This window comes from Pseudomonas sp. Irchel 3A5, from assembly GCF_900187575.1.
GTDB classification, from domain to species: Bacteria; Pseudomonadota; Gammaproteobacteria; order Pseudomonadales; family Pseudomonadaceae; genus Aquipseudomonas; species Aquipseudomonas folii.
Map to the genome: position 1 here is coordinate 57672 of NZ_FYDU01000015.1, position 57671 is coordinate 115342.

At 58.1% G+C, this 57671-nt stretch carries 51 protein-coding genes and 1 pseudogene (1 of these 52 only partly in view); 27 read left to right on the forward strand and 25 right to left on the reverse strand.

Going from position 1 to position 57671, the window contains the following annotated elements:
• The first annotated feature begins 25 nt into the window (after positions 1-25).
• From CKW31_RS22750 to CKW31_RS22760, 3 genes are all read left to right on the forward strand, one after another.
• Complete coding sequence (locus tag CKW31_RS22750; RefSeq protein WP_095100415.1) at positions 26-574, forward strand: tetratricopeptide repeat protein; 549 nt, start codon at positions 26-28, stop codon at positions 572-574.
• Positions 575-885: 311 nt separating this feature from the next.
• Entirely contained in the window at positions 886-5526 is a 4641-nt protein-coding gene (locus CKW31_RS30140) for a toxin VasX (RefSeq protein WP_256582698.1), read from the forward strand.
• 389 nt (positions 5527-5915) lie between these two features.
• Entirely contained in the window at positions 5916-6980 is a 1065-nt protein-coding gene (locus CKW31_RS22760; protein WP_256582699.1) for a hypothetical protein, read from the forward strand.
• Between the two features lie 19 nt (positions 6981-6999).
• Here CKW31_RS22760 and CKW31_RS22765 read toward each other — a convergent pair whose 3' ends face one another.
• The gene (locus CKW31_RS22765) at positions 7000-7326 is read right to left on the reverse strand and encodes a DUF1820 family protein (protein ID WP_027902336.1); all 327 of its coding nucleotides are present in this window, start codon (positions 7324-7326) and stop codon (positions 7000-7002) included.
• 133 nt (positions 7327-7459) lie between these two features.
• On the opposite strand from CKW31_RS22765, the gene miaB reads away from it, so the two are divergent.
• The 5 genes from miaB (at position 7460) to lnt (ending at position 12916) form a co-directional block, all read left to right on the forward strand.
• Complete coding sequence (gene miaB, locus CKW31_RS22770; protein ID WP_095100419.1) at positions 7460-8788, forward strand: tRNA (N6-isopentenyl adenosine(37)-C2)-methylthiotransferase MiaB; 1329 nt, start codon at positions 7460-7462, stop codon at positions 8786-8788.
• 217 nt (positions 8789-9005) lie between these two features.
• Positions 9006-10028, forward strand: a complete 1023-nt coding sequence (locus tag CKW31_RS22775) for a PhoH family protein (RefSeq protein WP_095100421.1) — start codon at positions 9006-9008, stop codon at positions 10026-10028.
• On the forward strand, positions 10021-10521 hold the full coding sequence (ybeY, locus tag CKW31_RS22780; RefSeq protein WP_095100423.1) for an rRNA maturation RNase YbeY: 501 nt from the start codon (positions 10021-10023) through the stop codon (positions 10519-10521). Before CKW31_RS22775 ends, ybeY begins: the two co-directional genes overlap by 8 nt.
• A 5-nt stretch (positions 10522-10526) precedes the next feature.
• Positions 10527-11369 (forward strand): HlyC/CorC family transporter, encoded by an 843-nt coding sequence (locus tag CKW31_RS22785; RefSeq protein WP_095100425.1) that lies wholly within the window; start codon positions 10527-10529, stop codon positions 11367-11369.
• A gap of 26 nt (positions 11370-11395) precedes the next feature.
• Positions 11396-12916 carry an apolipoprotein N-acyltransferase gene (gene lnt / locus CKW31_RS22790; RefSeq protein ID WP_095100427.1) on the forward strand — a complete coding sequence of 507 codons (1521 nt, stop codon included), beginning with the start codon at positions 11396-11398 and terminating at the stop codon, positions 12914-12916.
• 133 nt (positions 12917-13049) lie between these two features.
• On the opposite strand, the gene CKW31_RS22795 is transcribed toward lnt, so the two are convergent.
• Both CKW31_RS22795 and CKW31_RS22800 read right to left on the reverse strand, forming a co-directional pair.
• Entirely contained in the window at positions 13050-13811 is a 762-nt protein-coding gene (locus tag CKW31_RS22795; protein WP_095100429.1) for a YdcF family protein, read from the reverse strand.
• An 85-nt stretch (positions 13812-13896) separates the two neighbouring features.
• Positions 13897-14268, reverse strand: a complete 372-nt coding sequence (locus CKW31_RS22800; RefSeq protein WP_095100431.1) for a hypothetical protein — start codon at positions 14266-14268, stop codon at positions 13897-13899.
• 314 nt (positions 14269-14582) lie between these two features.
• Here CKW31_RS22800 and leuS point away from each other — a divergent pair, with 314 nt between their 5' ends.
• The 5 genes from leuS (at position 14583) to CKW31_RS22830 (ending at position 20919) form a co-directional block, all read left to right on the forward strand.
• On the forward strand, positions 14583-17189 hold the full coding sequence (leuS, locus tag CKW31_RS22805) for a leucine--tRNA ligase (RefSeq protein ID WP_095100433.1): 2607 nt from the start codon (positions 14583-14585) through the stop codon (positions 17187-17189).
• Between the two features lie 89 nt (positions 17190-17278).
• Complete coding sequence (gene lptE / locus CKW31_RS22810; RefSeq protein WP_095100435.1) at positions 17279-17884, forward strand: LPS assembly lipoprotein LptE; 606 nt, start codon at positions 17279-17281, stop codon at positions 17882-17884.
• 191 nt (positions 17885-18075) lie between these two features.
• Positions 18076-19113: a DNA polymerase III subunit delta gene (gene holA, locus CKW31_RS22815; RefSeq protein ID WP_095100437.1), complete on the forward strand. Its 1038-nt coding sequence runs from the start codon at positions 18076-18078 to the stop codon at positions 19111-19113.
• A gap of 246 nt (positions 19114-19359) precedes the next feature.
• Positions 19360-19515: an alternative ribosome rescue factor ArfA gene (arfA, locus tag CKW31_RS22825; RefSeq protein WP_087267653.1), complete on the forward strand. Its 156-nt coding sequence runs from the start codon at positions 19360-19362 to the stop codon at positions 19513-19515.
• Between the two features lie 84 nt (positions 19516-19599).
• Positions 19600-20919, forward strand: coding sequence for a lytic murein transglycosylase (locus tag CKW31_RS22830; RefSeq protein ID WP_095100441.1), 1320 nt, complete (start codon positions 19600-19602; stop codon positions 20917-20919).
• 181 nt (positions 20920-21100) lie between these two features.
• Here CKW31_RS22830 and lipA read toward each other — a convergent pair whose 3' ends face one another.
• From lipA to CKW31_RS22890, 12 genes are all read right to left on the reverse strand, one after another.
• Positions 21101-22132: a lipoyl synthase gene (lipA, locus tag CKW31_RS22835; RefSeq protein WP_095100443.1), complete on the reverse strand. Its 1032-nt coding sequence runs from the start codon at positions 22130-22132 to the stop codon at positions 21101-21103.
• A gap of 2 nt (positions 22133-22134) precedes the next feature.
• On the reverse strand, positions 22135-22782 hold the full coding sequence (gene lipB / locus CKW31_RS22840) for a lipoyl(octanoyl) transferase LipB (protein ID WP_095100445.1): 648 nt from the start codon (positions 22780-22782) through the stop codon (positions 22135-22137).
• Positions 22782-23057: a DUF493 domain-containing protein gene (locus CKW31_RS22845; protein ID WP_095100447.1), complete on the reverse strand. Its 276-nt coding sequence runs from the start codon at positions 23055-23057 to the stop codon at positions 22782-22784. The genes lipB and CKW31_RS22845 overlap by 1 nt, the downstream gene beginning before the upstream one ends.
• Before the next feature lie 87 nt (positions 23058-23144).
• The gene (locus CKW31_RS22850; protein WP_027902320.1) at positions 23145-24305 is read right to left on the reverse strand and encodes a D-alanyl-D-alanine carboxypeptidase family protein; all 1161 of its coding nucleotides are present in this window, start codon (positions 24303-24305) and stop codon (positions 23145-23147) included.
• A gap of 241 nt (positions 24306-24546) precedes the next feature.
• Positions 24547-25554 carry a septal ring lytic transglycosylase RlpA family protein gene (locus CKW31_RS22855; protein WP_095100449.1) on the reverse strand — a complete coding sequence of 336 codons (1008 nt, stop codon included), beginning with the start codon at positions 25552-25554 and terminating at the stop codon, positions 24547-24549.
• Positions 25554-26561 carry a lytic murein transglycosylase B gene (gene mltB / locus CKW31_RS22860; RefSeq protein ID WP_095100451.1) on the reverse strand — a complete coding sequence of 336 codons (1008 nt, stop codon included), beginning with the start codon at positions 26559-26561 and terminating at the stop codon, positions 25554-25556. Before mltB ends, CKW31_RS22855 begins: the two co-directional genes overlap by 1 nt.
• A gap of 17 nt (positions 26562-26578) precedes the next feature.
• Positions 26579-27682 carry a rod shape-determining protein RodA gene (gene rodA / locus CKW31_RS22865; RefSeq protein ID WP_176469958.1) on the reverse strand — a complete coding sequence of 368 codons (1104 nt, stop codon included), beginning with the start codon at positions 27680-27682 and terminating at the stop codon, positions 26579-26581.
• 31 nt (positions 27683-27713) lie between these two features.
• Positions 27714-29615 carry a penicillin-binding protein 2 gene (mrdA, locus tag CKW31_RS22870; RefSeq protein WP_095100453.1) on the reverse strand — a complete coding sequence of 634 codons (1902 nt, stop codon included), beginning with the start codon at positions 29613-29615 and terminating at the stop codon, positions 27714-27716.
• A gap of 12 nt (positions 29616-29627) precedes the next feature.
• On the reverse strand, positions 29628-30095 hold the full coding sequence (gene rlmH, locus CKW31_RS22875) for a 23S rRNA (pseudouridine(1915)-N(3))-methyltransferase RlmH (protein WP_087267625.1): 468 nt from the start codon (positions 30093-30095) through the stop codon (positions 29628-29630).
• A gap of 9 nt (positions 30096-30104) precedes the next feature.
• Complete coding sequence (rsfS, locus tag CKW31_RS22880; RefSeq protein WP_095100455.1) at positions 30105-30506, reverse strand: ribosome silencing factor; 402 nt, start codon at positions 30504-30506, stop codon at positions 30105-30107.
• Positions 30507-30522: 16 nt separating this feature from the next.
• On the reverse strand, positions 30523-31167 hold the full coding sequence (gene nadD / locus CKW31_RS22885; protein WP_176469959.1) for a nicotinate-nucleotide adenylyltransferase: 645 nt from the start codon (positions 31165-31167) through the stop codon (positions 30523-30525).
• Between the two features lie 64 nt (positions 31168-31231).
• A complete protein-coding gene (locus CKW31_RS22890) occupies positions 31232-32503 on the reverse strand; it encodes a glutamate-5-semialdehyde dehydrogenase (protein WP_095100457.1) in 1272 nt (423 codons plus the stop codon).
• Between the two features lie 337 nt (positions 32504-32840).
• On the opposite strand from CKW31_RS22890, the gene CKW31_RS22895 reads away from it, so the two are divergent.
• Both CKW31_RS22895 and CKW31_RS22900 read left to right on the forward strand, forming a co-directional pair.
• Positions 32841-33512, forward strand: a complete 672-nt coding sequence (locus CKW31_RS22895) for a DNA-3-methyladenine glycosylase (protein ID WP_095100459.1) — start codon at positions 32841-32843, stop codon at positions 33510-33512.
• A 2-nt stretch (positions 33513-33514) separates the two neighbouring features.
• Positions 33515-34831 carry a bifunctional DedA family/phosphatase PAP2 family protein gene (locus tag CKW31_RS22900; RefSeq protein ID WP_095100461.1) on the forward strand — a complete coding sequence of 439 codons (1317 nt, stop codon included), beginning with the start codon at positions 33515-33517 and terminating at the stop codon, positions 34829-34831.
• 171 nt (positions 34832-35002) lie between these two features.
• Here CKW31_RS22900 and CKW31_RS30485 read toward each other — a convergent pair.
• The 4 genes and pseudogenes from CKW31_RS30485 to CKW31_RS22915 form a co-directional block, all read right to left on the reverse strand.
• Positions 35003-35077, reverse strand: a pseudogene (locus CKW31_RS30485) (ATP-dependent protease); the annotation flags it as partial.
• Positions 35078-35207: 130 nt separating this feature from the next.
• Positions 35208-35798, reverse strand: coding sequence for an LON peptidase substrate-binding domain-containing protein (locus tag CKW31_RS22905; RefSeq protein WP_095100463.1), 591 nt, complete (start codon positions 35796-35798; stop codon positions 35208-35210).
• Positions 35799-35808: 10 nt separating this feature from the next.
• Positions 35809-36525, reverse strand: a complete 717-nt coding sequence (locus CKW31_RS22910; protein WP_095100465.1) for an LrgB family protein — start codon at positions 36523-36525, stop codon at positions 35809-35811.
• The gene (locus CKW31_RS22915) at positions 36515-36883 is read right to left on the reverse strand and encodes a CidA/LrgA family protein (protein ID WP_095100467.1); all 369 of its coding nucleotides are present in this window, start codon (positions 36881-36883) and stop codon (positions 36515-36517) included. The genes CKW31_RS22910 and CKW31_RS22915 overlap by 11 nt, the downstream gene beginning before the upstream one ends.
• Positions 36884-37073: 190 nt before the next feature.
• Here CKW31_RS22915 and CKW31_RS22920 point away from each other — a divergent pair, with 190 nt between their 5' ends.
• The 3 genes from CKW31_RS22920 to CKW31_RS22930 all read left to right on the forward strand — a co-directional run bounded on the left by CKW31_RS22920 (position 37074) and on the right by CKW31_RS22930 (position 40056).
• Positions 37074-37529 (forward strand): MaoC family dehydratase, encoded by a 456-nt coding sequence (locus tag CKW31_RS22920; protein ID WP_095100469.1) that lies wholly within the window; start codon positions 37074-37076, stop codon positions 37527-37529.
• A 135-nt stretch (positions 37530-37664) separates the two neighbouring features.
• On the forward strand, positions 37665-39389 hold the full coding sequence (locus CKW31_RS22925; protein ID WP_095100471.1) for a C13 family peptidase: 1725 nt from the start codon (positions 37665-37667) through the stop codon (positions 39387-39389).
• A 25-nt stretch (positions 39390-39414) separates the two neighbouring features.
• Positions 39415-40056 (forward strand): oxidoreductase, encoded by a 642-nt coding sequence (locus tag CKW31_RS22930; protein ID WP_095100473.1) that lies wholly within the window; start codon positions 39415-39417, stop codon positions 40054-40056.
• A gap of 146 nt (positions 40057-40202) precedes the next feature.
• On the opposite strand, the gene CKW31_RS22935 is transcribed toward CKW31_RS22930, so the two are convergent.
• The 3 genes from CKW31_RS22935 to mpl are packed head-to-tail and all read right to left on the reverse strand — an operon-like array spanning position 40203 to position 42455.
• Entirely contained in the window at positions 40203-40487 is a 285-nt protein-coding gene (locus CKW31_RS22935) for a YceK/YidQ family lipoprotein (protein WP_027897915.1), read from the reverse strand.
• Positions 40480-41109: a flavin prenyltransferase UbiX gene (gene ubiX, locus CKW31_RS22940; protein ID WP_027897914.1), complete on the reverse strand. Its 630-nt coding sequence runs from the start codon at positions 41107-41109 to the stop codon at positions 40480-40482. Before ubiX ends, CKW31_RS22935 begins: the two co-directional genes overlap by 8 nt.
• Positions 41106-42455 (reverse strand): UDP-N-acetylmuramate:L-alanyl-gamma-D-glutamyl-meso-diaminopimelate ligase, encoded by a 1350-nt coding sequence (gene mpl / locus CKW31_RS22945; protein ID WP_095100475.1) that lies wholly within the window; start codon positions 42453-42455, stop codon positions 41106-41108. Before mpl ends, ubiX begins: the two co-directional genes overlap by 4 nt.
• A gap of 298 nt (positions 42456-42753) precedes the next feature.
• Here mpl and CKW31_RS22950 point away from each other — a divergent pair, with 298 nt between their 5' ends.
• From CKW31_RS22950 to CKW31_RS22990, 9 genes are all read left to right on the forward strand, one after another.
• Positions 42754-44274, forward strand: a complete 1521-nt coding sequence (locus tag CKW31_RS22950) for an aldehyde dehydrogenase family protein (protein WP_095100477.1) — start codon at positions 42754-42756, stop codon at positions 44272-44274.
• A gap of 356 nt (positions 44275-44630) precedes the next feature.
• The gene (locus CKW31_RS22955; protein ID WP_095100479.1) at positions 44631-46025 is read left to right on the forward strand and encodes an ethanolamine ammonia-lyase subunit EutB; all 1395 of its coding nucleotides are present in this window, start codon (positions 44631-44633) and stop codon (positions 46023-46025) included.
• An 11-nt stretch (positions 46026-46036) separates the two neighbouring features.
• Positions 46037-46873: an ethanolamine ammonia-lyase subunit EutC gene (eutC, locus tag CKW31_RS22960; RefSeq protein WP_176469960.1), complete on the forward strand. Its 837-nt coding sequence runs from the start codon at positions 46037-46039 to the stop codon at positions 46871-46873.
• 87 nt (positions 46874-46960) lie between these two features.
• Positions 46961-47419: a GNAT family N-acetyltransferase gene (locus CKW31_RS22965; RefSeq protein ID WP_095100483.1), complete on the forward strand. Its 459-nt coding sequence runs from the start codon at positions 46961-46963 to the stop codon at positions 47417-47419.
• A gap of 336 nt (positions 47420-47755) precedes the next feature.
• On the forward strand, positions 47756-48403 hold the full coding sequence (locus CKW31_RS22970) for a DedA family protein (protein WP_095100485.1): 648 nt from the start codon (positions 47756-47758) through the stop codon (positions 48401-48403).
• Between the two features lie 3 nt (positions 48404-48406).
• Positions 48407-49219 carry a zinc-dependent peptidase gene (locus CKW31_RS22975; RefSeq protein ID WP_095100488.1) on the forward strand — a complete coding sequence of 271 codons (813 nt, stop codon included), beginning with the start codon at positions 48407-48409 and terminating at the stop codon, positions 49217-49219.
• 111 nt (positions 49220-49330) lie between these two features.
• Positions 49331-49858: an inorganic diphosphatase gene (gene ppa / locus CKW31_RS22980; RefSeq protein WP_003317259.1), complete on the forward strand. Its 528-nt coding sequence runs from the start codon at positions 49331-49333 to the stop codon at positions 49856-49858.
• Positions 49859-50235: 377 nt separating this feature from the next.
• The gene (locus CKW31_RS22985) at positions 50236-50961 is read left to right on the forward strand and encodes an XRE family transcriptional regulator (protein WP_095100490.1); all 726 of its coding nucleotides are present in this window, start codon (positions 50236-50238) and stop codon (positions 50959-50961) included.
• A gap of 747 nt (positions 50962-51708) precedes the next feature.
• The gene (locus CKW31_RS22990; protein ID WP_095100492.1) at positions 51709-55158 is read left to right on the forward strand and encodes a glycosyltransferase; all 3450 of its coding nucleotides are present in this window, start codon (positions 51709-51711) and stop codon (positions 55156-55158) included.
• A 66-nt stretch (positions 55159-55224) separates the two neighbouring features.
• On the opposite strand, the gene CKW31_RS22995 is transcribed toward CKW31_RS22990, so the two are convergent.
• The 3 genes from CKW31_RS22995 to CKW31_RS23005 form a co-directional block, all read right to left on the reverse strand.
• The gene (locus CKW31_RS22995) at positions 55225-56814 is read right to left on the reverse strand and encodes a bifunctional diguanylate cyclase/phosphodiesterase (RefSeq protein WP_095100494.1); all 1590 of its coding nucleotides are present in this window, start codon (positions 56812-56814) and stop codon (positions 55225-55227) included.
• Positions 56815-57163: 349 nt separating this feature from the next.
• Positions 57164-57448: a hypothetical protein gene (locus CKW31_RS23000; RefSeq protein ID WP_256582702.1), complete on the reverse strand. Its 285-nt coding sequence runs from the start codon at positions 57446-57448 to the stop codon at positions 57164-57166.
• 125 nt (positions 57449-57573) lie between these two features.
• Positions 57574-57671 carry the 3' end of a helix-turn-helix domain-containing protein gene (locus tag CKW31_RS23005; protein WP_095100587.1) on the reverse strand. It continues 358 nt past the right edge of the window, so the window shows 98 of its 456 coding nt (coding positions 359-456); the start codon falls outside the window, past its right edge; the stop codon is at positions 57574-57576.

Here is a 57671-nt window from a genome sequence, read left to right on the forward strand (position 1 = left end):
CTTTTTCAGAGGTAAGTCGATTCCCATGAACCGCACCGGCCGCACCCTTGCATTGGGCTGCCTGTTGCTTATTCATCCCCTGCTGGCGAATGCAGGCGGCAACTCGTTGTTAATCCCAGCGGTGGGTCGTTGCACCCTCAATACCCAGCCAGACAACCTGCCTGCGGCGCTTTCGGCGTGTGAGCAAGCGGCACAGTCCGGGGATGCGCAAGCACAATACGAGTTGGGCGAATTTTACTACGACGGTAAACACGCGCCACAAGACTTGCCCAAAGCACTTGGTTATTTCGAGCAGGCTTCGCTGCAGGGTCATGCGCAGGCGCAGTATCAGCTCGGCTTGATGTTCTCCAAGGGCGAAGGCGTGCAGGCCAACAATGTTCAGGCGTACATCGTGCTGAAGATGGCCTCGGTCAACGGCTCCGAAGACGCTCTGGACGCCGCAGACGAAGTCGCCGAGCACATGCAGCGCGACGAGCTCGAAGTCGCCACTCAGGTACTGGGACAGATTTTCCGCAAATATTTGCTGGAGTTGCAGACAGCTGAAGGCCGTACGCCGTTTGCTCCGCTGCCTTAGAGATCACTGCAGATCTGAAAAACCTATGCCGCGAATGTTAGCGACACCTCCGCTGCTACAGACGTACCCCACTCCGTAGGACTGGTTTTAACGGGGGCACATTGTTCCTGACCAGAACCGGTAGATCGACCTCCCGCGCCGAAAAACTTACGACATTTTCTGTAGGGCATTTCCCAAACCGCCTTCCATGCATTGAGCGCCCGTCGCTCATCAGCCACTCTCCCGCCCCTCGCTCAGGGTCGGCTTAGGTATTAAGTGCTCCGCCATCTGGACCCTGGCCTCTATTCGCCAGCCCACGGCAAGGAGCCTGCATGACCCAATCCCAAATGACACCGCGTGGCCACATGGCAAACCTGGTCGGCAGGGCTCAACCCGCCGAGACGCCCGATGCTGGCGGATTCTGTCCGCTGATGAGTCAGACCCTGCAGTTGTTACCGGTGCGTTATGGCCTGGTAGAAGACCTAGATCCCTCTATTGAAATCGCCATGCCGTACACGTTGCAGGCTTTGCCCTTGGGGTTTCGCCTGCTGCGCGATGGTTTTCTGTACATCATCGACAGCGCCACCGGCTTTTTGCACGAGTACCAGATAGCAAATGGCTCCGTGACTGCGCTGTTGTTCAAAGGTGATCAGGTCACCAAGGACCGTCGACCGGATGTCATCGAGGCTGATCCCGCCTTGGCGTTCTCTCGCTGCAGCGTGCTGCATGTTTCTTTTTCGGAGGTCCAGTGGACGGCGTTCAAATGTGCTCAGGTCATAAAGGTCGCTACCGAGCGTGACTACTTCATGCAGCGTGTCAGCTTCGAAAATATTCAGCGCGGCGATGCGCGGGACCTGATCGACGACCGGAAGATGGCGGTGTGGCTGGCCGAAAGCAGCGGCAGCTGGGCGAACAAACCTGACGATAATTCGACGAAGATTCCCTACGCCTGGGAACACACCCCGCTGTATCGCCAGACAATTATTGAAGAGTTCACCAGCCAGGTCACCACGGCTCACAAGCGTGACTTTCTGTTCCTGGCAGTTCGAGATGACGTCGGGGTGATGCGTGACCTCGCGCAGTATCAAGACCAGGTGGTCGGTCAGATCGACAATTGGGCGCTGAGTCAGCAGGGCGAGGTCGAGCGCGACTATTTGCTGGGCTGCTACATAGAATCTCTTACCCAGATTAACGAGGAGGATCTGAACAAACGCGCTAAAAAGGACCGGACGCTCAAAGCCTTGCTTGATGATCTGGAAACCCTGCCCGATCCTGAGCGCACTCAGACCCGCAATACGTTGCGAGAGGTGATGAGCCAGGATAACCGTCAGGAAGCGGGGGCCTATTTCAATGATCCCAATAAACCTGCAGACCTGCAGGAACGCCTCGAAAAAGCCAAACCGGACCGGCTGAGCATGGATGACGGCATCGAGGCACGTGCCGGTACCATTCAGCAATATCAACTCGAACAACGTTTCGTCGGCACCAGCCCGGCCTTCATCGCCCGGCATCGCAAAACCCTCTGGAAGCTGTATCGCCAGATGGGCAAACCCACTGAAGACGCTCTCTACGGCGCCAAATTCGGCCAGCGCGGCATCAATGACTTGATCGACCGGCCGCGCATGGATGCCTTTCTCAAGCAGCAACGGGCAATCCTGCAGCCACTCAACGAACTACTGGAAAAGATCACCCAGGATCGCCTCGATCTGCTGCTCAAAAACCGCCTGCATCGCGCTATTTGGTATTACGACATCGAAGACAGCGAGCAGGTTGATCACGCCCTGCTCACCGAATACGCCTGTCTGAAAGACATCTGCCGAAGCGACAAAGCCGTTGATTCAGTTCTGGATTGGCTGAACAACAACCCGGCCATGTCCCGCCCGATGTTCTACGCCGCACCGTTGAGCGCACAAACCGAGCTGGGCGTTCAGTTCGCCGCCTTCACCAACGCCAGCTGGCTGTTTTTCAAGGATGCACCGCAATGGCTGGAACGCCTCAAACACTGGGGCGCGGGCCTGGTGCTCGACACCGGGCGGCTATCGCCCGCCTCTCAAGTCAATCTCACGGCTGCCTGGGGCACGCTGGCTCCAGCCTTGCAGATGGGCATTCAACAGGCGGTGCAGGCTTTCTTGCAGCAGATGGAAAAAGGCCAGTTGCCGGACATGGAGGCGCTGTTTCGCAGCCTGCCCAAGGCAGCGGGCGTTGCGATCCTTGATGCAGCGCGGCGCGAGAACGTGACGTTCCAGGTGGCCAGCGCCGAAGACCTGCAAAACCTTGGCAAGACGGTCAAGGCCGTGCAGCAGCATCGTGATCGTCTGCGCACCTTGACCAGCATGTCCCGCGAGCGCAAGGCCGCTGATCCTTCCTGGCATCGGAGCTCCGATGCCAACTGGTTCAAAGAGCAACGGCAAACCACCCAACGGTCCCTGGCCGAACTGGAGCAACAATTGGCCAAGGCCATGAGCCCCGTTACTGACCTGCCAACCGACTCGACTCACCTGCAATCCGCGTCACCCGGCAAACCGGGGTTGGCGTTGGTGTTCCCTGCGCAACAGCATCGGGAGGTTCAGTCGGTGCTGGAGAGTTATCGAAAGGGCGTGACGGTGGCACCGAAGGCCGGGCTGCTCGGGGATGGGGCTGGGTTATTGGTGTTTGTGGCGCAGGCGGTGAATTTGGTTGTGGTGAGTAGAGAAGTTTTTTCGCAGCCGAATACTTCTCGAGACAGATGGCCTTTCTTTAGCTCGCTTGCGGCGACCATGGCAGCAGGTTTTGGGGCCGCTCAGGGCATTGCGGACACAGCGCTCGGCGCACACGCCGCAGAGCTGGCGAAAAACTTCAAGAAAGCTGAACTGCTGGGCGTTCATGTGCAAATGGGGAAACTACATATTGGCCTTGGAATGATGGGTTACTTCGCAGGGATGATCGCTGCGACGATGAGTCTTGCGAGCTCCCATAAAAATTGGCAAGACTCAGTTCGTAGCGGCAACAGAGAGGCGCAGGTTGGGGCCACCATCAGCATGCTGGGCAATAGCGGCTTTCTGGCTAGCAACAGTTATGGCTTCGCTCAAACGATTCAAGCCTTCCGCCATGTTCTTGCTGCCGAAGCTGGAACCGCCGCGAGAACAGCCGCTTGGGCGGCTGCAGGTGTGCGCCTGTCTACAGTATTTTTACGTTTTAACCTGGCAGGGATTTTGTTTACTGCCCTGGAGCTGTCCGGCAGTTGGTACTTCAACCGCAACAACCTCAGCCGGCATGATCGCTGGCTGCTAAGCACACCATGGGCCCAGGGGCAGGACTCCGACCTTTGTCTTTCTTTACCTCTTGCTCATTATTTGAAGGAGCTGCGCGCGCATTACCAGGCCCCACGTATGCAAATCATCCCGAGCAGCGGTGACACACCTCGCCGGTTCTTGCTGCATTTCCCGACACTGTTTGCTGCTGAACTGACAAAACCTCTTGGCAGTCATGCCAGTGCTACCGCGCTCAACATTGGCGGCTATCAATTGTTAAGCCTCATTGGCAGGCCTGAGCGCTGGAGCCCCTTGGGCACCGCCCTGGAGGATCGTCTGCACATCAAAGCGCTCAACCCCCTGATTGTGGAGTTGACGGATGTGCGCGGCCTTATCAATTCAGACCAGCCCAGCCACACTGACATCGTGCTCTCAATTCAGCTGGGCCCCATCACTTCCAAGGGGCAGCACGAAGCCAACGTGTATGAGGTGCGCTTCCCGGTGTTTGGCGAAAGCGGCGACTTCCCGGCGGTGGACCTCGATCCACCGGGCGAAGAATGCAAGTACTTCGCTATTCATCCCGACCTCATGCCTGAGGTAAAAAATAAGATGGCGAAAGACATTACTAGCCCGCCGCCCATCAATCACGCTCCCCGCGCTGGCATGCTGGAGGCATTCCAGACTGGTCAGGTGACTTATCTTGCGCCATTACCGTTGCCTACCGATTTACCGGCGCAGGATTACGGCGGCGCAGTGGGAGAACTAAACGACAGATACCTCGACTTTGGAGTCGGCTTGCCCGCTGTTTTCGCTTGGCAGATGGGCCTTGGAACACCTTTCTGGGCAATCTGGTTTTTTGGCTTATTCTTCCCCGCGCTTGACTGGTTACTTTCTATTGTGGAAGGACGAGGATTGGAGAAGGCCACCGAGTTTTCGCTGCAACTGATTCGAGGGGGCCTGGAAATGGGAGGATGGGCCGCCGCCTTTTCCCTCACCATCTACCTCGCAATAACCTTCAACCACCTAAACAAATACAAAGAAGTCGTCCCCACCCGCTTCAACCGCCAGCGCCGGGAAGTCTGTTTCGTCCCCCGCGGTCATACCGAGCCTATCTTCGTGCCGTGGGAGTCGCTGTCTGCCTGGGTCGTGCAGGCCCGGAGTGTGACGCAATACGGCATGGATATCCGCTACGCCATGGGCGTCGGGTTTTATCATCCGCCTCACGATGAGCATTACAGCCTGGAGTTTTTCTGCGCCGGGTTTGATTTGGCGGTTTGTAACTGGGAGGCGATCCGCGCGTATATGGAATATGAGGTTCATACCCTCAAGGAAATTCAGGACCCGCTTGAGCTGCAAAACCCCGGCGACCCGCCTCATGAAGGGCTGCATACGTTTTACAACGCACGGGAACGCATGCGGCGTCGGCGCAAGAATCGCGAGGTTGGCTTCTTCTATCCCTTCTGGTGGTACACGTACCACGTGCTGACCCTGTGGACCCTGCCCAACTACCTCACCGAATGGGAAATCCGCCGGATCAAAAGCATCGGTCGTGCAGTCGTTCCCGAGGCGATGAAAAGCTGGTCCGAGCCGCTGCCAGCGGAGCAGTGGGCCAAGCCCAGTGGAGAATTGCTACGCCTGAGCCAGGCAGTGAAAGCCCTGCGAGAGAAGCGCCCTGGTCAGAACCTTGCGTCCAGATTTGCCGAGGTCCAGCAGGCGGGTCGAAATACGGCCAAACGAGCCTAGATGGATGACGAATCTGTAGGTGCCAGCAGGTTGGCGATACGTGAGATCCGCGCCATCAGAAAGATCGCCTCGCGAACAAGTTCGCTCTCGTCAAACAACCGGCAAACCACTGGATTGAAATGCATTTTCTGTAGGAGCTGCCGAAGGCTGCGAAGCATTTCTCCTGATACACCGCGATCGCAGCCTTCGGCAGCTCCTACAGGTCCTACGTTGCCGCGAGACAGCGCGGTGCCATCGACACCGGGTTGAAGCTTCTACAGGCCAACCGCCAACCGGAAGACAAGCACCCTTTTTTCTATATGACCAAACCCTGATTTAGCGAACCAAGGACTATGACCTCTGAAACTCTAGACCGGCCACCGCCCATCAATCATGCCCCGAGCGCTGGCATGCTGGAGGTATTCCCAACCGGTCAGGTGACTTATTTGGCCCCATTGCCGTTACCCACCGACCTGCCGGCGCAGGATTACGGCGGCGCTGTAGGCGAAGTAAACGATATTTATATGGACTTTGGAGTCGGCTTGCCCGCTGTTTTTGCCTGGCAGATGGGACTAGGGACACCATTCTGGGCCATTTGGTTTTTTGGACTTTTTGCACCAGTTCTCGCTTGGTTTTTCGGAATAATGTTCGGTGGATCGATGGCGGAAGCCATAGAGTTTGGGCTCCAAGTGATGCCTGAAGGCTTTGAATTAGGTAGCTGGGCCGCCGCAGTCGCCCTCACCATCTACCTAGCAATAACCTTCAACCACCTAAACAAATACAAAGAAGTCGTCCCCACCCGCTTCAACCGTCAGCGCCGTGAAGTCTGTTTCGTCCCCCGCGGTCATACCGAGCCTATCTTCGTGCCGTGGGAATCGCTATCCGCCTGGGTCGTGCAGGCCCGGAGTGTGACGCAGTACGGCATGGATATCCGCTACGCCATGGGCGTCGGGTTTTATCATCCGCCTCACGATGAGCATTACAGCCTGGAGTTTTTCTGCGCTGGGTTTGATTTGGCGGTGTGTAACTGGGAGGCGATCCGCGCGTACATGGAGTATGAGGTGCATACCCTCAAGGAAATTCAGGACCCGCTTGAACTGCAAAACCCCGGCGACCCGCCCCATGAAGGGCTGCATACGTTTTACAACGCACGGGAACGCATGCGGCGTCGGCGCAAGAATCGCGAGGTTGGCTTCTTTTATCCGTTCTGGTGGTACACGTACCACGTGCTGACCCTGTGGACCCTGCCCAACCACCTCACCGAATGGGAAATCCGCCGAATCAAAAGCATCGGTCGTGCAGTCGTTCCCGAGGCGATGAAAAGCTGGTCCGAGCCGCTGCCAGCGGAGCAGTGGGCCAAGCCCAGTGAAGAATTGCAGCGTCTGAGCCTGGCGGTGAAGGATCTTCGAGAGCAAAAGCCCAATCAGAACCTTGCGGCACGATTTACCGAGGCGCAGTCCAGCGCAGGAAAGTGAAACTCAAAGGGACGAAAGCTTACTTGTCCGGCATCGGCACAGGAAACGGCATCACGTTGCTGGTGCCCCGGGCTTCGCTGATCTTTGGTGTGCCGATTCGCTCGACTTCATCAATGCGCACAATTGAATGCATGGGCACAAAGCTGCGCACTACGCCTTCGAACTGTGCCTTGAGCTTTTCCTCGCTCGGGTCCACCACAACGGTTGTGCGCTCGCCAAAGACGAATTCCTCTACTTCAAGGAAACCCCACAGATCACTTTGATAGATCTGCTTGGCGTACATCTCGAACACCTGGCCCTGGTTGAGGAAAATCACTTTGTAGATTGGAGCTTCGCGTTTGGTCATAAAGGGCGGGTAAGAATCGGGGACATAAAAAGAGGGCGCGAACTATAGCATGCCCGTTCGGTAGAGGACGCTAGGAAGCAGAGACCGACGCCACTATAATGCGCGGTTATTTGAACCACCTGATGACGGACGCATGGCCAAGAAGCTTTATATCGAAACCCACGGTTGCCAGATGAACGAGTACGACAGCTCGCGCATGGTCGATCTGCTGGGTGAGCATCAGGCCCTGGAAGTCACCGCTCGCGCGGAAGATGCCGACGTCATCCTGCTCAACACCTGTTCAATCCGCGAACGCGCCCAGGACCGGGTTTATTCCCAGCTGGGCCGCTGGCGTGAGCTGAAACTGGCCAATCCGGAAATGGTGATCGCTGTCGGCGGTTGCGTTGCCAGCCAGGAAGGTGCGGCTATCCGTGATCGCGCACCGTACGTGGACGTGGTTTTTGGCCCGCAGACCCTGCACCGCTTGCCGGAAATGATTGATGCCGCGCGCTTCACGCGGTTGCCGCAGGTGGATGTCTCGTTCCCGGAAATCGAAAAGTTCGACCACTTGCCCGAGCCACGTGTGGATGGCCCGAGTGCGTATGTGTCGGTCATGGAAGGCTGCAGCAAGTACTGCACCTTCTGCGTGGTCCCTTACACCCGCGGTGAAGAAGTCAGCCGTCCGTTTGATGACGTCGTGGCCGAGGTGATTCACCTGGCGGAAAACGGCGTGCGTGAAGTGACGTTGCTGGGTCAGAACGTCAACGGTTATCGCGGTACGACCCATGACGGCCGCGCCGCCGATCTGGCCGACCTGATCCGGGTGGTTGCAGCCATCGATGGCATCGATCGCATTCGCTACACCACGTCACACCCGCTGGAGTTCTCCGACAGCCTGATCCTGGCTCATGCCGAAGTGCCGGAACTGGTCAAACATCTGCACCTGCCGGTGCAATCGGGCTCGGACCGTATTCTGGCCGCCATGAAACGCAATCACACCACGCTTGAATACAAGTCCAGAATCCGCAAGCTCAAGGCTGCAGTGCCAGGGATCAGCATCAGTTCTGACTTCATCGTCGGCTTCCCGGGCGAAACTGATAAAGACCATGAAAACACCATGAAGCTCATCGCCGACGTCGGCTTTGACTTCTCGTTTTCCTTCGTCTACAGCCCGCGCCCCGGCACTCCAGCAGCAGATCTGAAAGATGAGACTCCCGAAGCGCTGAAAAAAGAGCGCCTGGCCGCCCTTCAGCACAGACTGAACCAGCAGGGTTTCGAGATCAGCCGACAGATGGTCGGCAGCATCCAGCGCATCCTTGTGACTGACTATTCGAAAAAAGATCCTGGCGAACTGCAGGGCCGTACCGAGAACAACCGGATCGTGAACTTCCGCTGTGACAATCCCAAGCTGATCGGCCAGTTCGCTGATGTGCACATCGACGACGCCCAGCCGCACTCGTTGCGGGGGTCATTGCTGAATTGACAGCACCGAGCACGCCGGGCCGGTAGGAGCCAACTTGTTGGCGAGGCATTGGTCCTGCGTAGCTACGGATGACGCCTCGCGAACGAGTTCGCTCCTACCGGGATTTCATTGCTGCACCGATTTACCCACAACCTTTATCAAGTCAGAGCTTTCGCACTCAGGTCACAGGGTTTATCCTTCGTTTCACCTTAATTGCCCAGGGCGGCTAAAAACGACCTTGAACGTACAAGTCGAACCACATCGTTTCACCCTCGAACCCTTCGAGGCCTATCGCTTCGCAAATCTCTGCGGGCAACTCGACGAGAATCTGCGTCTCATCGAACAGCGCCTGAATATTGAGATCCGCAATCGCGGAAATCAGTTCGAGCTGATTGGCGAGCCCACTCAAACCACCTCAGCCGAAAACCTGTTGCGCCGTCTTTATCGTGAAGCCAAAAGCTCCGAACTGTCGCCTGACATGGTCCACCTGTTCCTGCAGGAATCCGGTGTCGAAGAGCTGGACAACCATCCAGCGGCTGACCCAGGCGTGGCTCTGCGGACCAAAAAAGGCATGATTCGCCCACGTGGTTTGAATCAGCAGCGCTACGTTAAAGAAATCCTCGGCAACGACATTAACTTCGGCATCGGCCCGGCCGGTACTGGCAAGACGTACCTTGCCGTGGCCTGTGCCGTGGACGCGCTTGAGCGTGAGCAGATCCGACGCATCCTGTTGGTGCGACCGGCCGTTGAAGCAGGCGAAAAGCTCGGTTTCCTGCCCGGTGATCTGGCACAGAAAATCGACCCTTATCTGCGCCCGCTCTATGACGCACTGTACGAAATGCTGGGCTTCGAATACGTCGCCAAGCTGATCGAAAAGCAGGTCATTGAGGTCGCACCGCTGGCTTACATGCGCGGTCGCACGCTCAATAACAGCTTCATTATTCTCGATGAAAGCCAGAACACCACGGTCGAGCAAATGAAAATGTTTCTGACCCGTATCGGTTTCGGCTCAACCGCCGTGATCACTGGTGACATTACTCAGGTCGACCTGCCAAAAGGCACCAAGTCGGGTCTGACCCATGTCATTGAGGTGCTCAAGGACGTGCCGGGCATCAGTTTCACGCACTTCAAGCCCAAGGACGTGGTGCGTCACCCGCTGGTGCAGCGCATTGTCGAAGCCTACGAGCGCTTCGAAGACCGCAACAGCGACGCGCCACCCGCCACGACCAATTCCTCCCGGGAATACCGCCGCGATGCTTGAGCTGGACCTGCAAGTGGCTAGCGAAGCAAGCGTACCCAGCGAAGCCCAGTTCCGCCTTTGGTGTGAAATGGGCTTGCGCCAGCGCAGCGCCGACTCCGAGCTGACCATCCGGCTGGTGGATGAAACCGAAGGCCGTGAGCTTAATCACACGTGGCGACACAAAGATTACGCGACTAACGTTCTGTCGTTCCCGGCTGATGTGCCCGATGACATGCTGGATATTCCGCTGCTCGGCGATCTGGTCATCTGTGCCCCGGTCATTGCTCGCGAAGCGACGGAACAAGGCAAGGCGTCAGATGCGCATTGGGCGCATATGGTCATTCACGGTTGTCTGCATCTGTTGGGTTACGACCACATCGACGATGAAGAAGCCGAGGAAATGGAAGCGCTGGAACGAACGTTGCTTGAGGAGTTGGGCTATCCCGATCCTTATGCCGATGACGAACACGACGAACCTCCACATTCAGCAATACCAAGCAAGGACAACGAGTAAGGGCTATGAGCGAAGATCGATCGAGCAACGGGCAAAAGTCATGGCTGGGTAAGCTCACCCAGGCTTTTGCCCATGAGCCGAAAAACCGCCAGGAGCTGCTTGAGCTGCTGCGCGAAGCCCATCAGAACAAGCTGCTGGACAGCGAAGCGCTGGCCATCGTCGAAGGCGCCATTCAGGTCGCTGACCTGCAAGTCCGGGACATCATGGTCCCGCGCTCGCAAATGATCAGCATCAAGGCCAGCCAGACGCCGCGGGAGTTCCTGCCCGCCGTCATCGATGCCGCCCACTCCCGTTATCCAGTGATCGGCGAAAGCCACGATGATGTACTCGGTGTGCTGCTCGCCAAAGACCTGCTTCCGTTGATCCTCAAGGAAGACGGCGGCGAAGGCGATATCAAGAACCTGCTGCGCCCTGCCACCTTCGTTCCGGAATCCAAGCGCCTGAACGTGCTGCTGCGTGAATTCCGTGCCAACCACAATCACATGGCCATCGTCATTGACGAATATGGCGGTGTGGCCGGTTTGGTGACCATCGAAGACGTGCTGGAACAGATCGTTGGCGATATCGAAGACGAGCACGATGTCGAGGAAGACAGCTACATCAAACCGCTGCCCAGCGGCGACTTCCTGGTCAAGGCGCTCACGCCTATCGAAAGCTTCAACGAGTTCTTCGACAGCGAGTTCTCCGATGATGAATTCGACACGGTGGGTGGCCTGGTGATGAATGCTTTTGGACATCTGCCCAAGCGTAATGAAATCACCGTGATTGGCGCGTACCGTTTCCGGATTCTCAACGCTGACAGCCGTCGTATCCACTTGCTGCGCTTGAGCCCTGTCACACGCTCGTAATGCTATCTCCGCTTTAAGGAATGTAAATGCGCTGGATCACCCACCCCGGCTGGCCCGGTAACCTGCTGGCCGTGGTGGCTGGCGCGCTTACCACCTTCGCCCTTGCCCCCTACGATATCTGGCCGCTGGCTCTGGCTGCGCTGGCCCTGTTTTATCTCGGCCTGCGCAATCTGAGCCCTCGTCAGGCGCTGGGTCGTGGCTGGTGCTTCGGTTTTGGCCTGTTCGGCGCCGGCACCAGTTGGATCTACGTCAGTATCCATAACTTCGGCGGCGCTTCGGTGCTGCTCGCCGGGTTCCTGATGCTGCTGTTCATTGCCTGCATCGCCTGGTTCTTCGCCCTTCCCGCCTGGCTTTGGGCCCGCTGGATTCGCCGCAACGAAGCACCGCTGGCCGACGCACTGGCTTTCGCTGCCTTGTGGCTGGTTCAGGAGGCATTTCGCGGCTGGTTCCTCACCGGTTTCCCGTGGCTCTACTCCGGTTACAGCCAGCTTGACGGCCCACTTGCAGGCCTCGCACCGCTTGGCGGGATGTGGCTGGTGTCCTTCGCGCTGGCGTTGACTGCTGCGCTGCTGTGCAATCTTTCACGGTTACGGGCACGCAAGTCCTTTCTGGCGGTTGGCGTGGTGTTGCTGGTCGCGCCCTGGATTACCGCGCTCGCGTTGAAAAAACATGCCTGGACATCCCCCGCTGGTGCGCCACTGAAAGTGGCCGCCATTCAGGGCAATATCGAACAGCACATGAAGTGGGACCCCGAGCAGCTTAATGCGCAGTTGGCGCTTTATCGCGACATGACCTTCCGTTCGCAGCAGGCTGATCTGATCATCTGGCCGGAAACGGCGGTGCCGGTACTCAAAAGTTCTGCCGAGGGCTACCTGAAGATGATCGGGCAGTTCGCGACAGAACGCGGTTCGGCGCTGATTACCGGCGTCCCGCTGCGTGAAACTAATGATCGCGGCAGCTACAGCTATTACAACGCAATCACCGTAGTCGGTGAGGGCCAAGGCACCTACATGAAGCAGAAGCTGGTGCCCTTTGGCGAATACGTTCCTTTACAGGACTTGTTGCGTGGCCTGATCGCCTTCTTTGACCTGCCGATGTCCGACTTTGCGCGCGGCCCCAGCGATCAGGCAATGCTGCAAGCCAAGGGCTACCAGATCGCGCCGTTCATTTGCTATGAAGTGGTGTATCCGGAATTCGCCGCCGGGCTTTCGGCGCAAAGCCAGCTGTTGCTGACAGTGAGTAACGACACCTGGTTCGGCACCTCTATCGGCCCGCTTCAACACCTGCAAATGGCGCAGATGCGGGCACTGGAAGCAGGTCGCTGGATGATCCGCGCTACCAACAATGGCGTGACGGCGCTGATCGACCCGTTCGGCAAGATCACCACGCAGATCCCGCAATTCGAGCGTGGCGTGATGTATGGCGAAGTTGTCCCTATGCAGGAATTGACACCTTACCTGCGCTGGCGCTCATGGCCACTGGCGATTGTCTGTGCACTGCTGATTGGCTGGGCACTGGTGGCGAGCCGGATTTCCAAGACGGTTTGATTACACCTTTGGATGAGATTTCTGTGGGCGCGGTGCTTGCCCGCGATAAGTCTGGACGCGGTTCACGTTAGAATTGCGCGGCCCTTATCGCGGGCAAGCACCGCTCCCACAGGGAATCGCATTTCAGCAATAGCTATGGGTACACAAACGGGTACACCAGCAACCCCGCCGCTTCATTAAGCAACTGTCCGCTTTGCCAGATCGCTCGGCTTTCCGGCAGCCAGCCGCCAAAGACGCGGGCGTTGTCGGCACTTAAAAAGCCAACGGGTGCGCCAACGACGGTAAACCCGGCTTTTTCAAAGCTCCATATGGAGCGTGGCATGTGCCAGGCCTGAGTCACGATCACCACCCGCTTGATACCCAAAGGCTGCAACATGGCCGCCGTCATCGTCGCGTTCTCCCAGGTCGTACGACTCAAGCCTTCCTGCCAGCGAACCTGCACACCGAAGTCGTTTTCCAAAGACTCAGCCATGATGGCCGCCTCACTCGGCGGTTCGCCGTAATGCAGGCCACCCGTGGTCAGGATCGGCAGGCCGGATGCCTTGGCCAGCCTGGCTGCATAGCGCATACGCTCAAGTGCTACGCCCGTTGGAATGTCAGCCCCCCAACTCGGATCATTACGTTCGCGGCCCGACCCGAGAATTACAATCGCGTCAGCTCGTTGCGCCAGGGTTGCCCATTCGCCAAGTGGCAGAGGAGGAACCGTCTCGATCCCGCGCGCCGCAGTCTCCACAACCACTGGCAAACTCATCAGCCACAGTCCGCCCAGCCCCATGGCAAAACAGAGTGCGGCGAGACGCGGCCGGGCACGACGCAAACAAAACGCCACCAGCAACAGCAGAAAGAAAATACCGGGTGGTAAAGCGATTGCTTTGAGCAAATAGCGGACAGGCATCGGGCATCTCCAGAAGATGCCCGAAGCCTAGAAGGATTGACGCCAAGCAACAATGCTTAAGATGCAGGCCCGCAGCCCGCGGAGGTTAACGCCTGAATAGATTGCTCGAACTGTGACGGTTCAACTTCGCCAATGACATGGCTCGCTTCTTGTCCTTCAGCCAGATCACCTTGGCTGAAGAGGACGGCACCGATGCCGCCTCAGCGGGCTCCCGTGAAACGATGACACGCCCTGGCACATCAGGGCTCTCTTGACCACTTACCGAAACGGCTGCGTTATTCAGATAGGATTCAATCAAATCGAACTCGGCACGACTCAAGCCACGGAGTTCAAGCTCCTCAGGCCACTCGTCACGAAGTCGCACTGCAATATCTGCCGTTTCCAGAGCAAGGCCCAGCCGATTGATCAATCGCTCGTACAGATCATGGGTTGTATCTATGTGCTGCAGCTCTGTCATCCGCTCACCTCATCGAAGATAAAACATACCCTCGTCCTTGAGCTTAGCGCCGCTGTCAAAACCGGTGCATTGCTGCGACAAACGGCGGCTGACTGCCGCTGAACTGGCCCTCTCAAGCAAACGGCCATGCAAATCAGGGTTTCCCTCGATAGTCGGCGCTCATGTATGCTACGGCGCTTCCTGTAATTCCACTTCCGCTCGCTCGAGCCCGAAAGCACCGCACAGGCAGTTTCCATTGTCCGGCAGCGGTGCCGACCTGAATCGGCGATGCAACGAAGAGGTCAAGGGTCACCAATCTTTAGTAAAAAGTAGCCATGCACGAACTCTATCAGCCCCGTGAAATCGAAGCCGCCGCCCAAACCTTCTGGGACGAGCAAAAGTCTTTTGAAGTCAGTGAACAGCCAGGCAAGGACACTTTCTATTGCCTATCGATGTTTCCTTACCCTAGCGGCAAGCTACACATGGGGCACGTGCGTAACTACACCATTGGTGACGTGATCGCTCGCTACCAACGCATGCAAGGCAAGAACGTCCTGCAGCCAATGGGCTGGGACGCATTCGGCATGCCGGCAGAAAACGCCGCGATGAAAAACAACGTCGCGCCTGCCAAATGGACCTACGAAAACATCGCCTACATGAAGACCCAGCTGAAAAGCCTCGGTCTGGCGATCGACTGGTCCCGCGAAGTCACCACCTGTAAGCCGGACTACTACCGCTGGGAACAGTGGCTGTTCACGCGCCTGTTCGAAAAAGGCGTGATCTACCGCAAGAACGGCACCGTGAACTGGGACCCGGTTGACCAGACCGTTCTGGCCAACGAACAAGTCATCGACGGTCGTGGCTGGCGTTCGGGCGCGATCATCGAGAAGCGCGAAATTCCGATGTACTACTTCAAGATCACCGCTTATGCGGATGAACTGCTGGAGAGTCTCGACGAGCTGCCGGGCTGGCCCGAGCAGGTCAAAACCATGCAACGCAACTGGATTGGCAAATCCCGTGGCATGGAAGTGCAGTTCCCGTACGATCAGGCTTCCATCGGTGAAGCGGGCGCACTGAAAGTCTTCACGACCCGTCCGGACACCCTGATGGGCGCGACTTATGTCGCCGTTGCAGCCGAACACCCGCTGGCTACACTGGCCGCGCAGAACCATCCGCAGTTGCAAGCCTTCATCAACGAATGCAAAAGCGGCAGCGTCGCCGAAGCGGACGTTGCTACCCAGGAAAAGAAAGGTCTGCCGACCTCGCTGTTCGTCGAGCACCCACTGACCGGCGAAAAGCTGCCTGTCTGGGTCGCCAACTACGTGCTGATGCATTACGGCGATGGCGCAGTCATGGCAGTTCCTGCACACGACGAACGTGACTTCGAATTCGCCTCCAGGTACGACCTGCCGATCAAGGCCGTAGTCCGTACCAGCGCTGGCGACGAAACACCTGCACCGTGGCAGGCGGCTTACGGCGAGCACGGCACGCTGATCAACTCCGGCGAGTTCGATGGTCTGGATTTCGCTGCCGCATTCGACGCGATGGAAGCAGCACTGACCAAGAAGAATCTCGGTCAATCCCGCACCCAATTCCGTTTGCGCGACTGGGGCATCAGCCGTCAGCGTTACTGGGGCTGCCCGATCCCGATCGTCCACTGCGACGCGTGCGGCGACGTGCCGGTCCCGGAAGATCAACTGCCCGTTGTACTGCCTGAAAACGTAGTACCCGATGGCGCAGGATCGCCATTGGCGCGCATGCCTGAGTTCTACGAGTGCAGCTGTCCGAAATGCGGCGCACCGGCCAAGCGTGAAACCGACACCATGGACACCTTCGTGGAGTCCTCGTGGTATTACGCTCGTTACGCCTCGCCTCACTACGAAGGCGGTCTGGTCGATCCTGCTGCAGCCAACCACTGGCTGCCGGTTGACCAGTACATTGGTGGTATCGAACACGCCATCCTTCACCTTCTGTATGCGCGCTTCTTCCATAAATTGATGCGCGACGAAGGCCTGGTGACCTCGAACGAACCGTTCAAGAACCTGCTGACTCAGGGCATGGTCATCGCCGAAACCTACTATCGCCTTGAAGCCAACGGCAGCAAGACCTGGTTCAACCCGGCCGATGTCGAACTCGAACGCGACAGCAAAGCCAAGATCGTCGGCGCCAAACTGATCAGCGACGGCCTGCCCGTCGAGATCGGTGGCACCGAGAAAATGGCCAAGTCGAAGAACAATGGCGTTGACCCTCAGTCGATGATCGACCAATACGGTGCGGATACCTGCCGCCTGTTCATGATGTTCGCCTCGCCACCCGACATGAGCCTGGAATGGTCAGACTCCGGCGTTGAAGGCTCGCATCGCTTCCTGCGTCGCGTCTGGCGCCTGGCGCAGAGCCACGTGAGTCAAGGCTTGCCAGCAGCGCTGGACACCGCCGCGCTGGATGACGGCCAGAAAGTCGTTCGTCGTGCGATCCATCAGGCGATCAAGCAGGCCAGCCAGGACGTCGGTCAGCATCAAAAATTCAACACCGCCATTGCTCAGGTAATGACGCTGATGAACGTGCTGGAAAAAGCGCCACAGGCCTCCGCTCAGGATCGCGCCCTGATTCAGGAAGGTCTGGAAACAGTTGTTCTGCTGTTGGCACCGATCACGCCGCACATCAGCCATGAGCTGTGGAATCAGTTGGGCCACAGCACGCCTGTCATCGATGCTGGCTGGCCGGTTCTGGATCAGACTGCATTGGTCCAGGACAGCCTGCAACTGGTCATTCAGGTGAACGGCAAGTTGCGCGGTCAGATCGAAATGCCAGCCAGCGCTACCCGCGAAGAAGTCGAAGCGGCTGCCCGCGCCAACGAAAACGTACTGCGCTTCGTCGATGGCCTGACCATCCGCAAAGTCATCGTAGTGCCCGGCAAACTGGTCAATATCGTCGCAAGCTGATGGGATCGAGCGCCCGACAATGATCGGGCGCTGAACATATTTCCTGGGCTCGCACAGTCGGCCCAAACGGATTCAAGGGGAGCATCAAGATGATCAAACGCAATCTGCTGGTTATGGGCCTCGCCGTACTGTTGAGCGCCTGCGGTTTCCAGCTGCGTGGCACCGGCGCAAACCAGTTGTCCATCAAGGAACTGGACGTCAGCGCACGTGATGCCTACGGCAAAACAGTGGTGCAACTGCGCCAGGTTCTGGAAGGCAGTGGTGTGAAAATCTACACCGGCGCACCCTACAAGCTGGTGATTCTCAACGAACAGGAAACCCAACGTTCCGCAAGCTCCTCGGGTTCGGGCCGTTCAGCTGAGTACACGTTGAACACAACACTTAACTATCAAATCAACGGCACCCAGAACCGAGAGTTGCTGCAACGCAAGGTACAGATCGAAAAGGTCTACGTGCATGACGGCAACAACCTGATCGGTTCTGATATGCAGTCTGCGCAAGTTCGTGACGAGATGCGTAGTGACGTGATCCAGAGCCTGATGGCCCAGTTGCAACAACTGACGCCAGCGCAACTGGATGAACTGCAGGCCAAGGCCGACGCCGTTGCCAAGGCAGAAGCGGACGCACTGGAAGCAGCTCAACGTATTCGCGATGAAACGCCGCAACAGTCGCCGATCGAAATCCCGTCTCGTTAAAATGTTCGGGGCCAGCGTCTAGCTGGCCCCGGCACATATCCGTTTGAAATGCATTCCCCAGTAGGAGCCAACTTGTTGGCGAGACGCCGGGCCTGCGTAATCAGAACTACCGCCTCGCCAACAAGTTGGCTCCTACAGGGACCGTGTTTGCTGCTTGAAAGCGCGGTATCAGGGACACCGAGGAATTTCATATGAAACTCGCCCCCGCCCAACTCGGCAAACACCTGCAAGGCACGCTCTCGCCCGTCTACGTGGTGAGCGGCGATGACCCGCTGCTGTGTCAGGAAGCTGCCGATGCGATTCGCGCCGCCGCCCGGCAGCAAGGTTTTGACGAACGTCAGGTCTTCAGCGCCGACTCCAGTTTCGACTGGGGCACATTGCTGCAGGCTGGCGCGAGCATGTCGCTGTTCGCCGAGCGCCGACTGCTTGAGCTGCGCCTGCCCTCCGGGAAACCTGGAGATAAAGGCGCTGCCGCCTTGATGGAGTACTGCGCTCGTCCAGCCGACGACACGCTGCTATTGATCAGCTTGCCGAAACTCGATGGCAGCGCGCAGAAAACCAAATGGGGTAAAGCACTGGTCGAAGGGGCGCAGACCCAGTTCGTGCAAATCTGGCCGGTAGATGCCGGGCAATTACCGCAATGGATTCGCCAGCGCCTGTCTCAATCCGGGTTGGCAGCCACTCAAGATGCAGTCGAATTGATCGCAGCCCGAGTGGAAGGCAATCTGCTGGCCGCAGCTCAGGAAATCGAAAAGCTCAAGCTGATGGCCGAAGAAGGCCAGATCACGGTCGAGACCGTGCAGGCAGCCGTCGCTGACAGCGCACGTTTCGATGTCTTCGGGCTGACCGACGCCATCCTCAACGGTGAAGCTTCGCACGCGCTGCGGATGCTTGAAGGCCTGCGCGGCGAAGGCGTTGAGCCGCCAGTTATCCTTTGGGCCCTGTCCCGCGAGCTCCGAGTGCTGGCCAACCTTGCACTGCAATTCAGTCAGGGCATGCCATTGGACAAAGCGTTCAGCTCAGCCCGACCGCCCATCTGGGACAAGCGCAAACCACTGATGAGCAAGGCACTGCAACGCTATTCCGCCAAGCGCTGGGCCGAACTGCTGATGGATGCGCAACGCATTGATGCGCAGATCAAAGGCCAGGCGGTTGGCTCGCCGTGGAGCAGCCTGAGCCGCTTGTCGCTGTTGATGGCCGGACAGCGTTTGGCGCTGCCAGCGGAGTAAATTCGCCCACAGGTGAAACGCGTTTCCTGTGGGAGCCGGGCTTGCCCGCGATGAACGATGACGCGATAGGTCTGTTGCACCGAGGTGTTTGTATCGCGGGCAAGCCCTGCTCCCACTGGGACTGGATTTGCTGGCAAACAGATTCCCCTCCAAAGATTTGCCAGCGATAGCGCAGATCAATTAGACACTGCCCTGTCTTGGGTCGATCATTCGCGCCGCTTACTTAACAGCCGAGAGAACATCACCATGAAAAAGCCTAAACGGCCCAACAAAGCCAAATCCATAATTGCCCAGCCATTGTTCCGCAGCCGCCAGGAACAACCCGGCAAAGGCAAAGGCAGCTACCGCCGCGAAGCCTTCCAGTCTAAAAGCTGGGAGGCTTCTTACTTTCTGGCTGCCTGAAACATCGCGACAGTTCCTCGAGGTCCTTTCGGGCCTGCAGGCATGGTAAGGTCTGCATCTACCGGTAATACCTTGGACCCAAGCATGCCCTCTTGTTTTTTCCGACGTTGGCAAATGCGCCAAATGATCGCTGCCTCCAGCCTTATCCTGTTAGTTGCCTGCGCGGAAAAACCGACAGCAGCCGACGCCACGCCTCTTCCACGCGTTATCACAACGCCGCTGGCCTCACCGGCTCCAGCCATTGCTGTGGATGACAATCTCGATATCCTGCCGACCATGAGTTTCGCCGACTGGCAGACTGCCTTCCGTGCGCAAGCGCTCAAGGCAGGTATCAGACCAGACATTTTCGACCGTGCCTTCGCAGGCGTGACACCGGACATGAAAGTGGTGAAAGCCGACCGCAGCCAGCCAGAATTTACCCGCCCGGTGTGGGAATATCTGGACGGTGCGATCTCTGACGCTCGGGTGCGAAAGGGGCAAGCGTTGCTCAACCAATATGCTGGCGTGCTGCAAACCATCGAGCAGCGTTACGGCGTAGATCGTAATGCTTTGGTTGCAGTGTGGGGCATGGAGAGTAATTTCGGGCAGTTCCAGGGCTCTCAATCGGTGATTCGCTCACTGGCGACGCTGGCTTATGAGGGTCGCCGTCGCAGCTTCGCTCAAGATCAATTGCTGGCCGCACTGCAGATTCTGCAACAGGGTGATATAGCGCCTGAGCAGATGATCGGTTCCTGGGGCGGAGCCATGGGCCAGACGCAGTTCATCCCGACCACATACAACACCCACGCCGTGGATTTCGATGGCGACGGTCGCCGGGACATCTGGAACAGCGCTCCGGACGCCCTCGCGTCCACCGCGCACTACCTGCAAAGCTCCGGCTGGCAGACGGGCCAGCCTTGGGGCTATGAAGTCAAACTCGCCAATGGCTTCGACTATGCACTGGCTGATGCCTCGACCCGCAAGAGCCTGGCTGAATGGCAGCGACTGGGCCTGACGTTGCCTAACGGCAGCGCCCTGCCAGCCACCGCTCTACAGCAACAAGCCGCACTGTTGCTACCGGCCGGTTACAAAGGCCCGGCGTTTCTGGTGATGGATAATTTCCGCGCGATCCTGCGGTACAACAACTCTTCGTCTTATGCGCTGGCCATCGGGCTGTTGTCGGGAAGATTCCAGGGGGGTGGCATTGTTGAAGGAAGCTGGCCCCGCGCAGACGTCCCTCTGAGCCGTTCTGAGCGCATGGAGCTGCAAAGCCTGCTCTCGGCCAGCGGTTACGATGCAGGCAACCCGGACGGCATCATCGGCGCCAATACACGCAAAGCCATTCGCAGCGCCCAACAGGCGTTGGGCTGGCCAGCGGATGGGTATCCGACACAGGAATTGCTGCAAAACCTGCGCAAGCCTTGAGACAAAGGAGAGTCGTGGAACCGGCTTTAGCCGGGAAGGCTGCATTTCCAACGATACAAATGTCGTGAATGTAACGCCCTCTTCCCGGCTAAAGCCGGTCCCACGTCCCAACAAAAAAACGGGCCGGATAGTGATATCCGGCCCGTTTTGTCCTTAGCTCAAACGATCAACGCTTAACGCGTCAGACCATCGCCTTGACTGCGATCTTGGCCTGCTCGTCGGCGTGGTACGAAGAACGTACCAACGGACCGGACGCCACGTTCTTGAAGCCCATCTTGTAACCTTCCTCGGCGAACCAGGCGAAGGTGTCCGGGTGCACGAAACGCTGCACCGGCAAGTGGCTGCGGGAAGGTTGCAGGTATTGACCCAGGGTCAACATGTCGATGTCGTGCTCGCGCATGCGCTGCATAACCTCGATGACTTCCTCATCGGTTTCGCCCAGCCCAAGCATCAAACCGGATTTGGTCGGTACGTGCGGGACCATTTGCTTGAAACGCTGCAGCAGGGTCAACGACCACTGGTAGTCCGAACCCGGGCGCGCTGCTTTGTACAGACGTGGCACGGTTTCCAGGTTGTGGTTGAACACATCCGGCGGCTCGGCGGCAGTGATTTCCAGTGCAACGTCCATACGGCCACGATAGTCCGGAACCAGCGTTTCCAGCTGCACGTTTGGCGACAGCTTGCGGATCTCACGGATGCAGTCGGCGAAATGCTGGGCACCGCCGTCACGCAAATCATCGCGGTCAACGGAAGTGATCACCACGTACTTGAGACGCAAATCAGCAATGGCAACGGCCAGGTTGGTCGGCTCGTTGACGTCCAGCGCCTTCGGACGACCATGGCCCACATCGCAGAATGGGCAGCGACGCGTGCAGATGTCGCCCATGATCATGAAGGTCGCAGTGCCGCCGGAGAAGCACTCACCCAGGTTCGGGCAGGAAGCCTCTTCGCAAACGCTGTGCAGCTTGTGCTTGCGCAACAGTTGCTTGACGCGATCAACCTCAGGAGAGACCGGGATACGGACGCGGATCCAGTCAGGCTTTTTCGGCAGATCGACGGTTGGAATGATCTTCACCGGGATACGCGCAACTTTCTCCGCACCACGCAGCTTCACGCCAGCCTCAACCTTAGGGCGAGGCGCACGCTCGGAAACGTCGACGGTTGGGATCAAGGTTTGTACGGCGTTATCCGCAATATCAGTCGCAGTAGTCATAATCAGTCGATTCCGCCCGTTAGGGTCGTCTGCTCAGCATAGTCGAGGTGCTTGACGAGCTGCGCACGCAGCCGGGCACTTACCTCGGCAAATTCAATCGGGCCTGCATGATCGCACAGTTGGGTCATTGCCAGCCCGGCGTATCCACAGGGATTAATCCGTCGAAAGGGCTCAAGGTCCATGTCGACGTTAAGCGCCAGACCATGGAATGAGCAACCGTGGCGAATTCGCAGTCCCAGGGACGCGATCTTCGCTCCATCGACATAAACACCCGGTGCGTCAGCCTTGGCTGCGGCCGTTACACCGTAACTGGCCAGCAAATCGATCAGGCTATTCTCGATCCGGGTCACCAGATCACGCACACCGAAACCAAGGCGCCTGACATCAAGCATCAGGTAGACCACCAGTTGGCCGGGGCCATGATAGGTCACTTGGCCGCCACGATCGACCTGTACCACCGGAATATTACCCGGTAATAGCAAATGTTCGGGTTTGCCGGACTGTCCCTGAGTGAAAACCGGTGCATGCTGCACCAGCCAGATCTCGTCCTGAGTGTCTTTACCGCGCTGGTCGGTAAAGCGCTGCATTGCATGCCAGGCCAGTTCGTAATCGATCTGCCCCAGCTCTCGAACGCCCAGCATTGCAGCCATCAGAGCACCATGTGCACGCGACCCGTAGCGCGCAGTGCGCTATTGATGTCACGCAGTTGGTCTTCCCCTGTGGCAACGATGTGCAGCTGGACCGTGGTGTATTTTCCGTTGCTGCTCTGGCGCTCGGCACGGGTCGTCATGTCAACCTTGGCGTATTTGGCCAGGATTTCAATCACGAGATCGGTGAATCCAACACCGGTATCGCCGATCACTTTGATCGGATAGTCATCGCAGGGGAATTCGATTTTGTGCGACTTGACGTCGGAATCTGTCATGGCAGTAAAGGTCTCACAAGCCGTGAAGACGGAAACGCGCCCACTCAGGGTATGAGTGGGCGCGTCGTGGTCAGCGTTGTACTGTAATCAGTTGAACAAGCCGAAGAAGAACAGGCGAATGCTATCCCACACGCGGCGGAAGATGCCACCTTCCTCGACAGCGTCGAGGGCAATCAGGTTAGCGGTATGGACGACTTTGTCTTCCATTTTCACTTCAACCTTGCCGATCACGTCGCCTTTGGCGATTGGCGCAACCAGTTGCGGGTTCATGGTCATGCTGGCGGTCAGCTTCTTCATCTCGCCTTTTGGCATGGTCATGCTCAGGTCTTCAGCCAGGCCAGCCTTGATTTGACGCTCGGTGCCTTTCCAGACGGTTGCCTGAGCCAGCTCAGTGCCCTTCTGGTAGAAGTTCTGGGTTTCGAAGAAACGGAAGCCGTAAGTCAGCAGCTTCTGGGTTTCAGCAGCACGGGCCTGCTCGCTCGAAGTACCGAATACCACCGCGATCAGACGCATGCCATCACGAACGGCGGAAGACACCATGCAATAACCCGCTTCATCGGTGTGGCCTGTTTTCAGACCATCAACGGTCTTGTCGCGCCACAGCAGCAGATTGCGGTTAGGTTGCTTGATGTTGTTCCAGAAGAACTCTTTCTGCGAGTAGATCGCATAGTGAGCCGGGTCTTCATGAATGATCGCGCGTGCCAGGATCGCCATGTCGTGAGCCGAGGAGTAATGCTCCGGGTTCGGCAGGCCTGTCGGGTTCATGAAGTGACTGTTGGTCATGCCCAGATCGGCAGCAGTCTTGTTCATCATGTCGGCGAACGCGTCTTCGCTGCCGGCGATGTGCTCGGAGAGCGCTACGCTGGCGTCATTGCCCGACTGAATGATGATCCCGTGCAGCAAGTCGCTGACAGTCACCTGGCTGCCGACTTTGATGAACATCCGGGAGCCACCGGTACGCCAGGCGTTCTCACTGACGGTCACCGGGTCGTTCTCGCCGATCTGCCCACGACGAATTTCCAGGGTCGCGATATAGGCGGTCATCAGTTTGGTCAGACTGGCAGGCGCCAAACGCTGGTCGCCATTGTTCTCGACCAGAACGTTACCGCTGCTCGCGTCCATCAGCACATAGGCTTTGGCAGCCAGTTGCGGAGCGGAAGGCGTCATCTGCTCGGCGGCCCAGGCAGCCGGAGTGATGATCAGCGGTACAAGCAGGCACAAGCGTTTTGCAAAGGTGGTGATGTTCATCCGTCTCTCGAAATTGCTAATGGGCAAACATGCCCTCGCGGGCAAAGCTTAACGGGCCGATGGAAGCGGTGACGCTCACAACGACCGGCGGTGCCAGGCTCTAATCCTGGCCCATGAACCGCCTGTTTGACAGACAGACTCATGGACAATTGACTGCGCGGTTTGCTCTGGTGGCAATCAGTCCGGCAGCCAACTGTAAAACCAATCCGTCCCGAATAGCGCTGTGGGACGTAAGCGGCTCTTAATCCAGTGTCACGACGCTAGGCTGGCCCAGATTGGCCGACCTTACGCTGTTTTGCATTTGCTGGGCTTCACCCTGAGTCTCGATCGGCCCCATTCGAACTCGATAGAGCGTCTGTTGATTGCGGGCTATCGAACTCACGAACACCGGAGCCCGAACCATTCCGCTCAATTTCGACCTCAGGAGCTCCGCAGCGTCCGGGTTGGCGAACGCGCCCACCTGGAGATACAGCCCAGAGACTGGTACGGAAGCGTTTTTTTTTGCGTCAAACGGCACCGCAGGCGCAGCGTGCTGTTGCGGCGGCGGCGTGTACTGCTCGATAGTCCCGGCGGATGCTATCAACGCTGGTGCTGCAGCTTGCGGAATGGCTTGCGGCTGATTCGGCAACAGCGGCGCAGGACGCCCATTCTGCGCCAGCCATACTTGTGGATCGATACCTTCGACCTTCACCCGCGCCGTACCGGTCTCGGCATAGCCGAGCTTCTTGGCGGCAGCGTAGGACAAGTCGATGATGCGATCCGAATAGAACGGCCCGCGATCGTTGACGCGCAGGATCACCGTGCGGTTGTTGTCCAGATTAGTCACTTTTACATAGCTGGGCAGCGGCAGCGTCTTGTGTGCCGCGCTCATGCCATACAGGTCATAAACCTCGCCGTTGGCGGTGTTCTGGCCGTGGAACTTGGTGCCGTACCAGGACGCAGTGCCCGAGGCGACATAATTCCGGGAGTCCTGGATAGGGAAATAGGTTTTGCCCAGCACGGTATAAGGGTTGGCCTTGTACGGGCCGGTGTGCAGGCTCGGAGTAGCATCCGGAATACGCGAGATATCCACGTCCCACCAGGGCGCGCCATCTTTATGCGCACGGTTGATGTCCAGGCCCGGAGGCGAAGAAATACCGGCGGTGCCCTTCTGGACAGGACGACTTGGAGACGAACAACTGACCACCAGCAATGACAGCGAAGCCAGCGCTATCAACTTCAACGATGTAACCATCGGCAATGCCCGCATTACTTGACGCCCCGAGCTTGAACCAACAATTCAGACAGCTGATGAACACTCATGGCGTACATCACACTGCGGTTATAGCGAGTGATTGCATAAAAATTCTTCAAACCCATCCAGTATTCAGGTCCGTTTTCGCCTTCCAGCTTGAATGCGGTCACTGGCAAGTCGTCGCGCAGCGCATCATGACTCGACCACCCCAAGGCTCGCAACTCCCCAACGTTCTTTACCGGATCAATGCCCGGTGTGAGGCCTTCATCGACACGTTCACCGCGCACGCTCGCCAGGCTGACAACCGGCTCGCCCGCCACCCAGCCATGCTGCTTGAAGTAACTGGCCACGCTGCCAATAGCATCATCCGGATCGGTCCAGATATTGATGTGCCCGTCGCCGTCGAAATCCACGGCGTAGGCCCGGAAGCTGCTCGGCATGAACTGCGGCAGCCCCATCGCACCAGCATATGAGCCCTTGAGGGTCAGCGGATCAACCTGTTCTTCCCGGGCCAGCAGCAAGAACTCGCGCAGCTCCTTGCGGAAGAAGTCGGCACGCGGCGGGTAGTCGAAGCCCAGCGTAGACAGTGCATCGATCACTCGATAGTTGCCGGTATTACGCCCGAAAAAGGTTTCGACACCAATAATCGATACGATGACCTGAGCCGGAACGCCATATTCCTGTTCCGCGCGTGTGAGCGCAGCTTCGTGCTGACGCCAGAAGTCCACACCTCGCGCAATGCGCGCGTCAGTGATGAACATCGGGCGGTAGTCTTTCCACTGCTTGACCCGCTCGGCCGGACGGGAGATCGCGTCAAGAATCGCCTGTTTGCGTTCCACTTCACGAAACACTTCGATCAGTTGTTCGCCCGCAAAACCATAATCGCGAGTCATCTGGCCGACAAATTCGGCGACTTGCGGCGAACCTTCGTAATCGCCAGCGAATGCTTCTTGAACAGATCCAAGAATGCCAACCAGGCCGACCACCGGAGCATATCGAGCCCAGCTACGCACTACTTGCATTGAATTCTTCACCTTAATCAAACCTGTGCGATCCATTTACGGTGTGTATGGATCGACATCAAAACCCCAAAGGCTGACAGCAGCGTCACGAGCGAAGTTCCTCCATAACTAATGAAGGGTAACGGCACACCCACTACCGGCAACAGGCCACTGACCATACCGATGTTGACGAAAACGTAAACAAAAAATGTCATTGTCAGCGCGCCAGCGAGCAACTTGCCGAACAATGTCTGGGCCTGAGCAGTAATCACCAGCCCGCGCCCAATCAGCAGCATGTAGATCAGCAACAGTGCACAAATCCCCACCAGCCCGAACTCTTCGCCCAGTACGGCGATGATGAAGTCGGTGTGGCTTTCCGGAAGGAAGTCCAGGTGCGACTGGGTGCCGAGCAGCCAGCCTTTGCCAAATACACCGCCGGAACCGATGGCTGCTTTTGACTGAATGATGTTCCAGCCAGTGCCCAGCGGATCGCTTTCAGGGTCGAGAAAGGTCAGGACCCGCTGCTTCTGGTAGTCGTGCATGATGAAAAACCACATGGCGACGGATCCCGGGACCGCAGCGGCAATCACGCTAATAATCCAGCGCCAGCGAAGACCCGCCATGAACATCACGAACGCACCCGAGGCCAGAATCAGCAGCGAGGTGCCCAGGTCTGGCTGGCGAACGATCAACGCAAACGGAACGCCGATCATCGCCAGACTCACGCCGACATGCTTGAGCTGCGGCGGCAGGGTCCGTTTGGACAGATACCAGGCGATGGTTGCCGGCATGATGATCTTGAGAAACTCGGAAGGCTGGAAGCGGATGACCCCGGGAATATTGATCCAGCGCGTGGCCCCCATGGCGTTGTGGCCCATGACATCCACCACCACCAGCAATAACACGCCAATCACGTACAACACGGGCACCCAGCGAGCCATGAAACGCGGCTCTAACTGGGCGATGATCACCATTGCCACCAGGCCGATACCGAACGAACTCGCCTGCTTGATCAGCAGGTCCCAGTTCTTGCCACTGGCCGAATACAGCACGAACAGGCTGCCTGCCGCCAGCGTCAGCAAAAGCACCAGCAAAGGACCGTCGATATGAATGCGCTGCAGAAACGTCGCGCGGCGACGCATCACGTCTTCGCTGGACAAAATGCGGTCGAAATTACTCTTCACTGGCACTGGCCGCGGCCTCCACGGCTTGAGCGCCGCCATATTCAGGTTTGAGTGTTCCGTCAGGTTTGAGCAGCCAGGCATCCATGACCTGACGGACCACAGGGGCCGCAACACCTGAGCCGGATTCGCCGTTTTCGACCATGACCGAAACCACAATCTTTGGATCATTGGCCGGGGCAAAGCCTACAAACAGCGCGTGGTCGAGGTGACGTTCCTGAACCTTGGAGCGGTCGTACTTCTCGCCCTGCTTGATTGCCACCACCTGGGCGGTGCCGCTTTTGCCAGCGATCAGGTATTGAGCACCGAGTGCGGCCTTGCGCGCTGTCCCCCGCGCGCCATGCATAACCTGCTGCATGCCGTGATTGACCTTGTCCCAGTCAGAGGGGTTACGCAACACGATATTGGGCATCGGATTTTCATCAACCGGCTTCTCGCCCTCGATGCTTTTGGCCAGATGCGGTCGGTTCCACACGCCTCTGTTGGCAACCAGCGCGGTGGCCTGGGCCAGTTGCAATGGCGTGGCCTGCATGTAGCCCTGGCCGATCCCGAGAATCAGTGTTTCACCCGGGAACCACGCCTGACGACGGGTCGCACGCTTCCAGTCGCGGGATGGCATCAGGCCGGGAGACTCTTCAAACATATCCAGCGACACTTTTTGCCCGATACCAAACTTGTTCATGTACGCGGAGAGCCGATCGATGCCCAGCTTGTGGGCCAGATCGTAGAAATAGGTATCGTTGGAACGCATGATCGCGGTATCCAGGTCCACATAGCCATCGCCGGTGCGGTTCCAGTTTCGGTATTTATGATCGTAATTGGGCAGTTGGTAATAACCTGGGTCGAACACTCGACTTGAGGCTGTCACCACACCCGCGTCCAGCCCGGCAATTGCCACAGCCGGTTTGATAGTCGAACCGGGCGGATACAGGCCGCGCAGAATCCGGTTGAACAGCGGCCGATCGATGGAATCACGCAACTCGGCATAAGCCTTGAAACTGATACCGGTTACAAACGGATTGGGGTCGAAGCTCGGCGCACTGACCATCGCCAGCACCTCGCCGTTCCTCGGGTCCATGGCCACAACTGCGCCACGACGCCCTGCGAGGGCGGCTTCGGCCGCTTCCTGAAGCTTGATGTCCAGGCTGAGGACGATGTCCTTGCCGGGCACCGGATCAGTCCGCTTGAGCACGCGCAATACACGACCACGGGCGTTGGTTTCGACCTCTTCGTAGCCTACCTGCCCGTGCAACTGCTCTTCGTAGAAACGCTCGATACCGGTTTTGCCAATGTGGTGCGTACCGCTGTAGTTGACCGGATCGAGGCTCTTCAGCTCTTTCTCGTTGATCCGCCCCATATAGCCCACCGAGTGCGCAAAGTGCGGACCCTGAGGGTAGTGCCGAACCAACTGCGCCACGACTTCCACGCCGGGCAGCCTGAACTGGTTAACCGCCACGCGGGCGATCTGCTCTTCAGTCAGCTCAAACAGGATAGGCACCGGTTCAAACGGCCGCCGCCCCTGCTTCATGCGCTTTTCAAAGATCAGCCGGTCGTCCGGTGTCAGCTCCAGCACCTCGACGATGGTGTCCAGCACCTGCGCCCAGTCGCCAGAACGCTCCCGGGTCATGCTCAAACTGAAGCTGGGCCGGTTGTCAGCGATCACCACGCCATTACGATCGAAGATCAAGCCGCGGCTTGGCGGAATCGGCTGCACATGGACGCGGTTGTTTTCCGACAGGGTCGAGTGATAGTCGTACTGGATGACCTGCAGAAAATACAGCCGGGCAATCAGCACGCACACCAGCACCACGACGGCCACAGCCCCGACCACGACGCGACCCCGCACAAGGCGTGCGTCTTTCTCGTGGTCTTTTAGGCGGATCGGCTGAGACATGAGGGCGCGATGCTATTTGTGATAGGGGTGCCCGGACAGGACTGTCCAGGCGCGATAGATCTGCTCGCCGATGAGGATGCGCACCAGAGGGTGCGGCAACGTCAAGGGTGACAACGACCAGCGTTGCTCGCTGCGCGCACAGACTTCCGGGGCCAGCCCTTCCGGGCCGCCCACCATAAGGTTCACGGTGCGTGAATCAAGGCGCCAGCGGTCCAGCTCCACCGCAAGTTGCTCGGTGCTCCATGGCTTGCCGTGCACTTCCAGGGTCACGATCCGCTCGCCCGGTTGCACTTTTGCCAGCATGGCCTCGCCTTCCTGACGGATCAGACGGGCCACGTCGGCATTCTTGCCACGGGTATTGAGCGGAATCTCCACGAGGTCGAGCGCCAGTTCGGATGGCAGACGCTTGGCATATTCATGCCAGCCTTCTTCCACCCACTTGGGCATGCGCGAACCAACGGCAATCAGACGCAGACGCACAATGAGGCCTTATTCGCTTTCGTTACCCGGAGTGTGGTGCGCAGCGCTTGCAGCGCGACTCTGTTCTGCGCCCATCCACAGGCGTTCCAGGTCATAAAAAGCACGAGCAGAAGCGGTCATCATGTGCACGATGACGTCGCCCAGATCCAGAAGAACCCAATCGCTCTCGCCTTTGCCTTCTTCGCCCAGAGGCTGTGCGCCTTTGGCTTTGACGTTCTCGCGAACCTTGTCGAGCATCGCGTTGATCTGACGGTTCGAGGTACCGGTAGCGATAACCATGTAGTCAGTCAGGCTGTGCTTGTCTTTCACGTCGATGACCTGAATGTCCTGGGCTTTGACGTCTTCCAGGGCAGCCTTGGTCAGTTCAACCAGCTCTTCGCCGGAAATAGTGTGTAGTTTTTGCTTGGTCATATAAAACTCATTCAGTTCAATTGGGAGCACGGTACAGCCCGTGCTCCTCGATGTAGGCCAGTACGGCGTCTGGCACCAGAAAACGTACCGACTTACCGCTGGCCAGCAGTTGGCGGATCTGGGTGGCAGACACCGATAAAGGCGTCTGCCAGACGAATGTAATGTGCCCGCCGGGCCCCTTAAGGGCCTTCGGATCGCTGACCGCGCGGGCCGCCAGCAGATTGCGCATGGCATCCGGCGACTCGCTGTCGGCGTCCGGGCGCTGAAGCACCACTATATGGCAGTGCTCCAACAACTCCTCCCAACGATGCCAGGTGGGTAGCCCGCAAAAAGCATCCCAGCCCAGCAACAGGAACAACTGGTCCTCTGCGGCCAGTTCGGCGCGCATCGATTCCAGGGTGTCGATGGTGTACGACGGTTTGTCCCGCTTCAGTTCACGGTCATCCACCGTCAAGGGCGTCACGCCGGCCACTGCGCATTCGACCATCGCCAGACGGTCGTTTGCGCTGACACTCGGCGTGTCGCGATGAGGTGGCCTGGCGCTGGGCGTCAGGCGCAACTCATCGAGTTCAAGCAACGCGGCAACCTCAAGGGCTCCGCGCAAGTGACCGATGTGAACCGGGTCGAACGTGCCGCCCAGCATACCGATACGTTTGGGCAAGACCTCAACGGCCTCGGTTACAGCATCCGCAGGCACTGCCGCGTGCTGCACAGGTGCGCTCAAGTCAGGCTGGCTCCTGTCCGCGCAACTGGCCGTCGCCGATCACGATGTACTTCTCGCACGTCAGACCTTCCAGGCCGACCGGGCCGCGGGCGTGCAGCTTATCAGTAGAAATGCCGATCTCCGCACCCAATCCGTATTCAAAGCCATCCGCAAAGCTGGTGGGCGCGTTGACCATCACCGAACTGGAGTCGACTTCAGCCATGAAACGGCGGACCTGCCCCTGATGATCAGAAACGATGGCGTCGCTGTGATGCGAGCCATAGTGGTTGATGTGTTCGATGGCCTGATCCAGGCCGGTCACGATACGAATCGACAGAATCGCCGCCAGATACTCGGTATTCCAGTCTTCCTCGGTGGCCGGGATCGCTTCAATCAGATCGCGGGTGCGCTCGCAGCCACGCAGCTCGACGCCTTTTTCGCGGAACTGGGCAGCCATTTGAGGCAGAAATTCAGCTGCGACGGTCTGATCGACCAGCAGCGTTTCCATGGCACCACAAATCCCATAACGATAAGTCTTGGCGTTGAAGGCAATGCGCTGAGCCTTGGACAGATCAGCATGGGCGCTGACATAAACGTGGCAGATGCCGTCCAGATGCTTGATCACCGGAACACGCGCATCACGACTGACCCGCTCGATCAAACCTTTACCGCCACGTGGCACGATAACGTCCACGTACTCGGGCATGGTGATCAGCGCGCCCACGGCGGCGCGGTCAGTGGTTTCCACCACTTGCACAACGGCAGCAGGCAGCTCGGCTTCGGCCAGACCGCGCTGGACACAGGCAGCAATCGCGCGGTTGGAGTTAATCGCTTCGGAGCCGCCACGCAAAATCGTGGCGTTACCCGACTTCAGGCAGAGGCTCGCAGCATCGATGGTTACGTTCGGACGCGACTCATAGATGATTCCCACAACACCGAGCGGCACACGCATCTTGCCGACTTGAATACCTGACGGCCGAAAGCTCATGTCGCGGATCGCACCAACCGGATCGGGCAGGTTCGCTACCTGACGCAACCCGACGATCATGCTGTCGATACGTGCGGGGGTCAGGGCCAGGCGCTCGAGCATGGCAGGCTCCAGACCATTGGCGCGACCTGCGGCCAGGTCCAGATCGTTGGCAGCGGACAACTCGTCGCGGGATTCGTCCAGAGCGGCGGCGGTGGCGAGCAAGGCGCGGTTTTTCTGCGCGGTGCTGGCACGACCGATCACTCGCGAAGCTTCGCGGGCGGCGCGACCCAGGCGGGTCATGTAGTCAAGAACGGACTCAGTCATGGTCTCAGAGGTCTTGGCAGAGAAGAAAGCGGCCGATTATAGCTGTCGGGCGGCGCTAACGACAGCGGTGACAGGCGGATGGTCGATAACGGGGTGAAATAGAGCGCAGGCTTTAACTGCAGGAGATCGCCTTGTGCTCCTGACACAGCGCTGTCGCGCAGCAACCAGATGACTTGTAGGAGCTGCCGAAGGCTGCGATGGCGGTGTGTCAGGGTAAATGCTTCGCAGCCTTCGGCAGCTCCTACAGATGCAAGCAGATGTTTTGCATTGTCACATTCAGCTGCAATTAAGCCCCGCATTGATATGATCAGCGCCCGCCCCTTTTGTGTACCCCGCCATGCCGACCGCCTTGCCCGACAGCTTTTTCAACCGCGACGCCCAGGTTCTGGCGCAGGCGCTGCTGGGTAAAGTCATCAGACACAAGGTGGGTGATCTTTGGCTCGCCGCGCGAATTATCGAAACCGAAGCTTATTATTTCGCCGAAAAAGGCAGCCACGCCTCCCTCGGCTATACCGAAAAACGCAGAGCACTGTTTCTCGATGGCGGGCACATATATATGTACTACGCACGCGGCGGGGATTCGCTTAACTTCAGCGCCGAAGGGCCGGGCAACGCGGTGCTGATCAAATCAGGCCACCCATGGGTCGATGCCGTATCGGATGCCAACAGTCTGGCCCGAATGCAGCTGAACAACCCTGACGCCAGCGGCGCGCTACGTGCGCCCGAACGCTTGTGCGCAGGCCAGACACTGCTATGCAAGGCGCTGGGCCTCAAAGTGCCGATGTGGGACGCGAAACGTTTCGATGCAAATTTGTTACTCGTGGAAGATGTGGGCGAAACGCCACCCCGTATCATCCAGACCACGCGTCTGGGTATACCTCTGGGCCGTGATGAGCACCTGATGTACCGCTTCGTCGACCCTGAATACGCTCGCTTCTGCACACGGAACCCGCTGCGACGCGGTCAGGTCGAAGGGCGCGACTACTTTTATCTCGATCAAGGAAATTAACCATGGGCCAATGGCTCGACAGCATCACCGGCTGGCTGGCGGTCAATCCCTCGTGGCTGAGCGTGGCTATCTTTTTGATCGCGTTCGTTGAATGCGTAGCGATTGTCGGGATTATCGTGCCGGGGACAGTCGTACTGTTTGCCGTTGCAGCGCTGGCCGGCAGCGGGATTCTCCCGCTGGGGGAAGTCCTGCTGCTGGGTTTCCTCGGCGGCCTGTTGGGCGATGCGGTTTCCTACTTCATTGGTCGTAAATACCATCAAAACATTCGACGCCTTCCGGGCCTTCGCACCCATCCGGAGTGGATCGGCAGCGCAGAAACCTATTTCCAGCGTTACGGCATTGCAAGTCTGCTGGTCGGGCGATTCATTGGGCCGCTGCGGCCGATGCTGCCCATGGTGGCGGGCATGTTCGACATGCCGTTCCCACGCTTCGCCGCCGTAAGCGTGATCGCTGCGGTGGGCTGGTCGATTGCGTATCTGCTACCGGGCTGGGCCGCGGGCGCAGCCGTGCGTTTGCCATTGCCGGAAGGTTTCTGGCCTCAGGCAGCCGTAGTTGGCGGTGGATTGGCGATACTGATCGGCGTCGCCATCCAGACCAGTCTGCGCTCCAAAAAGTACGCCACTGAAATCATCGCAGGAACCAGTGCGGTACTCCTCGCAGCCATATTCTTCGGCTGGCCGCATCTGACGCAGCTTGATAATGGCATCATGACGCTGATCCAGGAGCACCGCAGTACGGTGGTCGATCAGTTCGTGATTGTCGTGACCGGCCTCGGGGATTTTCGTACCCAGTTCTACGCTGCAGCCTTGTTACTGGTGATCTTGCTGGTCACCCGGCAATGGCGGCATGCGCTGTTTGCCGCTATCACGACGTTGGGTACCGCGTGCGCTAACGGCGCAATGAAATGGGTATTCGCTCGCCAGCGGCCGGAAGTACTGCTTGAGCCGCTGACCACTTACAGCATGCCGAGTGGCCACAGCTCTGCCGCATTTGCATTCTTCATGACCCTGGCAGTGCTGGCCGGTCGCGGCCAGCCGGTGCGACTGCGCCTGACATGGTTGATGCTCGGCGGATTACCCGCGATCTCGATCGCCATGTCGCGGGTTTACCTTGGCGTGCACTGGCCAACCGACGTCCTGGCCGGAATGCTCCTGGCGTTCACGCTGTGCGCGATCAGCCTGAGCCTGGTGCAACGTCAATCGTCGCTGCCTGCCTTGCCCGTTAGAATCTGGTGGCTGATATTGCCTTCGATGGCGGTGCTGTTCACCGGTTACGCGTTGCATTCAATGCCCCATGCAGTGCTGCGATATCAGTATTAGTTCCCTGACACACCGCTATCCCCTGTGGGAGCGGTGCTTGCCCGCGATAAGGTCGATGCGATCTAAAGTGAACCGCGTCCAGCCTTATCGCGGGCAAGCACCGCTCCCACAGGAATTGCATTCCAATTTAAGACCTCGCGGTGCCCGTCAGCACCTACAGGTTCAGTGTTTTCAAGCCTGAATATCGCCCTGCATTTCATCGAGCAGATCCTGAATGGCATCCAGGCGATCTTCAGGGTCGTCGATATTGATCCAGAGTGAAAGAAAGCCCGGTAGGAGCGAACTTGTTCGCGAGACGATAGACCTGCGTACACAGGTATGACGCCTCGCCAACAAGTTGGCTCCTACCACTTCTGCGTTGTTTCAAGGAGCAGGATCAAGCCTGAATATCGCCCTGCATTTCATCGAGCAGATCCTGAATGGCGTCCAGGCGATCTTCAGGGTCATCGATTTCCAACAGCTCGATCTTGTCCTCTTCGGTAAACGGCAGCAGGTAGGCCAACTGGTTGGCTAACGACCACTGGCCATTGGCCTTGAGCCCCATGTTCAGGGCCTCCACCATCGGGTGTTCAGCCAGGGCTGCCAGCAGCGCCACGAGATCAGCGTCTTCCTCCTGAAGTGGACGCTCCTGAGGCTCATCCAGCCATTGCACCTGAGCGATCAGCAACTGATCGCGCTGGGTTTCAGTGCTCAACACGCGAAAACGCCGTCCGCCTTCGACGCGAATTCCCAGCAGGCCGTTCTCCTGCGTCTGGAAATCACGCACCAGTGCTTCACAGCCAACCAGGGAATATCCGCTGGGAGCATCGCCAACTTCACTGCCCTGGGTGATGCACACCACACCGAACCCCTCGCCCTGCTTCATGCAGCGCCCGATCATGTCCAGGTAACGCGCCTCGAACAATTGCAGATCGAGAATGCAGCCCGGAAACAGCACAGCGTTTAGTGGAAACAGCGGCAATGTCATACATGCACCTTTAAACAACCAGGGATACCGCCAGCGGCAGAAACAACGCCGTCGCGACACCCATCAGACTCATCCCCAGTGCAGCGAAAGCACCGCACTCCTCGCCTTCCTGCAACGCGATTGAAGTCCCGACAGCATGCGCCGTCAGGCCCAGCGCCATGCCCCGCGCAGCAGGATTATCGACACGCGCCAGCGTCAGCAAGCCTGGCCCGAATATAGCGCCAAGCACGCCAGTGATCAGCACAAACACCGCGGCCAACGCCGCAACGCCGCCGATCTGCTCAGCCACCAGCATGGCAATCGGTGAAGTGACTGACTTCGGTGCCATGGTCATCAAAATCATGTGATCGGCGCCGAACCACACGCCCAGCAACAGGCACAACCCGGTGGCGAATACACCGCCCACTACCAGCGTAGTTAAGGTCGGCCACAACAACTGACGAATTCGACGCAAATTCAAATAAAGGGGCACGGCCAGAGCAACGGTCGCCGGACCCAGCAGCACGCTGAGGATTTCCGTGCTCTTGCGGTACTCCGTATAACCCACGCCACAGGCGGTCAGCACGCCAATCAACACCAGCATGGAGATCAACACCGGCTGCAGAAACACCAGACGAGTCTTCTCATAAGCGGCCAGCGCCATCTGATAAGCGCCCAAGGTGATTGCGATACCAAACAATGGATGATGGATCACCGACATCCCGGCACCCTGCCAATCAAACGTCATGATTCCTCCCGGCACGGGCCTGTCGCTCGATCAGTTTCTGCATCAGCCATCCGGCAAAAGTCAGGGAAATCAGCAGCGACAGCACCAGCGCACCGACAATCGCCCAAAAGTCTTCGGCAATCGCCGCCGCGTAGACCATCACGCCCACTGCTGGTGGCACCAATAGAAGTGGCAGGTAACGCAGCAGACTGCTGGCAGCCAGACTGATGGGCTCACTGACTTCGCCGCGCACCATGAGGAATGCCAGCAACAGCACCAGGCCAATGATTGGCCCCGGCAATATGGACAAGAACAAATGATTCAGCGCAGTGCCGAGTAATTGAAACAGCACCAGCCAGGTCAGGCCCCTTAACAACATAGAACGCTCCAGCAGATTCGCGGGGCCATTATAAGCACCTTGTACAGCTATGGACGGGCATTCGCGACGTTAGGCTTCCTTGACCAATCCCACTCTCTCTGCTGATCTTGGTGTCGCAAGCGCAGGCAAAATCCTACGCAATAAAACGTAAAAAGCGACAACAACGTCAGTAGAAACAAGGAGAGTGGACATGCCTTTCGTACCTGTTGCAGAACTTAAGGACTACATTGGCAAGGAATTGGGACATTCCGATTGGCTGACCATCGATCAGGAACGCATTAATTTATTCGCTGAAGCCACGGGCGATTTCCAGTTTATTCACGTCGACCGGGTCAAGGCTGCACAGACGCCATTTGGCGGGACCATCGCCCATGGCTTCCTGTCGTTATCGTTGATCCCCAAACTAATGGAGGACCTGCTGGTGCTGCCTGAAGGTTTGAAAATGGTGGTCAACTATGGGCTGGACAGCGTTCGCTTCATCCAGCCAGTCAAAGTCGATTCACGCGTTCGTCTAAAAGTCGCGCTGACAGAAGTAACCGAGAAAAAACCCGGTCAATGGCTGCTCAAAGCCACGGCCACACTGGAAATCGAAGGACAGGAAAAGCCTGCATTCATCGCCGAACCTTTGTCGTTGTGCTTCGTGTAACACAACCAAAACATGAAACAGTCGTAACAGACTGTTTCATCGCTAATACTCGCTGCGGCATACTCCCTGCGGCTGTGCACATAACGCCCCTGATCGTCACCTGCACGCCTGAAATCATCTTGCTCGGGATTGACCATGCGCGCGCTTGCTCCTTTGGCTCTGACTTTTCTTCTCGCTGCTTGCGGAGAGGGCGAACCGCTGTCCCCGCCTGATGCGCGCCTGCCCGACGGCGGGCGCTATCGCGGTGACGTGGTCAATGGCTTGCTGCAGGGCCAGGGTCGTATCGACTACCCCAACGGGAGTTGGTATGCCGGGGAGTTTCACGACGGTCTGTGGCAGGGCCACGGCGAATGGCACGCGAGCAATGGCGACACTTATAAGGGCGGCTTCGCCAACGGCCTGTTCGAGGGTCAAGGCACACTGATCACTCACAGCGGCGTTTATGTCGGCGGTTTCAAACAGGGACGCCGCGACGGCGAAGGCACACTCAAAGAGAAGGGCCTGACTTATCGCGGCGCCTTCAAGGCCGACCAGTACGAAGGGCTGGGCCGTATCGAACTCGAAGACGGTAGCCAGTACCAAGGCATGTTTGCCCGCGGCAAGCCCAACGGCGAAGGCCTGCGCAGCGACGCCAGCGGTAACCAGTTCAGCGGCAAATTCGTCAACGGCAAGCTGGAAGGCAACGGCAGCTTTACCAGTGCCGAAGGCGATCAATACGTCGGGGGCTTTCGCAACAACCAGCTGGATGGTCGCGGCCGCTATGAAAACAGCGATGGCGACGTGTGGGTCGGCCAGTTCAGAGCTGGCGCACTCAATGGCAAAGGCGAACTGATCGGTGCCGATGGCAGCCGCTACCAAGGGGAATTCACCAACTGGCGCTTTACAGGCCAGGGCCGCTTGAGACTGGTGGACGGCACGACTTACGTTGGGCAATTCGCCGATGACGTCTATCAGGGTCAAGGCGTGCTGACTCCGATTCAGGGCAGCGTCCAAAGCGGCACGTGGGCCAACGGCCAATTGATCCGCGACGCCAAGGGCAAGTTGCTGCCCGACGCACTGGAAGCTGGCTTGCTGGCGCAGGGCCCACTGCTGGAAAAATCATTGTCGGCAGTCCCTGCTTCCACGCCATCGGTGGAGTTGTTCAGCCTGGTGGTGGGCGGTGACGGCAAACAAAGCGTGTTCTTGCGAGAAGCCGACTACGTCAACAATTTGCTGGCCTCGCGCTTTGGTGCTTTCGGGCAGATTACGCTGGTCAACCATCGCGACCACATGATTGATCGTCCCCTGGCCACCCGGGAAAGCATCAGCCGTGCGGTGAAAACCCTGGCACAACGCAGCGGTCCGGAAGATCTGGTGTTCATTTACCTGACCAGCCACGGCACTGCCGAGCATGAGCTTGTGCTGGATCAGCCACGCTTGGAGCTGGCCGACCTGCCCGCCGACGAACTGGCTGAAGCGCTGGCACCGCTGAAGAATCGCGACAAAGTTATCGTTATCTCGGCATGCTATTCCGGGGGGTTCATCCCGGCATTGAAAGACGACCGCACGCTGATCATGACCGCCTCCCGTGCTGACCGGGTTTCCTTTGGCTGCTCGGAAGAAGCGGACTTCACTTATTTTGGCGATGCACTATTTGCCAAGGCGCTGGTCGAAACCGATGACCTGCAACAAGCTTTCAGCGACGCAAAAACGTTCGTCGCAGAGCGCGAGGTTGCAGATAATTACGAAGCGTCTGAGCCGCAGATCTGGGCACCCAAGGGCGTGATTTCCCGCTGGCAATTGCTGCGCAAGAACCAGGCGGAACGCGCCCTGAACACCGCGATGATCCGCAAGGAAGCGAAGACTGCTGCAAGCCACTAAGCTGTCGGTATCAAGGGAGAATGTTATGTACTTGACGCCTCAACACATCCTGCTTGCGGGAGCTACCGGTCTCACCGGCGAACACTTGCTGGATCGCCTGCTCAATGAACCCACCATCAGCCGCGTGCTGGCACCGACACGTCGGCCAGTGCCTGAGCATTCACACCTGGAAAACCCGGTTGGCGACCTGAGCGGGCTGTTGCCCGGCTTGAGTGGCCAGGTCGATATCGCGTTTTGCTGCCTGGGTACGACGATCAAACAGGCCGGTTCGCAAGAGGCATTCAAAGCGGTTGATCTGGATCTGGTCGTGGCCTTCGCCAAACGCGCCCGGGAGCTGGGCGCAAGGCACTTGCTGGTGATCAGTGCCATCAATGCCGACCCGAAATCCAGCGTTTTCTATACCCGTATCAAAGGCGAGATGGAACAGGCGCTCATTGCCCAGGACTGGCCGCAACTGACCATCGCCCGCCCTTCCCTGCTGGTAGGCAACCGCAGCGAACAGCGTCTGGCGGAACAGCTTGCAGCGCCGCTGGCCAAGCTCATCCCCGGCAAATACGGCGCGATTGAAGCGTGCACACTGGGCAGAGCGCTGTGGCGGCTAGCGCTTGAAGAGCAATCAGGGGTGCGGATTGTGGAGTCGGATGAATTGCGGCGGTTGGGGAAGTAAACACGAGCTAGTGAGGATTAGATTTTGTGGGAGCGGTGCTTGGTCTGGGCGGCATTCCGACGATAAGGCTGGACGCGATCTAAAGTGAACCGCGTCCAGCCTTATCGCGGGCAAGCACCGCTCCCACACAGGAATCTGGCAATCCACTACAACCCGCCACTCGCCTGAAAACCCACTCCTGCCGCGGTCAATAGAGACAGTGGCAGCAACAGGGTATCGAGCAGAGCGCTGGCCGGCAGGTCCAGGCCTGGATAGCTCGGCGCATGCGCACCGAATCGGTCCATTGCACAGCAACCACCCTGCATCGCATACAAATCCAGCCGCGTGCCGGCATAGACCACCGGCGCACCCGGCTGTGCGGCATTGAGCGTGCGGGCAGTGGCGCAGCCCGTCAGGCTCAACGCCAGCGCAATCAGCAGCAGCTTATTCATCGCCGCCCATGTGGTGCTCGCCCCAGCGCGGCAGCATGTCTTGCGGAATATTAAGCAGGTTGAGAATCCGCGCCACAACGAAATCCACCAGATCATCAATGGTCTGTGGCTGGTGATAAAAGCCAGGCGAAGCAGGCAGAATCACCGCGCCCATGTTCGACAGCTTGAGCATGTTCTCCAGATGAATGCTGGAAAACGGCGCTTCACGCGGGACCAGAATCAACTGTCGACGCTCCTTGAGGGTCACGTCAGCCGCGCGCTCGATCAGGTTGTTGCAAGCGCCGGTCGCAATGGCTGACAACGACCCCGTGGAACACGGCACCACCACCATCGCGGCAGGCGAGCCAGAGCCCGAGGCCACCGGCGACATCCAGTCTTCCTTGCCATACACCCGAATCTGCCCTGCGGCAGCGCCGGTGTATTCGGTAAGGAACGCCTGCATCATCGCCGACTTGGGTGGCAGCGAAACGTCGGTCTCAGTCGCCATCACCAGTTGCGCGGCCTTGGAGATCAAAAAGTGCACTTCGCGATCTTCACGCACCAGACAATCCAGCAGGCGCAAGCCGTACTGCGCGCCGGACGCACCGGTCATCGCCAGGGTAATACGCTCCGGGCCACTCATTGCAGCGCCTCGGCGAGTTTGCCGTGCAAGCCGCCGAAGCCGCCGTTGCTCATGATCACCACGTGAGTGCCGGGCTGAGCCTGGCTTTTTACGCGAGCGATGATGCCTTCCAGAGAATCACAGACCACCGCCGGTACCGAACACTGCGCAGCGGTGGCGCCCAGGTCCCAACCCAGATTGGCCGGCGCATACCAGACCACCTGATCAGCCTGTTGCACGCTTTCCGGCAAGCCATCGCGGTGAGCGCCGAGCTTCATGGAGTTGGAGCGCGGCTCAATGATCGCGATCAAGGGAGCATCACCGACTTTCTTGCGCAAGCCATCCAGCGTGGTGGCAATGGCGGTCGGGTGGTGAGCGAAATCGTCGTAAATAGTGATGCCGCGCACTTCCGCGACTTTTTCCATGCGACGTTTGACGCTTTTGAACGCGCTCAAGGCTTCGACGCCCAGCGCCGGTACCACGCCAACATGGCGCGCAGCTGCAAGCGTAGCCAAGGCATTTGCAACGTTGTGCTGACCGGTCATGTCCCAGTCAACCGTCCCCTGTACTTCGCCTTCGAAGATCACTTCGAACTGCGAACCGTCTTCGCGCAACAGACGTGCCTGCCACTGACCGCCTTGACCGGTGGTCTGCACAGGCGTCCAGCAGCCCATCTGTATCACGCGGGTCAGCGCAGGTTCAGTGGTCGGATGAATGACCAGACCTTCACTCGGGATAGTCCGCACCAAATGATGGAACTGGCGCTCGATAGCAGGCAGATCGGGGAAGATGTCAGCGTGATCGAACTCAAGGTTATTGAGGATTGCGGTGCGTGGACGGTAGTGAACGAACTTGGAGCGTTTGTCGAAGAAGGCGCTGTCGTACTCGTCGGCTTCGACCACGAAAAACGGCGTGCCGCCCAAGCGGGCCGACACCGCGAAGTTCTGCGGCACGCCACCGATCAGGAAACCCGGGCTCATGCCCGCGTGCTCCAGCACCCAGGCCAGCATGCTGCTGGTGGTGGTCTTGCCGTGGGTACCTGCGACCGCCAGCACCCAGCGACCTTGCAGCACATGATCGGCCAGCCATTGCGGGCCGGACACATACGGCAAACCTTTATTGAGCACATATTCAACGGCAGGGTTGCCACGCGACAGCGCGTTGCCAATGACCACTACATCCGGCGCGGGGTCCAGTTGAGCCGGGTCATAACCCTGGGTCAGCTCGATGCCCTGAGCCTGCAATTGCGTGCTCATCGGTGGATAGACATTGGCGTCGGAACCGGTCACCCGATGTCCCAACTCTTTGGCGAGCACCGCCAGAGAACCCATGAACGTGCCGCAAATACCAAGGATATGAATATGCATGACCACCTCTTAAAACATCCGCGCAGGTTAGCGCAGGGAGGGTGAAATGGCACTTAGTGTTTGTCGATCAGCATGCCAAACCTGTGGGAGCGGTGCTTGCCCGCGATTAGGCTGGACGCGGTTCAATTTAGATCGCGTCAAGCCTAATCGCGGGCAAGCACCGCTCCCACAAAGTGAACAGCGCCCCGTCAGGTGCACACGGCAAAGCCTGCCCCTTTGCTCTACGCTTGAACAACTGCACGATTCAGAGCTACTGTCATGGCAGCTCTCCCACAACAAAAAATCAGGAGAAATCACCATGCGTTACGCACATCCCGGTACCGAAGGCGCTCTGGTCAATTTCAAGGAACGCTACGGTAACTACATAGGCGGCGAGTTCGTTGCGCCGGTCAAAGGTCAATACTTCACCAATACCTCGCCGATTACCGGCAAGCCCATCGCCGACTTCCCGCGTTCTACGGCCGAAGACATCGAAAAAGCGCTGGACGCCGCTCATGCCGCCGCCGACGCTTGGGGTACAACCTCAGTGCAGGCACGATCGCTGACCCTGCTGAAAATCGCCGACCGTATCGAGCAGAATCTCGAAATCCTGGCGATCACTGAAACCTGGGACAACGGCAAGGCCATCCGCGAAACCCTGAACGCCGACATCCCCCTGGCAGTCGATCACTTCCGTTATTTCGCAGGTGTATTACGTGCCCAGGAAGGCACCGCAGCCGAGATCGACGGCAATACCGTGGCTTATCACATACATGAACCGCTGGGCGTGGTCGGGCAGATCATCCCGTGGAACTTCCCGATCCTGATGGCCGCCTGGAAACTCGCTCCGGCCCTGGCAGCAGGTAACTGCATCGTTCTTAAACCGGCTGAACAAACCCCGCTGGGCATCAGCGTGCTGGTTGAGCTGATCGGCGATTTGCTCCCGCCCGGGGTACTCAACATTGTGCAAGGTTACGGCCGTGAAGCGGGCGAAGCCCTGGCCAGCAGCAAGCGTATTGCCAAGATCGCCTTCACCGGCTCGACTCCGGTGGGTTCGCACATCATGAAGCTGGCGGCGGACAACATCATCCCGTCCACCGTCGAGCTGGGTGGCAAATCGCCGAACATCTTCTTCGAAGACATCATGAACGCCGAACCCGAGTTCATCGAAAAAGCCGCAGAAGGCGTGGTGCTGGCGTTCTTCAATCAGGGCGAAGTCTGCACCTGCCCTTCCCGCGCGCTGGTTCAGGAGTCGATCTACCCGCAGTTCATGGAAGTGGTGATGAAGAAGGTCCTTAAGATCAAGCGCGGCGACCCGCTGGACACCGACACCATGGTCGGCGCGCAAGCATCGCAGCAGCAGTTCGACAAAATCCTCTCGTACCTGGAAATCGCTCAAGGCGAAGGTGCAGAGCTGTTGACCGGCGGCAAGGTGGAGAAACTGGAAGGCGATCTGGCGACCGGTTACTACATCCAGCCGACGCTGCTTAAAGGCAATAACAAGATGCGCGTGTTCCAGGAGGAAATCTTCGGGCCGGTGGTCAGCGTGACCACCTTCAAGGATGAAGCCGAAGCCGTGGCCATCGCCAACGATACCGAGTTCGGTCTGGGTGCGGGCCTATGGACGCGAGACATCAACCGCGCTTACCGCGTAGGCCGGGCGATCAAGGCCGGTCGCGTGTGGACCAATTGCTACCACCTGTATCCGGCGCATGCGGCGTTCGGCGGCTACAAAAAATCCGGTGTTGGCCGCGAAACCCACAAAGTCGCGCTTGAGCATTACCAACAGACCAAAAACCTGCTGGTGAGCTACGACACCAACCCGCTGGGCTTTTTCTAAGCCAGGTTGATTGACTGCCAATGGCCTCTTCGGAGGCCATTGGTGTTTTTGAAGCCACACACAAATATTCTGCAAACTGAGTGCTTTTGGTGGGAGCGGTGCTTGCCCGCGATAAAGCTGGACACGGTTAACTTTAGATCGCGGTGCCCTCATCGCGGGCAAGCACCGCTCCCACGGGAAAGCATTTCAAATCACAGGACCCTTAACGCCCCAAAACAGTTCACAAAACGCCGCCATCCACTGCATTCACGACACGCCGCGCCCGGCAATTGGCGCCTTGCGCCGTGATGGAGTATTAATTGCTTACTTTGCTGCATTCGCTCCGCACTTGAACCGGGGCGTCATGGAGATTTTGTATGGCAAGCTTTTCCCACTCCGTCGGCGCACAGACATATCGCTTCGATAGCCTCAAGGACGTCATGGCCAAGGCCAGTCCGGCGCGTTCGGGGGATTTTCTGGCGGGCGTAGCAGCGCTCAACGATGGTGAGCGGGTTGCTGCGCAGATGGCGCTGGCGAACATTCCGCTCAAACACTTCCTCGAAGAAGCGTTGATCCCGTATGAGCAGGACGAAGTCACCCGGCTGATCATCGACACCCACGACACGCAGGCTTTCGCACCCGTCAGCCATCTGACCGTAGGCGGTTTTCGTGACTGGCTGCTCAGCGACAAGGCCGACGAAGCCAGCCTGCGCGCCCTCGCTCCCGGCCTGACACCAGAAATGGCAGCCGCCGTGTCGAAGATTATGCGTGTGCAGGATCTGGTGCTGGTGGCGCAGAAGATTCGTGTGGTCACAAAGTTTCGCGGCACCCTGGGCCTGCGCGGTCGTTTGTCGACACGCCTGCAACCCAACCACCCTACCGATGAGCCTTCCGGTATCGCCGCGAGCATTCTTGACGGCCTGCTGTACGGCAACGGCGACGCCATGATCGGCATCAACCCGGCTACGGACAGCACCTCGTCCATCGTCGCTCTGCTGGAAATGCTCGATGCAATCATCCAGCGCTACGAAATCCCGACTCAGGCGTGTGTGCTGACCCATGTCACCACCTCGATTGAGGTGATCAATCGTGGCGTACCGGTGGACCTGGTCTTCCAGTCGATTACCGGCACCGAAGCGGCCAACTCCAGTTTCGGCATCAACCTCAATGTGCTGCAGGAAGGTTATGAAGCAGGCTTGAGCCTCAATCGCGGCACGCTGGGCCAGAACCTGATGTATTTCGAGACTGGCCAAGGCAGCGCGCTGTCGGCCAACGCTCATCACGGCCTCGATCAGCAAACCTGCGAGACCCGCGCCTACGCCGTGGCTCGGCATTTCAACCCGTTTCTGGTCAACACGGTAGTCGGCTTCATCGGCCCGGAATACCTGTACAACGGCAAGCAGATCATCCGCGCCGGGCTTGAAGATCATTTCTGCGGCAAGTTGCTGGGCGTGCCCATGGGTTGTGACATCTGCTACACCAACCACGCCGAAGCCGATCAGGACGACATGGATACCCTGCTGACGCTGCTGGGCGTGGCGGGCATCAACTTCATCATGGGCATCCCCGGCTCCGACGACATCATGCTCAACTACCAGACCACCTCGTTCCACGACGCACTCTACGCCCGGCAAACACTGGGCCTGCGTGCTGCGCCGGAATACGAAGCATGGCTGGAAAAAATGGGCATCTTCACCCAGGCCGATGGCCGGATACGCTTCGGTGACAGCCTGCCACCCGCCTTTCGCAACGCATTGGCCCATCTGGCATGAGTGACGAATTGATGGACGATCTTCCTGAAAGCAACCCCGACAACACGCCAAACCCGTGGCTCGAACTGCGCCGCCTGACGCCCGCGCGGATTGCCCTGGGACGCACCGGCACAAGCCTGCCCACCAGCGCGCAACTGGATTTTCAGTTTGCCCATGCGCAGGCTCGGGATGCCGTGCACTTGCCGTTCGATCATGCCGCGCTGAGCGAACAACTTGCCGCCAAAAACCGCGAAACCTTGCATTTGCACAGCGCCGCGGCCGACCGGGACAGCTACCTGCAACGCCCGGACAAGGGTCGTCGCCTGAACGAAGCCTCGGCGCAAACCCTGCGCGAATATGCAGCCGCCCATCTCGGCGGGATTGATGTGGCCGTGGTGGTTGCCGATGGCTTGTCTGCCCTGGCCGTGCATCGCCACACCGTGCCGTTTCTGGCGCGGATGGAAGAATTGGCCAGCGCCGAAGGCTGGACGCTTTCACCGGTGATACTGGTGGAACAAGGCCGGGTCGCCATCGCTGACGAAATCGGCGAACTGCTCGGTGCAAAAATGTCGGTGATTCTGATCGGCGAACGTCCCGGCCTCAGCTCGCCGGACAGTCTGGGCCTGTATTTCACCTACGCGCCCAAGGTTGGCCTCAATGACGCGCATCGCAACTGCATCTCGAATGTACGACTGGAAGGGCTGAGTTACGCAATGGCCGCACATCGTCTGCTTTACTTGATGCGAGAGGCCTGCACACGGGGTTTATCCGGGGTCAATCTCAAGGACGACGCGCAATTGAACAGTCTGGAATCCGACGAGCCACTGAACACGAAGGGCAACTTTCTACTCGCAGGGCCATCGGACTGAGCGTTAGATTGCGCTTTCTAAACTCATTCGGCAGCATCGGGCGGCAGCCTGATGGAACATTTGTCATCGAGAAGTTGAGGCCCGACCATGCGGATCGTTAAAGCCACACTGGAACACCTGGACCTGCTAGCCCCGCTATTCGTCAAATACCGCGAGTTCTATGGCGAACTGCCGTTTCCGGATTCGTCCCGCGACTTCCTCGAAAAACGCTTGAGCCGGGATGAATCGGTGATCTACCTGGCGCTGGCTGCCGATGATGACAAAAAGCTGCTGGGCTTTTGTCAGCTGTATCCGAGCTACTCGTCGCTGTCTTTGAAACGTGTATGGATCCTCAACGATATCTATGTCGCAGAAGACGCCCGTCGCCAACTGGTGGCCGACCACCTGATGCGCACCGCAAAGAAAATGGCCAAAGACACCCAGGCCGTCCGCATGCGCGTCTCCACCAGCAGCAACAACGAAGTGGCGCAAAAGGTCTACGAATCCATCGGATTTCGCGAAGACACCCAATTCAAGAACTATGTCTTGCCGATCAGTGAGGATTGAAACGGTTATAGGAATCTCCCTCGTGGGAGCAGAGCTTGCTCGCGATTCAGGCGCTGAGTTACGTCAGACAGACCGCGTAATCGTTCATCGCGGGCAAGCCTCGCTCCCACAGCGACCGCGCGACCTCGTAGGACCGGCTTTAGCCGGGAGGGCGTCGTCCCTGACGAAAGATATGCAGCGAATGTGACGGCCCTCTCCCGGCTAAAGCCGGTCCTACGGCAAACAGGTTCCATGTTTCCCCCTCCCCACCCATTCTGCTTCTATAATCCCGCCGCAACCCCTCAGAAGTTACTTCCGCACGTGACCCGGTTTGGGTCTCCGCAATTGGTGCCATACATGGATTTCAACCCGCTCGACCTGATTCTGCATCTGGACGTTTACCTCGATTTATTGGTGACAAATTACGGCACCTGGGTCTACGCGATCCTGTTTCTGGTGATTTTTTGCGAAACCGGGCTGGTGGTCATGCCATTCCTGCCGGGTGATTCGCTGCTGTTCATCGCTGGCGCCGTAGCTGCCGGTGGCGCTATGGATCCCGTGTTGCTGGCTTGCCTGCTAATGGCGGCAGCGATCATCGGTGACAGCACCAACTACATCATCGGCCGCACTGCCGGGGAAAAACTTTTCCAGAACCCCAACTCGAAGATTTTCCGCCGCGACTATCTGGCACGCACTCACGAGTTCTACGACCGCCATGGCGGCAAGACCGTCACCCTGGCGCGCTTTCTGCCGATCATTCGCACCTTTGCGCCGTTTGTCGCGGGCGTTGGCAAAATGCATTACCCGCGTTTCCTCGGTTTCAGCGTGCTGGGCTCGGTGCTGTGGGTCGGCAGTCTGGTCACTCTGGGCTACTTCTTTGGCAACGTACCGTTCATCAAGAAGAATCTGTCGGTATTGGTGCTGGCGATCATTTTGATTTCGCTGCTGCCAATGATCATCAGCGTGGTGCGCGGGCGCATGACTCGCTCGGCGGATGCCCGCTAAGGGATGTGGTCGTTCAGCCAATGGCGTCGGCAACGCAGGCTGTCCAAAAGCCCCGTAGCCGCCGCGCTGTGGCAGCGGGTGCGTCAGGGCTTGCCGATCCTCGATGGCCTGAGCGCCGAGCAAGACGCCCTGCTGCGGGAAAACAGCGTGCTGTTCCTGCAGGATAAGCACATCACCTGTTTGCCGGGTGTCGAGCTCAACGACGACCAGCGTCTGCATCTCGCCGCGCAGGCGCAACTGCCATTGCTCAACCTTGGCGATCTGAACTGGTATCAGGGTTTTCACGAACTGGTGATTTACCCCGACGACTTCGTCAGTCCGCAACGCCATCGCGATCCCAGCGGCATCGAGCACGAATGGGACGGCGAGCACAGCGGCGAAGCCTGGCAACAAGGCCCGGTGATCCTCGCCCTGCCCGGCGTGCTGTCCAGTGGCAACTGGGAGCCGTACAACCTGGTGATCCACGAACTGGCGCACAAACTCGACATGCTCAACGGCGACGCCAACGGCCTGCCGCCGCTGCACGGGGACATGCAGGTCAGCCAGTGGGCCAGCATCATGCAGCACGCTTACGACGACATGAACCGCCAGCTCGATGCAGATCCAGACATCGAAACCGCTATCGACCCCTACGCCGCCGAAGACCCGGCCGAGTTTTTCGCCGTGACCAGCGAATACTTCTTCTGCGCGCCGGATCTATTGGTTGATGCCTACCCGGCGGTCTATCAGCAGCTCAAAGCCTTCTATCGTCAGGACCCGCTCAGCCGCCTGCAAAACCTGCAGCGTGATGAACCTTCGTACCAGAATCAGGACTAACCCCTGCAGGCTGCCACGCGTGGCAACACCAACAGAATATGCCTATAATCCGGCCCACTTTTTGGCGTAACCAGCCAAAGTCGTCTGGTCAATCAAGGGGGGCAATGCCCAATGAGCTACAGCAAGATTCCGGCGGGTAAAGACCTGCCGAACGACATCTACGTCGCGATCGAAATTCCGGCCAACCACGCGCCGATCAAATACGAAATCGACAAAGATTCCGATTGCCTGTTCGTTGACCGTTTCATGGCGACGCCGATGTTCTACCCGGCCAACTACGGTTTCATCCCGAACACCCTGGCTGACGACGGTGATCCCCTCGACGTGCTGGTCGTGACGCCTTACCCGGTGACTCCAGGTTCGGTTATCCGCGCCCGTCCAGTCGGCATCCTGCACATGACCGACGACGGCGGCGGCGATGCCAAAGTCATCGCAGTCCCACACGACAAGCTGTCCCAGCTGTACGTCGACGTGAAGGAATACACCGACCTGCCTCCACTGCTGCTGGAGCAGATCAAGCACTTCTTCGAGAACTATAAAGATCTCGAAAAAGGCAAATGGGTGAAAATCGAAGGTTGGGGCAACGCAGACGCCGCCCGTGCCGAGATCACCAAATCGGTTGCTGCCTACAAAGGCTGATCGATTGCTGCATCGTCAACGGAGCGTCTGCCAGCAGATGCTCCGTTAACACCCCTCGCAAAACCCTCCCGCTTGCTCAAACGCTCCCGGTAAACATTCACGCCGATTAGTCTTCCTGCGAAAACAATCAGGTTTTTTCAGTAAACACGTACCAAACAAACAACTCCCCTTGTTAAACCCGATAAACAAACCTCCACGCCTGTTATTGCGCGCCGAACAAAATCCGCACTGTTTACCTGCCGCCAACTAATGACAGAAGCGCCCTACAAAACCCGTCAAACCCTGTAATCCCGGGGCTCGCAGGACAATTAGACACACCGCTCATTTGAACACCTCGTTTATTTAAACCCGTCAACGAGCGCCGTAAACTCGGGGTCATGAATACATCAGGTGATCGACTACGCGCCCTCCTGCGGGAGTGCCATCTCTCAGCCACGGACTTCGCCGCCAACCGGAAGGTCACGCCTCAGCATGTGAACAACTGGTTCAAGCGCGGCATCCCCATGGCCCGGCTGGACGAGGTGGCTGAACTGTTAACCGTCAACGCGCGGTGGTTGCGCACGGGCGAAGGCCCCAAGCATCCGTGCGACTCGGCCAATGAAAACAATGGCGGCGACAGTGGTGCGTCCCGTCACGCCAACCGCAGCTCGCTGCGCAGCGACGTGGAAGTGCCGGTCTATAAGGAAACAGAATCGGAGACCGGCGACACCCTCATCGCCGAAGCCCCCGGCAAGAAAGTCCGCCTGCCGCTGCACGTACTGCAAAGCATGAACATCAACATCGACCACGCCATCTGCGTCGCCATGGTTGGCAACAGCATGGCGGACAAGATTCAAGACGGCTCCGTGCTCGGCATCGACCGCGGCCTGACCCGCATCATCGACGGCGAAATGTACGCCCTGGAGCATGGCGGCATGCTGCGCGTGAAATACCTCTACCGCCTCCCCGGCAACGGCCTGCGCCTGCGCAGCCACAACAGCGCCGAATACCCGGACGAACTGTTCACGGCAGAACAGATCGAGCAACAAGGCATCCGTGTTTTGGGCTGGGTGTTTTGGTGGTCGACGCTGAATACGCGGCGGCATGGGATAGCGTTTCGGTGAGCGTCGCGCAGCAAACGGGAACTTGCAGTAGCGCGCTTGCCCGCGATGCGGTACGTCAGCAATAAATGTATTGCCTGACCTGATGCCATCGCGGGCAAGCGCGCTCCTACAAAAAATCGTGGCGCGTCAGAGGGACTTTCATTTCGCCGACAGCCACAACGACAGATCTTCCAACAAAGTGTTTCAAGACTGGGCAAGCACCGCGAACATCAGTATCCTCTGCGCCATCCCGGCCCGAAGCACACCCCGCCTCGACGCCGACGGTTACGCCAGGCTGAAACCTGAGCGGTGTAGCCATCCTGATTAGCGCCAGCTTGCTGAGCGCACCTGTTAAAGGCGAGCACGGTTTGCCAAAAACAAACCAAGTTCGTCCTTGAGAAGCCGGCCACAAGCCGGCTTTTTAATTGTCCTAAATAATCCCGCCCCGTCCGAGAATCTACCTGATAGCTTAACTATTCCGGGTTTCAGGCACTCCCCTGTCCGATGATGTTCAACGCCATGACGGCCGTTACCGAGGACGCACCAAAATATCTACCTGGCAATAGCACGACATACCACGCCCGCCATATATTTCTGATCAGTCCCTATCACGACAGCCCATCTCGACATGGCTGATAACTTCATTGACATGAAGAGCTCAGCGGGTTGCAATCAGGCTATAGCGTTGTTTTTCGGCTATTTATGTCACAGCAAAAAACAAGAACTTTTTCATTGGAACTCGGCTAATTCAGACGCTAGAGGGAAGGTATGCAAGATCGTACGCGGCGTAATGACCCGTTGATCGAGGAGCTTGAAGTGCTGGTCATGGAGCATCCCTCTCTCGAAAACGGTGAGCCGCCAGTTGGCGTGGTCATCCATGTCTGTCAGCCCGATGTGCTGCGAGACATTTTGGTCCGTTTGATTCACCTGCAAGAACGCCTGCACCTTTATGTAACTTGTGTGGTCGGCCGTGACGATACGGTACGTAACCAGTTAGCGGCCAGCGGGCTGTGTTATTCGCTGTACCGGGTGCCCGATCACGGAAGGGATGTTTTGCCTTTTCTGCGTGTGCTGCAGTTCTTACGTGCCGATAACATCCACACACTGATCAAGCTGCACACCAGGCGCACGGTAAACTTTGCCGTGCCGAACGCCTCCGCCCATGACCTTTTCGATGATCTGCTAAGCCCCGTACGCTTCCGCCGGTCGGTAGAATACCTTGCCGACCCGGCGCACCATCCGATGCTTGGCACCGAGCAATACCGGCTGCCGGTCACAAAAAACCTTGATGAAAGCGACCGCAGGCACTTGGTCACCCTGGCCGAACGTGCCGGCATTGACCCACAACGAATCAACGACGCGGATTTTTTCGTCGGCACCATGTTCTTTGTGCGCACTGAAGCGTTGGCCCCCCTGGAAAGGATGCACCTGACGGGCAAAGATTTCGAAACTGAACGCGGCCAGCTCAACGGCACCCAGGCACACGCCTTTGAACGCTTTTTCGGTGTACTAGCCGATGCAGGCAAACAGCAGCGCAATATCAACCTGTATCGGCGCTGGCTGGACACCCGGCAACTGGCTGATGCCGAGTTGGAAGGTTTGCCGGCGCGGCTTGCGAGCTGGCCGAGGCAACCGGATGTGTTGTTGGTATTGACGGATACCACCGGTGACATTGCGCTGTTGCGGTCCAGTCTGGAAAGCATTCACCGCCAGCTTTACGGGGCGGCCGCCATCGTAGTGCTGTCCAATGCCGAACCGGTAGGGGTGGCGCCGACCGACAATCTGGTCTGGCTACCGCTGGCGGAGTCCTGGCCGAGCCAGCTCAATGAGCTGCTGCAGGAAATCCAGACCGACTGGTGCTACCTGCTGCGGGGCGGCGACCAACTTGCCCCCCACGCGCTGCTGTTGCTCGCCGAGGGCATCGCCCTGAACCCCGGCGTCAGCGCTTGCTATAGCGATGAAGACTCGCTGAGCGCAACCGGATGCCAGGACCCGGTATTCAAACCGGACCTGAACCTGGACCTGTTGCGCAGTTATCCGTATGTCGGTCGAGCCCTGGCCTTCAGCCGCGAGGCCGCGCTAAGTGCCAATGGCTTCGATCCCGCCTTCGCCGAACTGGCGCCCCATGACCTGCTCTATCGGCTAGTTGAAACTCATGGGCTGGGCACCATCGGGCACCTCGCCGAAGTGCTGGTGCATCAGGTAATCAACTTCGGCCAGTGGCTCGGCGAAAGCCAAGTCATCGCGCACTCCGCGGCTGTCGTCGAGGCGCACTTGCAGCGCCTGGGCGTGGCTCATGAGCTGCACGCTGGACCGTTGCCGATGGTCAACCGGGTGGTTTACCAACACGCCGGGCAGCCGTTGGTGTCCATTGTGATTCCCACCAAGGACCAGTTGCCGATACTGATGCGCTGCATCGAAAGCCTAATGGAGAAAACCCGCTACACGAACTACGAACTGATCATCGTCGACAACAACAGTGAAACCGCCGAAGCCCGGGATTGGCTCGCGGGAATGGAGCGCCTGAACAACGCCAAGGTGCGTATCCTGCGCTACCCTCACCCTTTCAACTATTCGGCGATCAACAATTTTGCCGTCAGCCATGCGCATGGCGATTACCTGGTGCTGCTCAACAATGACACCGCCGTCATTGATGGGGACTGGCTTGGCGCAATGCTCCATCACGCTCAGCGGCCGGAAGTGGGAATAGTCGGCGCCAAGTTATTATTTCTCGACGGGGCTATTCAGCATGGAGGGGTAGTACTCGGCTTGCGCGGCGTGGCAGACCACCCATTCGTCGGCGACCCAATGCAGTCCAACGGCTACCTTCACCGTTTGCAGGTTGACCAGAACTACAGTGCAGTAACCGCTGCCTGCCTGATGATCCGCACCGAACTGTACCGCGAGGTGGGCGGAATGGACGAGGCTAGCCTGGCGGTTTCCTATAACGACGTAGACCTGTGCCTGAAAGTCGGTCAAGCCGGACAACTGATTGTCTGGACACCTTATGCGGTGCTCATGCACGAAGCCAACGTGAGCCAGAACAAGGTTGACACGACCAAGCTGGAAGCCAAGCGCGAACGCTTCAAACGCGAACAGTCGGTGATGTACCAGCGTTGGCTGCCGCAGCTCGCCAACGACCCGGCCTACAACCGCAACCTGACCCTGGAAGGCAGCGGCTTTGCGCACGAATCCCGTAGCGAGGGCGGCTGGCAACCGTTCGCCAGTCGTCCGTTGCCTTACGCGCTGTGCTACCCCGGCGACTCTTTCGGCAGCGGACATTATCGGGTGCGCCAGCCTTTCGCTGCCCTGAAAGCCGCGCGGCTGGTCGAGGGCACTGTGAGCAACTGGCTGCGTCAACCCGTAGAATTGGAGCGCCTGGCGCCAGACACGATCATTTTCCAGCGACAATTCACAACACCTCAACTGGAAATGATCCAGAACGCCAAGACATTCTCCAAGGCCTTCAAGGTTTACGAGCTGGATGACTACATTCTCGACGTGCCCACCGGCCACGGAACCCGTGAACTGCTTCCCAAAGACATCGCCAAGCGCCTGAAAAAAGCCGTGGGTCTGTGCGACCGGTTGGTGGTATCGACCCAGCCACTGGCCAATGCACTGAAGGGTTTTAACGCCGACATTCGCGTGTTAGAGAACCGCCTGCCAAGCCAGTGGTGGAGCGGCCTGACCGCCCATCGCCAACAAGGGCGCAAACCGCGGGTCGGCTGGGCCGGCGGCTCAAGCCACGGCGATGACTTGCAAGTCATTGCCGAAGTGGTTCGTGAACTGGCAGGGGAAGTGGAATGGGTGTTTATGGGCATGTGTCCAGCGGCACTGCGTCCCTATGTCCACGAGTTTCATAGGGGCGTGAATATCGAGAAATACCCGGCCCAACTGGCCGGCTTGAACCTGGACCTGGCTTTGGCACCTCTGGAAGACAACTTTTTCAACGCATGCAAAAGCAATTTACGGTTATTGGAATACGGCGCCTGTGGCTTCCCGGTGATCTGCTCGGACATCCTTTGTTATCGCGGTGACTTGCCGGTGACCCGGGTCAGGAACAAGCCAAAAGACTGGATTGCCGCTATTCGCGAACGTCTCGCTGAACCCGACGCCAACGCCGGGGCAGGAGATGCCCTACGCAGCGTGGTACTTGATAACTGGATGCTCAGGGAAGAACACCTGTTGGCGTGGCGAAAAGCCTGGCTGGCGGATTGACAATATTTCTGCCGCCAGCCCAGCGATAACAGAAGTTCAGCCACTCCCTGCCACCGGGTAGACGAGTCAACCCGCCCTTAGAGGCCCGGCGGTTTGATCCGTCGCCATGAGCGCTGTCACCTGTGCTAGCGGTAGCGCTCTGCCAAATAGGTAGCCTTGGGCAAAATCGCACTCATGCTTGGCCAGCCAATCGGCCAACTGCTCATGCTCCACACCTTCGGCAGTAATTTGCATGCGCAGGCTCTTGCCCAAAGCGAGAATGGCTTTGACCATTTCGCTCTGATTATCCAGTGATGTGTCGAAAAAAGACCGGTCAATCTTGATCTTATCGATAGCTAACTGCGTCAGGTGATACAGCCCCGAATAACCGGTACCAAAGTCGTCGAGAGCTACACTGACTCCGATTGCACGCAGGCGCTCTAGATTCAACCGCGCACTGCCCACGTTGGCTACCAGGGCATTTTCAGTCACCTCCACCTCCAGACGACTCAGCGGGAAGTTCCCCCTGAAGGCCAGATGCTCCAGCCATTCAGGAAAGTCGATGCTCTCGATCATCGAAGACGTAACGTTGACCGCCAGCGTCAGGGCGCCAGGCCACTCGCGCGCTTCGGTGAAGGCCTGGAGCAACAGGCTTTCAGTGAGCGGTTTGATAAGGCCTAACTGTTCGGTCAGTGGTATGAAATCCTGGGGCATCAGGATGCCGCGTTCGGGGTGTACCCATCGCGCGAGTAGCTCGAAGCCTACCAATTGTTGTTCAGGAAGGCTCACGATGGGCTGGTAGAACGGCTGGATATGCCGCTCGTCAATGGCCTGTCGTAGCTCCTGCTCGAAACGCATGCGTTCAAGCTGCTCTTGCTCAAAACTGGCTTCATAGAAATTAAACACGGCGCGACCGCTGTTTTTTCCCCGGTACATGGCGCTGTCAGCTCGTTGTAGCAAGGTTTCGGCAGCCGTGCCGTCCAGGGGCGACACGGCAATACCCAAGGTTGCGCTGAACGCTACCCCAGGTAAACCTGTGACCGCACCGGTAATTTGAGTCAGGATACTCTCCGCCAGTTTTGCTAACTCAAGGCGGCTGAAATTGCCGGTGACAGCAAGAGCAAACTCATCCCCACCCAATCTTGCCAATGCCGCATGCCAGCCAGCAGTCGCTCCGCGCAGGGTGTCCGCGACAGCGCAGATGGCACCGTCGCCAGCGGCGTGGCCGTGCGTGTCATTGATAGCTTTGAATTTGTCGAGGTCGATCAGGAATACCGCTGTGGTTACATCCTGCTGTTCCAGGCGCGAAACCAACTGCTCGTGAAATACCCGGCGGTTTAGCAGCCCGGATAAAGGATCGTGACGTGCCAGCGAGTCGCTATGCGCCTGGGCCACAACCAGATTGTTGTAGCTGAGATTCAGACGATTTATCAAGCGCCTCAGGAGGATGAAAGGCACAACCATCGCCAATACCGCAAAACCGGTCGACGTCAGAATAAAACGCCAGCGCTCAGATGTTTCGAAGTCGCCGTCATATGGCAAGCCCAACAGCTCCATAGCGACAGCCTCGAGCTTGAACTCCCACGCAATGGCCAGCAAAAAGATGGAAAACAGGTAGAAAACCAGCAAAGCGTAAAGATTATTTCGCGCTAGCTGTGGGTTGCGAATGAATGTCATGTGGACGCGCTCGGAGGGCCACTTGCAGTGCGGCCATGCCGTGGTTATCGGTCGTCAGGCGCAGGTCTTAACCTGAATCTCCACTTAAATTCAATCGGCGCAAAAATGATTCTCACCCCCAATAAAAAACCCGCCGAAGCGGGTTTTTTGTCCAGTACCATTCCAACTCCCTGTCGGCAGTATCCTTTCATGGTCGATCATCCTTGATCCTGACGGGCTCCCTGCTCGTCAGTGGTTGGATCCAAGATTATGCCTGTCGGGCAGGTCTGCAAATGGCAGTTTTTCTCTATCGCGTGTAAGCGTTTGGCTATGTGTGGATTGAGACTTTTCGATAGGTTGTGCGAAAGAATCAGTCAGCGAATACAAAATCTTCCGAATCATCCAGACCAAGCCTTCTCCGCCTGGCAACCAACGCCCGCCGAAACGACAAATCCGCATATTCCATGAACATCCGGGCCAAGTGATTCAGGGCGGCCTCCTCTGCTTCGCTGCCGACGACAAAATCAAAACCCAGGGCGCCTTTGTTTTCATCCGGGAGGTCTTCCCAGCTTGTCATCAGATGGTTGTACATAGCGCTGAAGACTTGGAGCTTGGTGAGTTTTTCAGAAGGTGAAGCGGATTCATCGCGTTTCATAGATGGCTCAAGTCCTTGCGTAATTATGAGCCAATTTTTCGATCATTCTGCCTTGGTGACCACACGCTATAGCGTGCTTTTGTCCGGTTTAGGGTGAACTGAGTTGATGAGCAGTTTTCCCGCTATCACGCCCCCTTAATCACCCGCCCCCGATAACAATCCTCCGGCCCAAGACGTCGCCCTTCTGCAGAGCGAACCTCGAGTATCACCACCGGTTGCTCAA

Excerpts from the sequence above, each read along its gene's own strand:
- mrdA (WP_095100453.1), bottom strand. The coding sequence starts at position 29,615 with ATGTCTCAGCCGATCCGCCTAAAAGACCACGAGAAAGACGCACGCCTT.
- CKW31_RS22935 (WP_027897915.1), bottom strand. The coding sequence starts at position 40,487 with ATGAATAAGCTGCTGCTGATTGCGCTGGCGTTGAGCCTGACGGGCTGC.
- CKW31_RS22750 (WP_095100415.1), top strand. The coding sequence starts at position 26 with ATGAACCGCACCGGCCGCACCCTTGCATTGGGCTGCCTGTTGCTTATT.
- ppa (WP_003317259.1), top strand. The coding sequence starts at position 49,331 with ATGAGCTACAGCAAGATTCCGGCGGGTAAAGACCTGCCGAACGACATC.
- arfA (WP_087267653.1), top strand. The coding sequence starts at position 19,360 with ATGAAAAAGCCTAAACGGCCCAACAAAGCCAAATCCATAATTGCCCAG.
- lptE (WP_095100435.1), top strand. The coding sequence starts at position 17,279 with ATGATCAAACGCAATCTGCTGGTTATGGGCCTCGCCGTACTGTTGAGC.
- CKW31_RS22895 (WP_095100459.1), top strand. The coding sequence starts at position 32,841 with ATGCCGACCGCCTTGCCCGACAGCTTTTTCAACCGCGACGCCCAGGTT.
- lipA (WP_095100443.1), bottom strand. The coding sequence starts at position 22,132 with ATGACTACTGCGACTGATATTGCGGATAACGCCGTACAAACCTTGATC.
- CKW31_RS22795 (WP_095100429.1), bottom strand. The coding sequence starts at position 13,811 with ATGCCTGTCCGCTATTTGCTCAAAGCAATCGCTTTACCACCCGGTATT.
- rodA (WP_176469958.1), bottom strand. The coding sequence starts at position 27,682 with ATGCGTCGCCGCGCGACGTTTCTGCAGCGCATTCATATCGACGGTCCT.
- ybeY (WP_095100423.1), top strand. The coding sequence starts at position 10,021 with ATGCTTGAGCTGGACCTGCAAGTGGCTAGCGAAGCAAGCGTACCCAGC.
- mpl (WP_095100475.1), bottom strand. The coding sequence starts at position 42,455 with ATGCATATTCATATCCTTGGTATTTGCGGCACGTTCATGGGTTCTCTG.
- leuS (WP_095100433.1), top strand. The coding sequence starts at position 14,583 with ATGCACGAACTCTATCAGCCCCGTGAAATCGAAGCCGCCGCCCAAACC.
- CKW31_RS22920 (WP_095100469.1), top strand. The coding sequence starts at position 37,074 with ATGCCTTTCGTACCTGTTGCAGAACTTAAGGACTACATTGGCAAGGAA.
- CKW31_RS22950 (WP_095100477.1), top strand. The coding sequence starts at position 42,754 with ATGCGTTACGCACATCCCGGTACCGAAGGCGCTCTGGTCAATTTCAAG.
- rsfS (WP_095100455.1), bottom strand. The coding sequence starts at position 30,506 with ATGACCAAGCAAAAACTACACACTATTTCCGGCGAAGAGCTGGTTGAA.
- CKW31_RS22930 (WP_095100473.1), top strand. The coding sequence starts at position 39,415 with ATGTACTTGACGCCTCAACACATCCTGCTTGCGGGAGCTACCGGTCTC.
- lnt (WP_095100427.1), top strand. The coding sequence starts at position 11,396 with ATGCGCTGGATCACCCACCCCGGCTGGCCCGGTAACCTGCTGGCCGTG.
- CKW31_RS22800 (WP_095100431.1), bottom strand. The coding sequence starts at position 14,268 with ATGACAGAGCTGCAGCACATAGATACAACCCATGATCTGTACGAGCGA.
- CKW31_RS22955 (WP_095100479.1), top strand. The coding sequence starts at position 44,631 with ATGGCAAGCTTTTCCCACTCCGTCGGCGCACAGACATATCGCTTCGAT.
- CKW31_RS22985 (WP_095100490.1), top strand. The coding sequence starts at position 50,236 with ATGAATACATCAGGTGATCGACTACGCGCCCTCCTGCGGGAGTGCCAT.
- ubiX (WP_027897914.1), bottom strand. The coding sequence starts at position 41,109 with ATGAGTGGCCCGGAGCGTATTACCCTGGCGATGACCGGTGCGTCCGGC.
- CKW31_RS22845 (WP_095100447.1), bottom strand. The coding sequence starts at position 23,057 with ATGACAGATTCCGACGTCAAGTCGCACAAAATCGAATTCCCCTGCGAT.
- CKW31_RS30140 (WP_256582698.1), top strand. The coding sequence starts at position 886 with ATGACCCAATCCCAAATGACACCGCGTGGCCACATGGCAAACCTGGTC.
- CKW31_RS22900 (WP_095100461.1), top strand. The coding sequence starts at position 33,515 with ATGGGCCAATGGCTCGACAGCATCACCGGCTGGCTGGCGGTCAATCCC.
- CKW31_RS22785 (WP_095100425.1), top strand. The coding sequence starts at position 10,527 with ATGAGCGAAGATCGATCGAGCAACGGGCAAAAGTCATGGCTGGGTAAG.
- mltB (WP_095100451.1), bottom strand. The coding sequence starts at position 26,561 with ATGCAAGTAGTGCGTAGCTGGGCTCGATATGCTCCGGTGGTCGGCCTG.
- CKW31_RS23000 (WP_256582702.1), bottom strand. The coding sequence starts at position 57,448 with ATGAAACGCGATGAATCCGCTTCACCTTCTGAAAAACTCACCAAGCTC.
- CKW31_RS22915 (WP_095100467.1), bottom strand. The coding sequence starts at position 36,883 with ATGTTGTTAAGGGGCCTGACCTGGCTGGTGCTGTTTCAATTACTCGGC.
- lipB (WP_095100445.1), bottom strand. The coding sequence starts at position 22,782 with ATGGCTGCAATGCTGGGCGTTCGAGAGCTGGGGCAGATCGATTACGAA.
- CKW31_RS22830 (WP_095100441.1), top strand. The coding sequence starts at position 19,600 with ATGCCCTCTTGTTTTTTCCGACGTTGGCAAATGCGCCAAATGATCGCT.
- CKW31_RS22925 (WP_095100471.1), top strand. The coding sequence starts at position 37,665 with ATGCGCGCGCTTGCTCCTTTGGCTCTGACTTTTCTTCTCGCTGCTTGC.
- CKW31_RS22905 (WP_095100463.1), bottom strand. The coding sequence starts at position 35,798 with ATGACATTGCCGCTGTTTCCACTAAACGCTGTGCTGTTTCCGGGCTGC.
- CKW31_RS22855 (WP_095100449.1), bottom strand. The coding sequence starts at position 25,554 with ATGCGGGCATTGCCGATGGTTACATCGTTGAAGTTGATAGCGCTGGCT.
- CKW31_RS22890 (WP_095100457.1), bottom strand. The coding sequence starts at position 32,503 with ATGACTGAGTCCGTTCTTGACTACATGACCCGCCTGGGTCGCGCCGCC.
- CKW31_RS22975 (WP_095100488.1), top strand. The coding sequence starts at position 48,407 with ATGTGGTCGTTCAGCCAATGGCGTCGGCAACGCAGGCTGTCCAAAAGC.
- CKW31_RS22760 (WP_256582699.1), top strand. The coding sequence starts at position 5,916 with ATGCTGGAGGTATTCCCAACCGGTCAGGTGACTTATTTGGCCCCATTG.
- CKW31_RS22850 (WP_027902320.1), bottom strand. The coding sequence starts at position 24,305 with ATGAACATCACCACCTTTGCAAAACGCTTGTGCCTGCTTGTACCGCTG.
- holA (WP_095100437.1), top strand. The coding sequence starts at position 18,076 with ATGAAACTCGCCCCCGCCCAACTCGGCAAACACCTGCAAGGCACGCTC.
- CKW31_RS22765 (WP_027902336.1), bottom strand. The coding sequence starts at position 7,326 with ATGACCAAACGCGAAGCTCCAATCTACAAAGTGATTTTCCTCAACCAG.
- CKW31_RS22965 (WP_095100483.1), top strand. The coding sequence starts at position 46,961 with ATGCGGATCGTTAAAGCCACACTGGAACACCTGGACCTGCTAGCCCCG.
- eutC (WP_176469960.1), top strand. The coding sequence starts at position 46,037 with ATGGACGATCTTCCTGAAAGCAACCCCGACAACACGCCAAACCCGTGG.
- CKW31_RS22990 (WP_095100492.1), top strand. The coding sequence starts at position 51,709 with ATGCAAGATCGTACGCGGCGTAATGACCCGTTGATCGAGGAGCTTGAA.
- miaB (WP_095100419.1), top strand. The coding sequence starts at position 7,460 with ATGGCCAAGAAGCTTTATATCGAAACCCACGGTTGCCAGATGAACGAG.
- CKW31_RS22970 (WP_095100485.1), top strand. The coding sequence starts at position 47,756 with ATGGATTTCAACCCGCTCGACCTGATTCTGCATCTGGACGTTTACCTC.
- CKW31_RS22910 (WP_095100465.1), bottom strand. The coding sequence starts at position 36,525 with ATGACGTTTGATTGGCAGGGTGCCGGGATGTCGGTGATCCATCATCCA.
- CKW31_RS22995 (WP_095100494.1), bottom strand. The coding sequence starts at position 56,814 with ATGACATTCATTCGCAACCCACAGCTAGCGCGAAATAATCTTTACGCT.